The organism is Methylocaldum sp. RMAD-M, assembly GCF_017832375.1.
Lineage (GTDB): Bacteria > Pseudomonadota > Gammaproteobacteria > Methylococcales > Methylococcaceae > Methylocaldum.
Map to the genome: position 1 here is coordinate 284514 of NZ_JAFIBZ010000001.1, position 56522 is coordinate 341035.

A 56522-nucleotide genomic window follows, 5' to 3' on the forward strand; every position below is an offset into this window, starting at 1 on the left:
CTAGAGCTGTCGAGCTTTCAGTTGGAGCGTTCCTCGCTTTTAAGGCCGGACGCAGCGACCGTTCTCAACATCAGCCCCGATCATATGGATCGCTATCCGGACATCCAGGCTTATGCCGATGCCAAGCGACGAATTTTTCGCGGGCAGGGCGTAATGGTGCTGAATCGCGACGATCCTATGGTTGCGGCGATGGTGGAACCGGATCGACGCTGTGTGTGGTTCGGCTTGCGAGAGTCGGGTGTCGATTACGGCATTTCGGTCGCCGACGGAGCGGAGTGGCTGACAAGTCACGGCGAGTCGCTGATCCGGACTGAGAAAATCGGTATTCAAGGACGCCATAATGTATCCAACGCCCTGGCGGCCGTCGCGCTGGGAGAAGCGATCGGCTTGTCGCAAGCGGCCATGATCAATGCGCTCGAAAAGTTTGAGGGGCTGGCGCATCGCATGCAAACGGTGGCGGAAATCGACGGCGTCACGTGGATTAACGACTCCAAAGCCACCAACGTCGGTGCGTGCATGGCGGCCTTGGCCGGGTTGCATTCCAAGGCAATACTGATTGCGGGGGGGGATGGTAAGGATGCAGAATTCTCCGTACTCAGACCCGTAGTCGCCGAAAAGGTGCGGGCGGCGGTGCTGATGGGCAAAGACGCCCCGTTGTTGGAAACGGCGTTGAGAGATGTCGTTCCCACGGTCCGCGTCGAAAATATGCGTCAGGCGGTCCGGGCTGCACGGTCCTTGGCGCAGCGTGGCGATTCGGTTCTGCTGGCTCCGGCATGTGCCAGCCTCGATCAATACAAGGACTATCAGGAAAGGGGACGGGTGTTCACGGAAGAAGTCATGGGGCTTTCGCCATGAGGGCGAAAGTGACAGTCCGCGGGCGCGGGTTGGTGCTGCATTGGGGGGACCGGCGCTTTTATTTGGACACTGTCTTATTGGTTGCGTCCTTAGGGCTTCTGCTCCTCGGTTTCGTAATGGTTGCCTCGGCCTCTCTGCACCTCGGGGAGAAACTCGCCGAGGACAGCTTTTATTTCCCCCGACACCAGCTAGTCCACATCGCTCTCGGTCTTTGCGCCGGTTGCGCCGTCGCCTCGGTCAAGTTAGAGTCATGGCAGAAATCGTCGTTGAGCTTGTTCCTGTTTGGGCTCGTTCTACTGGTCGTGGTTTTGATGCCCGGCGTCGGCAAGGTCGTGAACGGGAGTTCGCGCTGGATCAACTTATTCGGCATACGGGTTCAGGTTTCCGAGGTATTCAAGCTCATCGCCGTCATTTATACGGCAAGCTATATCCACCGTCATCTCCGCACGGTGCGCGACTCGGTTCAAGGAATGATCCGGCCTCTGGCGCTGCTATCCATAGGTGCATTACTGCTGCTCATGGAGCCCGACTTCGGTGCGACTGCGGTAGTCATGGCGACGGCACTGGGCATGTTGTTTCTGGGTGGTGCGAGATTATGGCAGTTCGGCGTACTGCTCGGCCTAATGACATTTGCCGGGGTTGGGCTGATTTACAGCGCTGAATACCGTTTGAAGCGCGTACTCAGTTTTACCAATCCCTGGGAACATCCGCTCGATACCGGTTTTCAGCTTACCCAGGCCCTGATCGCGTTCGGTCGCGGCGAGTGGACCGGGGTGGGTTTGGGTTCGAGCGTGCAAAAGCTGTTTTATTTGCCGGAGGCGCATACCGACTTTCTCTTTTCCATCATTGGCGAAGAGTTGGGATTGGTCGGTACCACCGCTGTTATCTCGCTGTTTATGCTGATTGTTTGGCGTGCGCTCGTAATAGGTCAGCTGGCCGACCGGGCTGAGAACCGCTTTGGTGCGTTCGTTGCTTACGGCATCGGTATTTGGTTTGGACTTCAATCGTTTATCAATATGGGAGTGAATATGGGCATGTTGCCCACGAAAGGACTGACCTTGCCGCTGATGAGTTACGGCGGCGGAAGCATGATGGTTATGTGTGCGGCATTAGGACTTTTATTTCGGGTTCGGAGCGAAGCCCTCGAGGCTTATGCCGCGGCGCCCAGGGTTAGGGCCAAATGGGCGCACGTCTGATGATCATGGCCGGCGGTACCGGCGGTCATGTGTATCCGGCCTTGGCGGTCGCGCGGGAGCTTTTGGCGCGGGGGCACGAGGTAGTCTGGATGGGGACTCGGTCCGGGTTGGAGGCTCGAGTTGTGCCGGCGGCCGGTATCCCCGTGGAATGGTTGTCGGTGTCAGGTTTGCGCGGCAAGGGCTGGTTAGCCAAGTTGAGTTTTCCGTTCATGCTGACGAAAGCTTGCTTGCAGGCATTGTTCATTTTGCGTCGCGTCAAGCCGAGCGTGGTTCTCGGGATGGGGGGATTCGTCTCGGGGCCGGGGGGGCTTATGGCGCGTCTGCTGGGTATCCCCTTGGTGCTTCATGAGCAAAACCGCATTCCAGGAACTACCAATCGCTGGCTCGCCCGGAGGGCGCAAGCGGTATTGGAAGCTTTTCCCGATAGTTTCGCACCCAAGTTGGGAGCGCTCTGTACCGGAAATCCGGTACGGCAAGAAATTGTTTTTCTTAAACGAGAAATCGGGGCCGGATGGGACGAGCCCCTTAAGATTTTGGTTCTCGGAGGTAGCCAAGGCGCCAGGGCTTTGAACGAGATCGTGCCGGAGGCCCTCGCGAGGGTTGAGATGCCGATTCGCGTTTTTCATCAGACCGGAGAGGCGATGCGGGCAAAAACAGCGGTCCGGTACGCACAATTGAGACTGTCGGCGCGGATCGAAGCATTTGTCGAGGACATGGCCGAGGCTTACGCCTGGGCAGATTTGGTGGTTTGCCGTTCGGGAGCGATGACGATCAGTGAGCTGACCGCGGCGGGGTTGCCGTCGATCTTGGTTCCGTATCCATACGCCATAGACGATCATCAGACTCACAATGCCCGGTACCTCGTCGATAATGGAGCGGCCGTGCTGATTCCTCAGGCCGAGCTGTCCGCGGAGCGTCTTGCCGAAGAAATCACCGCCCTGATGCAGGAACCGGCCCGACTGAAGGCCATGGCGGAGCGCGCATCGGCCTTGGCGAAGCCGGATGCGGCCCAGGTGGTAGCCGAAATCTGCCTGAATGAGGTCGACCGTGAAGCTGCCTGAGCAAATCGCGGGACAATACGGCATGAACCGCATCCGTCGGATTCACTTCGTCGGGATCGGCGGCACCGGCATGTGCGGCATTGCCGAGGTTCTTCTAAATCTCGGGTATCAGGTCTCGGGCTCGGATCTTAATGAAAATGCCAATACACGGCGCTTGGCTGAACTCGGCGCGAAAATATTCTTCGGTCATGCGCCCGTGCATATCGCGGAATCCGAGGTCGTGGTCGTATCCAGTGCCGTCAATCGATCCAACGTGGAAGTCGATGCTGCACGTTCCCAGAAAATTCCGGTCATTTCGCGGGCGGAGATGCTCGCCGAACTGATGCGGTTCCGCTACGGCATCGCCGTAGCCGGCACCCACGGCAAGACCACGACGACCAGCCTGACATCCAGCGTACTTGCCGAAGCCGGACTCGATCCTACATTCGTTATCGGAGGGCGCCTCAACAGCGTAGGCACCAACGCTCAGCTCGGCAAAGGCTCCTATCTTGTCGCCGAGGCGGACGAGAGCGATGCCTCTTTCTTATATTTGCAGCCCATGATTGCCGTGGTCACCAATATCGACCGGGACCACATGGAGACCTATAGCGGTGATTTCAGCAGACTGAAGAGGGCCTTCGTCGAATTCTTGCATCATGTGCCGTTCTACGGTCTGGCCGTGCTGTGTCTGGACGATCCGGGCGTCAGGGATATTCTGCCGGAAATCAGTAAGCCGATGAAAACCTACGGTTTCAGTCCGGAAGCCGACATCCGGGCCGTGAATATCCGTCAAGACGGATTGCGTTCGCATTTTTCGGTGCTTAGGTCGGGGTGCGATGAACCGCTCGACGTGAGCCTAAATCTCCCGGGGCGGCATAACATATTGAATTCATTATCAGTAATTGCCATCGCTGGAGAATTGGGTATTTCCGACGAGATCATACAGCGTGCTTTGCTGGGATTTCGGGGTATTGGACGGCGTTTTCAGATCAATGCCGAGGTACCTTTCGGCGGCTCCTTCGTCACTTTCGTCGACGACTACGGGCATCACCCGCGAGAGATTGCGGCGACCCTCGACTCGGCGCGCCAAGCCTGGCCGGACCGGCGGCTGGTATTGGTGTTTCAGCCGCATCGCTATACGCGGACGCGCGATCTGTTCGAGGATTTTGTGCAGGTTCTGTCCAAAACCGACGTTCTGGTGCTACTCGATGTCTATGCCGCCGGCGAAGCGCCGGTAATCGGCGCGGACGGGCGGGCATTATCGAGGGCGATCCGGGTGCGAGGCCAGATCGATCCGGTTTTCGTCGAAAAGGTAAACGACCTGGCTGAAATCCTTCCGGGCATAGTCGAGCCGGGCGATGTCGTTTTGACGCTCGGGGCCGGAAGCATCGGGCAAGTTGCTGTCGAATTGCCGTTGTGCTTGACCGACATGCCGGTCGGAGCAATCCAGTGACTGCGGTCTGCGAAGATGGGATAAGCGCGGTCAGTTCGCTCGGTTTAAGGGGCGAGATGCGCTATAACGAGCCACTGGCGAACCACACCTCCTGGCGCGTCGGTGGACCGGCCGATCGCTTTTACTTGCCGGCCGACGCGGACGATTTGGTTCTGTTTTTGCGTTCGCTGCCTCCCAATGAACCGGTTTTCTGGCTGGGCCTGGGCAGTAATCTGCTGGTTCGGGACGGCGGAATCAGAGGTACGGTTATCTGTACCCGAAATCGTTTGAGAGTACTCCGGCGTTCAGGTTCCGGACGCATTTATGCCGAGGTGGGCGTGCCTTGCGCTCACGTGGCCAGATTTTGTTCGGAACAGGAACTGACCGGCGCCGAATTCCTGGCGGGAATTCCGGGCACCATGGGCGGCGCCCTTGCAATGAATGCCGGGGCATTCGGCGGCGAGACATGGCCCCTGGTGGCGCGGGTGGTGACGGTCGACCGTTCCGGTACGTTGCGGGACCGCAGCGGGGGCGACTTTCTCGTTGGCTACCGCAGCGTGAAGGGTCCAGAGAACGAATGGTTTTTGGCTTGTGAGCTCCGGCTTCAGTCTGGTGATGCGGTTGCCAGCCGCGAACGAATCCGGGCGTTGCTGGCTAAACGAAGCGCATCGCAGCCCATCAATCTGCCGAATTGCGGCTCGGTGTTCCGGAACCCGGTGGGCGATCATGCTGCGCGCCTTATCGAAGCCTGCGGGCTCAAGGGGTATCGCATGGGCGATGCATGCGTTTCCGAAAAACACGCCAATTTCATCATTAACACGGGTGCGGCCAGGGCGGCCGATATCGAGGCTCTGATAGGGTTCGTCCAGACGACCGTTGAGCAGACATTCGGGCAGCACTTGATTCCCGAAGTTCGGATCGTGGGCGAAAAATCGACGAGGAGAGATTGAATGAGCAAGCGAATCCTGAAATCGGCTGAATTTGGACGTGTTGCCGTGTTGATGGGCGGTGCCGCCGCGGAGCGCGAAATTTCTTTGAAGAGCGGTCAGGCGGTTTTGGCGGCCTTGTTGAAAAATAACATCGATGCGGTCGGCATAGATGTAACGAGAAATCCGATACAGCCGCTGCTCGAACAACATTTTGACCGCGTGTTCAACGTGATCCATGGAAGGGGTGGCGAAGACGGCGTTCTTCAAGGGGCTCTGGAAGCCTTGGGACTGCCCTACACCGGAAGCGGTGTCCTGCCGTCGGCCTTGAGCATGGACAAGCTCAGGACCAAGCTGTGCTGGCTCGGAGCGGGATTGCCGACGCCGCGCTGGATGAAACTTCAAGGGCCGGAGGACGTAGACCGGTGCGCCGATCTGCTGGGATTCCCGGTCATCGTGAAACCCGCTCAAGAGGGTTCCAGCATCGGAATGGGGCGGGCCGAAAATAAAATCGAATTAATGGAAGCATGGGAACGCGCTTCACACTATAATTGCGCGGTTTTTGCGGAGGCTTGGATTGTCGGTCGGGAATATACAGCCGGCGTGCTCGACGGCGAGCCGTTGCCGTTGATTCGCTTGGAAACGCCCCATTCTTTTTACGATTTCGATGCCAAATATCGCGCCGAGACCACTCGTTATCACTGTCCGGCCGGACTTCCCCGTGAAGAGGAGGCCGCTCTCCAGAAATTGGCTCTACAAGCTTGCGATACGCTCGGCGTGACCGGCTGGGCTCGGGTGGATCTTTTGGTCGATCAAGATAACCAGCCGTGGTTGATCGAGGTCAACACGGTTCCCGGCATGACCGACCACAGCTTGGTTCCGATGGCGGCGAAAGTGGCGGGCTTATCGTTCGAGGACTTGACGTGGCGAATATTGGAAACGAGCTTCCCGCGTCGCGGAGAGGGCGATGCCGAGGCCTAAAGCGGTGCCCGTCAGGGCATTGTTCTTTTTTGGGGTCGTGGCTCTCTGCGGTCTGGCTGCCATGAGTGTCGATCTCGGGCAGATCAAGGGTTTCATGCCCATACGTTATGTGCGCGTGGAGGGGGAGATTCGGAATCTCGATGCGGCAGAGTTCACGAGGACTTTGCTGCCGTTGACCCAGGTCGGATATTTTCTAGTGGATACGCATGGCATTGAAGAAGCCGCCAAATCATTTCCTTGGTTAGACAGCGTTCAGGTTGCTCGGCTCTGGCCCGATACCTTGCTGCTGAAAGTCGTTGAGCAAAAACCGGTTGCCCGCACCAGCGACGGTGGGCTGATCAACGATCGCGGGGGGCGGTTTTCGCCCGGAAACGTCCAGTCCTATGTGAAGTTGCCGATCCTCGACGGCCCACCGGGACAGGAAAAGCAGCTTTTGAGCATGCTTTATCTATTGAACGGGAAGTTAAAGCAGAAAGGTATGCGAATCGATTCCTTGAAGCTCACGGGGCGGCGGGCGTGGAGCGCTCGTCTGGCCAGTGGCGTGGAAATCGAGTTCGGAAAACAAGATCCGGCTCTTGCGCTGGAACGTTTGCTGACGTTATTGCCGCGCTTGGGCGAAGCGCGAATTGCGGCGCTCCAGAAAGTGGACTTGCGCTATCCGAACGGGTTTGCAGTGATTTTCAGACCGCAATCCCAAGCGGATCTTGTTTCTCTGGCCCAACCCGTTTGCATCGCGCGCGGCCGAATTCGGAGCAGGATATATACCTGACGTGAATTAAAAACAAAGATTCATTGCAATGGCTAGAAAATCAGATCGGAATCTCATCGTTGGCTTGGATATCGGTACCTCCAAGGTGGCTTGCATCGTCGGTGAGATAAACGAGGACGGTGAAATCGAGGTGGTCGGTATCGGTACCCATCCGTCCCGCGGCCTGAAAAAGGGTGTGGTGGTCAACCTGGAGACCACGGTTCAATCGATCCAGCGTGCCGTCGAGGAAGCCGAATTGATGGCGGGATGCCGGATTCAGTCGGTCTATGCGGGCATCGCGGGCAGCCATATCAGCAGCATGAATTCGCACGGCATCGTCGCCATCAAGGAGAAGGAAGTAACCCAGAGCGACGTGGATCGCGTAATCGATTCGGCGCGCGCGGTTGCCATCCCGGCGGATCAGAAAATCCTTCACATCCTGCCGCAGGAGTTCGTGATCGATAGGCAGGAAGGTATCAAGGAACCGGTCGGCATGTCGGGAATCCGTCTCGAAGCACGGGTGCATATCGTAACCGGCGCGGTCAGTGCGGCGCAGAACATCATCAAATGTATTCGTCGCTGCGGCCTGGACGTCGAGGACATCATCCTGGAACAGCTTGCGTCTTGCACGGCGGTGCTGACCGAAGATGAGAAGGATCTCGGCGTATGCTTAGTAGACATCGGTGGAGGAACCACCGATGTGGCCGTATTCACCGACGGAGCCATTCGCCATACGGCCGTCATTCCTATTGCCGGAGATCAGGTAACCAACGACATCGCGGTGGCGCTTAGGACGCCGACCCAGTTCGCCGAAGAAATCAAGATCAAACACGCTTGTGCGTTAACCCAATTGGCCAAGCTGGAGGACACCATCGAGGTGCCCAGTATCGGCGACAGGCCGGCGCGCCAGATTTCCCGCTTGAATTTGGCTGAAATCGTCGAGCCTCGCTACGAGGAGCTGCTGTTGCTGGTGCAGCAAGAGCTGCGTCGGAGCGGTTTCGAGGACTTGATCGCGGCCGGAATCGTGCTGAGTGGCGGCAGCGCCAAGGTCGAGGGATTGGTGGAGCTGGCGGAAGAAATTTTCCACATGCCGGTACGCCTGGGTTTGCCGCAGTATGTCACCGGTCTGACCGATGTGGTTCGAAATCCGATTTACGCGACGGGCGTCGGACTGCTTCTATTCGGCAAGCAGCACCAGACGCTGGCGGGGAGGTATATGCCCTTGGGAACGGGCTTTAAAGGGTTGTGGGCAAGGATGAAGAGTTGGTTCACGGGTAATTTTTAGGATCGAAAATTCCCCGGAGTGGAAATGCAGTTAAGACGGGGTGGAAACAATGCAATTCGAACTAGTGGATTCTTATAGCCAAAACGCGGTTATCAAGGTAATTGGCGTCGGGGGCGGTGGTGGAAATGCTCTCAACCACATGGTCAACAGCCATGTCGAGGGCGTTGAATTCATATGCGCCAATACCGATGCGCAAGCTTTGAAGAACATTCGGGCCAAGTCGGTCATTCAGCTGGGAAATGCACTGACCAAGGGGCTTGGAGCGGGAGCGAATCCGGAAATCGGCCGACAGGCCGCCTTGGATGATCGCGATCGCATCATGGAAGTTCTGGAAGGTGCGGACATGGTGTTTATTACCGCCGGCATGGGCGGCGGAACCGGGACTGGAGCGGCTCCGGTGATTGCCGAGATTGCCAAGGAAGCGGGTATTCTTACGGTTGCCGTGGTCACCAAACCGTTTCCGTTCGAAGGCAAGAAACGGCGTAGCGTGGCGGAAAGAGGCATCGAGGAGCTCGGTCAATTCGTCGATTCGCTGATTACGATTCCGAACGAGAAGCTGTTGCCGGTATTGGGCAAAGACGTCAGCTTGATCAATGCCTTCGCTGCCGCGAACGATGTCCTGCTCGGCGCGGTGCAGGGCATCGCCGATCTCATTACCCGGCCGGGGCTCATCAACGTGGACTTCGCCGATGTGCGTACGGTAATGTCCGAGATGGGCATGGCGATGATGGGTACCGGTGTGGGTACCGGCGAGCACCGTGCCCGCCAGGCAGCCGAAAAAGCCATCGCCAGTCCCTTGCTCGAAGACATCAATCTTCAGGGCGCGCGTGGCGTTCTGGTCAACGTTACGGCCTGCCAAACTCTCTCGATCGGCGAGTTCAGCGAGGTGGGCGACGCCATAAGAGACTTCGCTTCGGATGACGCGGTCGTCGTGATTGGTACGGCCATCGATCCGGAGCTGGACGATGAAGTGCGCGTTACGGTGGTGGCGACGGGACTAAACAACCAGCGGCAGGCGAACGAAGCGACGATCAAGTTGGTGCATAAGCACACGGGTGAGATCGATTATGATCAATTGCAGCGTCCGACTGTAATTCGCAAGCAGCCCAAGCATGATGTTCGGGCGGAAGCGAAGAAGGATATGGATCTCGATTACTTAGATATTCCGGCGTTCTTGCGCCGTCAGGCCGATTGAGAAAGTAGCGAGGACGCTTCGGTCCGCCCCCACTGGTCTGAGCCCTGCGTAGTTCGTATGCTTGGGCGGTTTAAACTGTGCAGGGCTATATGAGGGATTTTTGGGGATAGTCAGACAAGATAGGTGAGTCGAATGATCAGGCAAAGAACACTAAAGAACGTTATTAGAGGTACCGGAGTCGGGTTGCACACCGGAGAGAAGGTCTATCTGACCCTCCGTCCGGCTGCTCCTAACGCGGGTATTGTATTCCGGCGCGTGGACTTGCCTGAACCCGTCATCATCGAGGCAAGGCCGGAAAATGTCGGCGAAACCACCCTATCGACAACCCTCGTCAAGGGGGACGTGAAGATTTCCACCGTCGAGCATCTCCTATCGGCGTTCGCCGGGCTCGGAATCGACAATGCCTATGTCGATGTGAGCGCGCCGGAGGTACCCATTATGGACGGCAGCGCCGGCCCATTCGTGTTTCTCATTCAGTCGGCGGGCGTGGAGGAGCAAAACGCACCGAAGCGTTTTATTCGGATAAAGCGCAAACTTAGGGTTGAAGACGGTGATAAGTGGGCTAGTTTTGAGCCTTATGACGGCTTTAAAGTTACCTTTACGATCGATTTCGAACATCCGGCTTTTCGCAAGGATGTGCAAACGGCCAGCATCGATTTTTCATCGACATCTTTTGTTAAGGAAGTGAGTCGAGCGAGGACCTTTGGCTTTATGCGCGATATCGAAGCCTTGCGCAAACGCAGGCTGGCCCTGGGAGGCAGCATGGATAATGCGATAGTGGTGGATAACTACCGCGTCTTGAACGAAGATGGGTTGCGTTACGCCGACGAGTTCGTAAAACACAAGATTCTGGATGCGATCGGGGACCTTTATCTCCTCGGACACAGTCTGATCGGTTCGTTTACCGGCCATAAATCCGGCCATGGTTTGAACAATCGACTGCTGATGGAGCTGCTCAAGCAAAGGGATGCCTGGGAATCGGTGACTTACATGGAAGACGACGTTCTGCCGATTTATTTCATGAGGGCGGCGCAGGCCGCTGGCTGATTCCTTTTCTCTCTGGACTGGTCAGGTCCAGGCGAACGATCGGTGTTAAATCCTTATCGAAATGCGGCAGGGAAGCCGATTCTTATCCAGCCGCCGGGTTGGACTTCTCTCGCGTGCCCGTAATTTGGGCATCAGTCCAGGGGCAAACGATCTCTGTCGGCTGAATTTTCGACGCTGTTTTTTATTGATTTTCTTTTCCGGGGTCGGCGTTCCTCAGTGCCTGCACTGTTGCGCTCAGCCGCAGCAGCGCTTCCTTAAGTTCCCCGGAAGATGTCGACAATGCGCTATTTTTCAGTACCTCGGCGGCGAAGCCGGATGGCAAGGCGAGAACTGGTTTGTCGAGAGGTCTTGCTGCGGCAGGCAGTGCGTTACGAATCAGTAAATCGTTGAACCGGTATCCGGTCGATTGCTGAACCTTGGATAAGAGGTGCAAGGCATAAAAGCGTATTTGTGAGGCCCAAGCCGGCGAGTCCACGTAAAGAATCAGGCGGTCCGGCTTGACCACGCAGTCTACACAATGGTCCGCAAGAAAGCCTGGCAGTGCTCTTTTTGCCACATCGAGTACGCGGCGGTGTTTTTCTACCTGGATCAGGAGCCCTTGGATCGCGGCGCCTTGAAATAGACCGGCAACGGATTCTGGTTGGCGCATCTTCGAAATCAGCCCTCCATGGTAGTCGCGGTTAGCCGAATCGAACCCAGCAAACCTGTTCGAATTTGCCTCAATTTCTCGCCAACGTCTGATATGGCCCTCGACTCATTATAAATACCATGGTTTTGCGGTATCATCGTTGGATTATTTTTCGTTTGGACTCGGAATTAAACCGCAATGCTAGGCAAGCTAGTAAAGAAAATCGTTGGCAGTCGCAACGAGCGAATCATCAATAGAAAAAGAAAACTCGTCAAGAAGATCAACGCGCTGGAACCTCAGTTCCAGAATCTATCCGATGAGGCGTTACGAGGGAAAACCCAAGAATTCAGAGACCGCCTGAACGAGGGTGAGATGCTCGATGCGTTACTCCCAGAGGCTTTCGCCGCCGTCAGGGAAGCATCTCGCCGCGTTCTGAACATGCGCCACTTCGATGTTCAGTTGATAGGCGGGATGGTGCTCCATGACGGGAAGATCTCGGAAATGAAAACCGGCGAGGGCAAGACGCTGGTCGCCACCCTGGCCGCTTATCTGAATGCACTGCCCGGTAAAGGCGTACATGTCGTCACCGTCAATGACTATTTGGCGCGCCGAGACTCCGAATGGATGGGCAAGCTCTATAACTTCCTCGGACTCTCCGTGGGCGTCATAGTCAGCAGTCTGAACGCGGAGCAGCGCCGGGAATCCTACGCGGCCGACATTACCTACGGTACCAATAACGAGTTCGGCTTCGATTACCTCCGGGACAATATGGCATTTTCCCGCGACCAGAGGGTGCAGAGGGAAAAATATTTTGCGATCGTCGACGAAGTCGACTCCATCTTGATCGACGAAGCCAGGACGCCTCTCATTATTTCGGGGCCGACCGAGGACCGCAGCGACCTTTACCATAAGATCAACGCCTTTATTCCTCATCTCAAGCGTCAGGAAAAAGAAGGCGCTCGCGGCGATTACAGCGTCGACGAAAAATCCCGGCAAGTCTACCTCACGGAGGAGGGGCACGAGCGCATCGAGCAGTTGCTGGTTCAGCAGGGATTGATCAATGCAGACGAAAGCCTGTACGACGCCGTCAACATCAGGCTCATGCATTTCATCAATGCCGGATTGCGGGCTCACGCGCTGTTCCAGCGGGATGTCGACTATATCGTTAGGGAAAATCAGGTCATCATCGTGGACGAGTTCACCGGCCGCGCGATGCCGGGACGTCGTTGGTCCGAAGGGCTGCATCAGGCGATCGAGGCTAAGGAGAACGTTCCGGTTCAAAACGAAAACCAGACGCTGGCCTCCATCACGTTTCAGAACTATTTCCGCCTGTATGAAAAACTGGCCGGCATGACCGGTACGGCCGATACCGAGGCCCCGGAGTTTCATCAGATTTACGGCCTCGAAGTTGTCGTCATCCCGCCCAATAGGCCCATGGTCCGCCAAGATCTCGGCGATCTCGTCTACCTCACCGTTCGTGAGAAATACGGCGCCATCATCGAGGATATCCGCGAGTGCGTGAAACGCGGCCAACCGGTGCTGGTGGGGACTACATCCATCGAAAACTCGGAACTCTTGGCGACTTTCCTCCGTAAGGAAGGCATTCCGCATCAGGTGCTGAACGCCAAGCATCACGAGCAGGAAGCTCATATCATTGCGCAAGCCGGTCAGCCCGGTGCGGTCACTATTGCGACCAACATGGCGGGCCGCGGCACCGACATCGTTCTCGGCGGCAGCCTGGAAGAGGATTTGGCGGCTATCGATCCCAGCGATCAGGGGTCCGTCGCTCGCTTGAAAGAGGAGTGGAAAGTCCGTCACGCTCAGGTTGTGGAAGCAGGCGGCTTGCACGTCATCGGATCGGAGCGGCATGAATCTCGGCGCATTGATAACCAGTTGCGGGGACGGTCCGGACGGCAGGGTGACCCCGGCTCATCACGGTTTTATTTGTCCTTGGAAGATCCCTTGATGCGGATTTTCGCTTCCGATCGGGTGGCCGTGCTCATGCAAAAGCTGGGAATGAAGGAAGGCGAGGCGATCGAACACCCATGGGTGACACGGGCGATCGAGAGCGCTCAACGCAAGGTTGAAGCGCGCAACTTCGACATCCGCAAGCAGTTGCTGGATTACGACAACGTCGCCAACGATCAGCGCAAGGTGGTTTATCACATGCGTGACGAACTGATGGAGGCGGACGATATTTCCGAGGCGATCACGAACATGCGTCGGGACGTTGTCGGCCAGATATTCACCCAGTTCATTCCGCCGCACACCCTGGAAGAGCAGTGGGACGTCAAGGGTCTGGAAGACACGCTATTGCGGGAACTCGGATCGAAGCTGCCGGCGCAACAATGGCTGGATGAAGATTCGCGGCTGGATGAGGACCGCCTGCTCCAGAAAATCATCGATCAGCTGGATGCGGTTTATCAGGCAAAGAGTGCCGTTATAGGCGAATCGGTCATGCGTCATTTCGAGAAAACGGTGATGCTGCAAGTTCTCGATAACGCCTGGAAAGAGCATTTGGCGGCCATGGACCATCTGCGCCAGGGCATCCATCTACGCGGTTATGCGCAGAAGGATCCGAAGCAGGAATACAAGCGCGAAGCGTTCGAGATGTTCACCTCCATGCTGGACGGGATTAAACACGAGGTGATCGGCATCGTATCCAAGGTTCAGGTGCACAGCGAAGAAGAAGTCAATGTCATGGAGGAACAGCGCCGCGCCGTACCTCAAGAAATGCGTTTCGAACATGCCGAGGCACACGCACTGACTGCGGAACCTGAAGAGGCGGAGGTCGAGGAAAAGCCGGTTAAACCACGGCCCGCACAGCCTTATATCCGGGACGTCGCCAAAGTGGGCCGTAACGAGCCTTGCCCTTGCGGTTCCGGGAAGAAATTTAAGCACTGCCACGGCAAATTGGATTGAAATCGCCGCGTATGAGCGTCTTGAGCGAAGAGTTGACCCTGGCAACCGTAAAAGGCGTCCGGCTCGGTGCGGCCTGTGCCGGCATCAAGCGGAACGATCGTGACGATATCGTGGTGATCGAAGCAGCCAAAGGGTCTACCTGTGCGGCCGTTTTTACCCAAAATGCCTTTTGCGCCGCGCCGGTGATCGTGGCGAGAGATCATCTCGGACACCATCCACGCTGGCTCTTGGTCAATTCCGGGAATGCCAATGCCGGAACCGGCCAGCGAGGGCTGGACGATGCTCGTCGGACCTGCCGGACGCTCGGCCGGCTGACCGGCGCGGCGGCCGAGCAGGTGCTTCCTTTCTCGACCGGTGTAATCGGCGAATATCTTCCGGTGGAAAAGATCGAATCGGCTTTGCCCAAAGCCCTGAGCGCCTTGGACGAGGCGGGATGGACGCGCGCGGCAAGGGCCATCATGACGACCGATACGCAGCCTAAAGGTGCAAGCCGGACTGTCAATCTGGCTGGAGTATCGGTGACCGTCACTGGCATCGCCAAAGGCGCCGGCATGATTCACCCCGATATGGCCACCATGCTGGCCTTCATTGCCACCGACGCGAAGGTTGAACCGGCTAGTTTGCAGGCTTGCTTGAGCGACGCCGCCGACGGTTCTTTTAATTTGATCACGGTGGACGGCGATACCTCGACTAACGACGCCTGCGTTCTGTTCGCAACGGGCGGAGCCGGTAATCCCGAACTTAGCCGGCAAAGCGTGGATTTCCCTCTCCTGGCCCGAGCGGTTCGGGAGGTTTGTGAAGACTTGGCTGAAGCCATCGTGCGGGACGGCGAAGGCGCCACCAAGGTGATGCGGATAGAGGTCCAAGAGGCCAGGGATGAAACCGAAGCGCGGAATGTGGCCAAGACTATCGCCCATTCGCCTCTGGTCAAAACCGCTTTTTTCGCCAGCGATCCGAACTGGGGCCGGATTTTGGCTGCGATCGGTCGTTCAGGCTGCGCCGATCTCGATATATCGGGCGTTTCTATATGGTTGGGGAACGTGCTGATCGTGGAAAATGGAGGACGCGCCATGGGCTACACCGAGGAGGCCGGGAGAGCCGTGATGTCTGAGAATGACATCCTGATTCGCGTTGTGCTGGGGAGGGGGAGCGCGCATCAGCGTGTCCTGACGTGTGATCTCTCTTACGATTACGTCCGCATCAACGCGGAATATCGAACCTAGTCGAGGCTGAACGTATCCCGGTGAGCGGTTGCTCCGAGTTGCATGTAGCCGCCGGTGTCATCCGGAACGGACTCGGCCAAATTCTCATTGCGCGGCGCCTCGCCCACGTCCATCAAGGGGATCTTTGGGAGTTTCCGGGAGGCAAGCTGGAAGCCGGCGAAACCGCAAAGGAAGCTTTATCCAGAGAAATCCGCGAGGAGCTTAACCTCGAAGTGATAGAGGCATCGCCCTTGATTCGGATTCGTCACGCTTATCCGGAGCGTTGCGTACTGCTGGATGTGTGGCGGGTGGAGCGGTTCGAGGGGACGCCAATCGGCATGCAGGGACAGCCGATTCGTTGGGTTTCGCCAGACGAATTGCCCGGCTTCGCATTTCCGGCCGCGAATCGCCCCATCGTAACGGCTGCCAGACTTCCCGATCAGTATGCGATTCTGGACGATGAATCGGGCGATGAGGCGCTTTTGCGCGAGCGTTTGCACCATCTGGTGTCGCGCAGAGCCGGTTTGATCCAATTGCGGGCGCGCCGATTGGGTGTGCACCAATACGAGGCGTTGGCGCATTATGCTGTGGAGTACTGCCGGGAACGGGGCGCGATCCTACTTCTGAATGCGGATCCGTGCTGGGTGGTCGGGACGTCCGCCGCGGGGCTTCATCTTACGGCACAAAGACTGATGAGCTTGAGTGAACGGCCATTGGAGAAAGCCCGGTGGGTTGCCGCATCTTGTCACAATCTCGGTGAACTGAAGCACGCGGAGCGAATCGGCGTCGATCTGGCCGTTCTTGCCCCTGTGCTGTCCACGCCCACCCACCCCCATGCCGTGCCGCTAGGATGGATAACTTTTGCCGAGTTGGTGGATCAGGTAAATATTCCGGTCTTCGCTTTGGGGGGGGTGTCTCCAGCGGATGTGGACGTTGCAAAGTCCCATGGGGCTCAGGGCGTGGCGGGAATTCGCGGATTTCTTCCGTAAACGGCACTGAAATGGGTCGTATGCACATTAATGGTGCGTTTTTGTTTTGCGAACAAGTTGTTGCACTATTGTAATTCCGGGAGATAACAGCGTTTTTCTATTGGTACAATTTTTGTTTAATTACCCGCTTGAGATTTTTACAACCCTAATATTCGGGAGATAAAGAATGACGCCACAAGATGTACTTCAGCTGATGAAGGAAAAGGAGGTCAAATACGTTGATTTGCGGTTTGCCGACACTCGGGGCAAGGAACAGCATGTTTCCATTCCGGCGCACAGTGTGGACGAGGACATGTTCGAAGACGGCAAGATGTTCGACGGTTCGTCTATTGCGGGCTGGAAGAGCATCAACGAGTCGGACATGATCCTGATGCCTGATCCGACGACGGCGGTTATCGATCCGTTTTTCGACGATCCAACCCTGATTTTGCGCTGCGATATCGTCGAGCCCTCTACCATGCAGGGTTATGAGCGCGATCCTCGCTCCATCGCCAAACGTGCTGAAGCTTACATGAGATCCACGGGCATCGCGGATACCGCGCTGTTCGGGCCAGAAAACGAATTCTTCGTATTCGACGATGTGCGCTGGGGCGTTTCCATGCAGGGTTCGTTCTATAAAGTCGATTCCGAAGAAGCCAGTTGGAACACCGAAAAAGTTTACGAAGACGGCAACATCGGCCATCGTCCCGGCATCAAAGGCGGCTATTTTCCGGTGCCGCCCGTTGACTCCATGCAGGACTTGCGCGCGGCCATGTGCAATACGCTGGAAGAAATGGGGCTGATCGTCGAGGTTCATCACCACGAGGTGGCGACCGCCGGACAGTGCGAAATCGGCGTCAAGTTCGGTACGTTGGTCCGGAAGGCGGATGAGGTGCTTACCCTCAAATACGTGGTACACAATGTCGCTCACGCTTACGGCAAGACCGCGACCTTCATGCCGAAGCCGCTGGTCGGCGACAACGGCAACGGCATGCATGTTCATCAATCACTGTCCAAGGGTGGCGTGAACTTGTTTACCGGTGATTTGTATGGCGGCCTTTCTGAGTTGGCGCTGTTTTACATCGGCGGCATTATCAAGCATGCGAGAGCTTTGAATGCCTTCTGCAACCCGTCCACCAACAGCTACAAACGCTTGGTGCCGGGGTTCGAGGCGCCGGTCATGTTGGCTTATTCCGCCCGCAACCGATCGGCATCGATCCGCGTTCCGTATGTCACTAATCCGAAAGCGCGCCGCATTGAGGTTCGTTTCCCTGATTCCACCGCCAATCCATATTTTGCTTTCGCAGCCATGCTGATGGCCGGTCTCGACGGTATCCAAAACAAGATTCACCCGGGCGACGCCATGGACAAGGATCTTTACGATTTGCCGCCGGAAGAGGAGAAGAGCATTCCGCAGGTTTGTCATGCGTTTGATATGGCGCTGGATGCATTGAGTGCGGATCGCGAATTCCTGACTCGCGGCGGCGTCTTCACCAATGATGCGATCGATGCGTACATCGACCTCAAGATGCAGGAAGTCACCCGTCTGCGCATGAGCACGCATCCGGTTGAATACGATATGTATTACAGCCTCTAAACGGCTATTCGGCCCGAATCTGAAAACGCCCCTTTATGGGGCGTTTTTTTTGTTCGGGTATTTTCCGAATCCGAGACGCTATAGAGAGCTCGCGTAAAGAGTAGTCTGGCGATTCATTCGGCTGAACAAGGCTGTCTATCCCAGTGACAAGTCCGAAAGGGCGAATGTGAGCTCAAAAGTGACTGGCTCGGGCGGTAGCGCCTTTGTCGAGTGTTGGATTATCTATATTGGTAAATTCCGAAATAACTTCAAATGGAACAGATGTTTCAGCAAATCGGTCTAATATGCACCAAGATGGTGCGCATTGCCTGAGGTTCTGTGGCCGCGAGTGTCCGCTGCTGAGTTCTATAGGTCTTGAGGCACCTACAATCAAGCGCAGCTTGCATGGACAATTGGCCTCCATCTTGCTTTTCAAATCGTAATGAATAACCCAGATCCCATTCCACTATATCAACGCATCCTCGATCATTTAACGGACGCCGTGTTGGTTTTCGATCCCGCGTACCGCCTGATTTATATCAATGTGGCCGGGGAAATGTTGTTCGCAGTGAGTGCACGACAGGTTCTGGGTTCGGGGGCCAAAGAGCTTTTCTTTCTATACGATCAGAACATCGAGAAAGATTTGAAACGAACCTTGCAACAGGGTGAATCGTTGACCAAGCGAAATTTGTCGTTGGGTCTTCCGTCTCAAGCTATTACGGTCAATTTCACGATCACGCCGATGCTGGAGCAGGATAAACCGGTCGCCGCATTGGTGCAGATTGAACAGGTGGATCGGCATTTGCGCATCTCCATGGAAGAGCAGCTTCTGGCACAGCAGAACGCCGCTCGTATGCTGTTGCGGGGATTGGCCCACGAAATAAAGAACCCTTTGGGCGGTCTGCGTGGTGCGGCGCAGTTGCTCGACAGGGAGTTGGTCGAAGAAGAGATGCGGGAGTATACGAAAATCATCATGGAGGAATCCGACCGCCTGCAATCGCTGGTCGACCGGATGCTTGAGCCCAACAAACCGCCGCGGAAAAGTCGGCTCAATATCCACCGGGTACTGGAGAGAGTGCGTCAGTTGGTGCAGGTGGAGGCTCCTCCAAGCGTCGTCATCGAAAGAGACTACGACCCGAGTTTGCCGTTGGTGAATGGCGATAGCGATCAGCTGATTCAAGCGATCTTGAACGTCGTGCGCAACGCGGCGCAGGCGGTAGGGAAGAAAGGGCACATCCTGATTCGCACGCGCATCCATCGCCAGGTGACCATTGGTCATAGGCGCAACCCGATGGCCGTCAAGATCGACATCATCGACGATGGTCCGGGTATTAAGCCGGAGTTGCTCGGTCAGATTTTTTACCCGATGGTAACCGGGCGCGCTGACGGTACCGGTTTAGGCCTGTCGATCGCACAGTCCTTGATCAATCAGCATGGTGGATTGGTCGAGTGCTCGAGTTCCCCGGGCAACACGGTTTTTTCTATTTTCCTGCCGTTGGAGAAGGACCATGAGTAGTTCAGCCCAAGTATGGGTGGTTGATGATGATCGCTCGATCCGCTGGGTCTTGGAAAAGGCCTTGCAAAAGGCATCGATACACGCGCGCTGTTTTTCGAACGCCGGCGGATTGCTCGATGCTCTCGATCAGGGCAAGCCCGATGCCATATTGACCGATATTCGGATGCCGGGCATGGACGGGCTGGAGCTTTTGCGGCAGCTGCAGATCAAGCATCCGCAACTTCCCATCATCATCATGACGGCGCACTCGGATCTGGAGAGCGCGGTCTCGGCATTCCACGGCGGCGCGTTCGAATATCTGCCGAAGCCGTTCGATGTGGACGATGCCGTTGATCTGGTGCAGCGTGCATGCGCACAAAGTCAGCGCGCGCGGCAAGAGCAAGGTCCGCCCGAGGTGGCCGAGGAAACGCCCGAAATCATCGGGGAGGCGCCGGCCATGCAAGAGGTTTTTCGCGCCATCGCGCGACTCGCCCGCTCCCACATCACCGTTCTGATCAACGGCGAATCGGGGACCGGGAAAGAGTTGGTTGCGCGGGCGCTGCACCGCCATAGTCCACGGGCCGACAAGCCTTTTATCGCCCTCAATATGGCGGCGATCCCCCGCGATCTGCTGGAATCCGAATTGTTCGGCCACGAACGCGGTGCGTTTACCGGCGCGCAGGCTCGCCGCGCCGGGCGTTTCGAACAAGCCGACGGAGGCACGTTGTTCTTGGACGAGATCGGCGATATGCCTGCGGATTTGCAGACCCGTTTGTTGCGCGTGTTGGCCGACGGCGAGTTTTTTCCCGTTGGTGCGCACGCACCGGTCAAGGTGGACGTCCGCATTATTGCCGCCACTCATCAAAATCTGGATACGCTTGTCGCCGAAGGCCGTTTCCGGGAGGACTTGTTCCACAGATTGAACGTCATCCGCATTCACCTCCCGCCCTTGCGGGAGCGTCGCCAGGATATTCCTTTATTGCTGAACCATTTCCTCAAGGAGGCCAGTCAAGAGCTGAAGGTGGAAACAAAAGTCTTGTTGCCGGATGTGGAGGACTATCTTTGTCGGCTCGATTGGCCGGGCAACGTGCGTCAGTTGGAGAATACCTGTCGCTGGATCACGGTTATGGCGGCGGGCAAGGAGGTTCATCTGGACGATCTGCCGCCGGAATTACTGAGTGTTAAGGCGAGTACCTCTACTGTCGTCGACAGTTGGGAAGATTGTTTCCGGCAATGGGTCGATAAGCGCTTGAGGCGTGGGGATAGAAATGTCGCAAAGGAAGCTATAGATTCAGCCGAAGGGATTTTGATCGCCACGGCGTTACAATTCACCCGCGGGCGTCGCCAGGAAGCAGCAAAGTTATTAGGTTACGGCCGCAATACATTGACACGAAAGATCAGCGAGCTGAGTCTGGACGTGTAAGAAATCGAGTACCGGCAAGCTTATCGTCAACAGCTCCGGCTTTGATGCGATAATCGCCCCTTTCCGGCTTTGTCGTCTGCGGACAGCCGCAGAGGAACGACGAGCTTTTCGTGCCCAATCTGAAATTGCCAAATAAGCGGACCGACTATGCCAAACCGAAGTCTTGTGAATAGTAAGCGAAAACCGTGGTTGACCGAGCTGCCTGCCTTGGGGTTGAAGGCCAAGGATTTGGCCGTGGACATCCGCCGTCATTTCAGCTACACGCTCGGCCGCGACAAGTACTGCGCATCCGCGCACTATGCCTACACGGCGGTCGCTTTGACGGTCCGCGACCGCTTGATGGAGCGGTGGAAGAATACGCATTACGCCTATGAGGAAGCGGACTGCAAGCGTGCTTACTATTTATCCATGGAATTCTTGATGGGGCGGACCTTGAGTAACGCCACGCTCAATCTCGGGATCGACGATCCTCTGCACGAAACTTTACACGACCTGGGGCTGGATCTAGAGGAGATCGTCGAGAGCGAGCAAGATGCCGGATTGGGTAACGGCGGGCTGGGTCGGCTGGCTGCTTGTTTCGTAGATAGCTGTGCGACGCTGCAGTTGCCGGTGATGGGCTACGGCATCCGTTACGAATATGGCATGTTTCGGCAAAACATCGAGGATGGCCATCAGGTCGAGGAGCCCGATCATTGGCTGCGGAACGGCCACGTCTGGGAGCTGGAGCGTCCGGAACTGACGGTGCGGATACGTTTCGGCGGGCGGACGGATACTTATGGCGGCGACGAATCCCACCCGAGGAGGCGCTGGGTGGATACCCACGATGTGCTCGCAGTCCCGTACGACATCCCGATTCCCGGTTACAAGAACGGTACGGTTAACACGCTGCGCCTGTGGAAAGCGGCTGCCACGGATGAATTCGATCTACAAGACTTCAATGCCGGAGATTACACCGAAGCGGTCCGTTCCAAGAACATGGCGGAAAACATCACCATGGTGTTGTATCCCAATGATGCAAGCGAGAACGGAAAGGAGTTGAGGCTACGCCAGCAATACTTTTTGGCTTCGGCCAGTCTTCAGGACGTCATCCGCAAATGGGTGCTGGTGCATGGCGAGGACTTCAGTCGGTTTGCGGAAAAGAATTGTTTTCAGCTCAACGACACCCATCCGAGTATTGCCGTAGCCGAGCTGATGCGCCTTTTGATGGACGAGCATGGGTTGCATTGGGATGAGGCTTGGGCCATCACCTCGCGTACCATGGCTTATACCAATCACACACTGCTTCCGGAAGCCTTGGAGAAATGGCCGGTGCGCCTGTTCCGGCAATTGTTGCCGCGGTTGCTGGAAATCATTTTCGACATCAACGCACGATTCTTGGGTGAGGTCGCCAACCGCTGGCCGGGCGATCTGGACCGATTGGCGCGGATGTCCCTGATCGAGGAAGGCTGGGAGCAACAGGTTCGCATGGCTTACCTGGCCATCGTCGGGAGCTTTTCGGTCAACGGGGTGGCGGAGCTTCACTCCAATCTGCTCATGCAAGGGCTGTTTCGCGATTTTTACGAACTGTGGCCGAATAAGTTCAACAACAAGACCAACGGTATTACGCCTCGCCGCTGGCTGGCCGGGTGTAATCCCAAGCTTGCCTCGTTGATCACGGAAACGATAGGCGAGGGTTGGTTGACCGATCTGTCCCAACTCGGCAAGCTGGCCGCATATGCCGATGATTCTGCGTTTCGCCAACGCTGGAGGGAAATCAAGCGCCATAACAAGGAGCGTCTCTTACGCTATAAGAAAGCGGAGCTGGGCGTGGATATCGAACTGGATGCGCTGTTCGACGTTCAGGTTAAACGGATACACGAATACAAGCGCCAGTTGCTCAACGTACTTCATGTCATTCACCTCTATGACCGCATTAAGCGCGGCGATACGGCCAATTGGACGCCGAGGTGCGTCCTATTCGGCGGCAAGGCGGCACCGGGCTATGCCATGGCGAAGCGAATCATCAAATTGATCAGTAATGTGTCCAACGTGATCGATCGCGATGCTGCGGCCGGCGAGCTGCTCAAGGTGGCCTTCCTGCCCAATTACCGGGTGACTGCGATGGAATACATTTGTCCCGGCACCGATCTTTCCGAACAGATTTCGACCGCGGGTAAGGAAGCGTCCGGTACCGGCAACATGAAGTTCATGCTGAATGGGGCGCTGACTATCGGTACTCTCGATGGCGCCAATATCGAGATTCGTCAGGAAGTGGGGGCCGAGAATTTCTTCCTGTTCGGCCTCACCGCCGAGGAGGTGGAGGCGAAGCGAGGCCAATACGATCCCGAGTCCGTCATAAACGGCAATGACGACCTGCGCCGGGTGATGCATCTCTTGGAAAGCGGGCACTTCAACCAATTCGAACCGGGAATTTTCGATCCCATCATCCATGCCATAAAAAGCCCGCACGATCCTTGGATGACGGCTGCCGACTTTCAAAGTTACGTAGAAGCCCAGAGGCGCGCGGCCGCTGCTTACCTCGATCAAGAGCAGTGGGCAAGAATGAGCATCCTAAACTGCGCTGCTGGCGGCAAGTTTTCCACCGACCGCACGATTTCGGAGTACAACCGCGACATTTGGAAACTGGAGCCGATCCGCCCTCGGTGTGAATAAGTCCTAACGTGTTCCACATCGTCCTTTACGAGCCGGAAATACCGCCGAACACAGGGAATATCATCCGTCTCTGCGCCAACACGGGCGCTTGGCTGCATCTCATCCATCCCTTGGGCTTCCGGCTTGATGACGCCAGGTTGCGGCGCGCCGGCCTCGATTATCGGGAATGGGCAGATGTGCGGGAATACGGGGGACTGGATGAATTCTTGGAACGGGTTCGGCCGGAGCGGCTGTTCGCGCTCAGCACCAAAGGGCGGTGCTGCTACGCGGATGCCGACTTCCGCCCGAATGACGCCTTGCTGTTCGGTCCGGAGTCCAGGGGATTGCCGGAAACCTTGCTGGCTTCCTTGCCGAAGCCGCGCCTTCTTTACGTGCCTATGAAACCGGAAAGCCGCAGCCTGAATCTGTCCAATACCGTAGCGTTGGTGCTTTACGAAGCATGGCGGCAGAACGGCTTTTCGGGAGCGATTGAACGGGTTTGACCGAAGCAGGCTCAACCGGCCAAGGCTTCCGGCTTCTGTTCTCTCAGGAGTAGATTGTTGACGGCCTCTAAAGGCGCGAGCCCTTCGTAAAGGATTTTGTAGGTCTGTTCGGTAATCGGCATCTCGATCCCGAGACTTTGCGCCAGCTGGTAAATAACCTTCGTAGTAAGAATCCCTTCGATTTCTTGGCCGATTTCGGCCGCGACTTGCTCTCGCGGGAGCCCTTTGCCGAGCCCGAGGCCGAAGCGCCGGTTTCGAGATTGATTGTCGGTGCAGGTCAAAATGAGATCGCCGACACCGGCAAGTCCCATGAAGGTTTCCGGTTTGCCACCCAATGCCAAACCCAAGCGCATCATCTCTGCGAGTCCGCGGGTTATCAGCGCCGCACGGGAGTTGGCGCCGAAGCCCAGGCCGTCGGCGACCCCGGCGGCGATAGCCAGTACGTTCTTGGTCGCCCCGCCCAACTGAACGCCGATGATGTCTTCGGTGGTGTATGCGCGGAATCGGTTGTTATGAAGCAGCCCCGCCAGCATTTTGGCGAATTCGATCTCCCGTGACGCTACCGTAATGGCGGTCGGGAGATTGGCGGCCAAGTCGCGGGCGAAGCTTGGGCCGGACAGCACGGCGGCGGGAATGTCGGGTCCCAGAACGTCCTCCGTGACTTGGTGCAAAAGCTTTCCGCTTTGCAGTTCCAGACCTTTCGTGGCCCATGCGATCTTGGATTCCGGGGTGAGATGCGGTGCCAGGTCCATCAGGAGGTTTCTAAATGCATGGCTGGGCACCGCAACTACGAGAATTTCCGCGGTCTTAACGGCTTCTTCCAGATTCGCGACGACCCGGAGGTTGTCGGGAAAGCGCGCACCGGGTAAATAGCGCTCGTTGCCCCGGGCGGCGTTGAGTTTGGCCAAATGTTCGGGGCGATGCCCCCAAAGCACAGTGGGATGGCCGTTGCGGGCTATCAAAAGGGCTAGGGCTGTGCCCCATGAGCCCGCGCCGAGAACTGATACAGCTGTCATGTGGGCGATTGCGGACTATCCCGTTAATGGCTTGTGGGGGCGGAGCCCTGCTGCTGTTGCATCTGCTGCATGTACAAGGCGTCGAAATTGATGGGGGCAAGGAGCATGGGCGGGAAACCGCCCTTGGTCACGAGATCGGAAACGGCCTCGCGCGCATACGGAAAGAGAACGTTCGGACAGTAGCTACCGATCAGAGGGCCGAGTTCTTGGTCGTCGAAGCCCGCCATCGCGAAAATCCCCGCTTGGCAGACTTCCACCAAATAAGCGGTTTTTTCGCCGAGTTTAACGGTTACCGTCGTGGTGAGACTGACCTCGTACAGATTTTCCTGAAGCTTTTGCGCATTGCTCGACAGGTTGAATTCGACCTTCGGTTCCCATTTGAGCGTGAATACCTCCGGCGAATTCGGCGTCTCGAAAGAGACGTCCTTAACGTAAATCTTTTGCAGGACGAACTGTCTTTCTGGCTGAGTGGTTTCTTCGGCCATGGATAATCCTTATTTGTTTCGTAAGCTTGGAAAAATCGGGAGAGGGCGAATTACTTGTTATTCCGCTTCTTAACGACGGGGTATTTTTGGTCTTCCCATGCGAGCATGCCGCCTTTCATTTCAAACACTCGGGCGAAGCCTAAACCGGTCAGTTTCTTGCAGGCCTGGGGAGATCGCGTGCCGGACTGGCAGGTTACGATAACGGGATTTTGTTTGTATGCCTCCAATTCCTGTGCTCGTTCCTCGAGTTTGCCCAAGGGAATGAATTTCGCATTTTCGATATGGCCGTTGGCATGTTCGTGCGGTTCGCGGACATCGATAATGATGGTGTTTTCATCATTCATCAGGTTTACGGCTTCCGTCGGCGAGATTACTTTGTGTTTACGGAAGGCGCTGTCGATAAAATCCTGAATCAGCAAAATCGTAACAATGAGCAAACCGCTGGCCATGATCCAGTGATTGCCCAGGAATTCCAACAGGCGGTCGGGTGTGACAGTCATAGAGAAAATTCGGCTCCAACTAATGATGACAAAATACTTCTTTCATCAGCTTGATCAGCTGCAGTGTGCGCTCGTCGTCAACGTAATAGTACACGCGGTTAGCGTCTTTCTTACAGGCGAGAATACCTTTATCGCGCAGAATGCCCAGATGCTGAGAGATATTGCTCTGAGTCGTGCCGACCTGCTCGACGATGTCCTGAACGCTGACTTTATTGTTCCCCAAGGTGCATAAAATCTTGAGTCGCAGCGGATGGGACATGGCTTTCAGGCAATAGGCAGCCTGCGCGATATCGGCATCTTCCGTAATCAGTATCTCGTTTGGTTTGGTCATCGGAGGCTTCGCATTGTAAGAGTTTGTGCGCTCTTTAGCCGCGATTGCTCGAGCAACACGGGGTTGCAAAAAAAAGTTAAAATACTACTCCGTTTTTCCCTTTGCCTAAGCCCATGGCGCCTCATTCTCAAATTCATATTTATCCGGCGATATTGAGTTCGAGGTCTTTTCCTTTCCGCGAAAGCGGCCGCTTGGCCATTGGGACATACTGATTTTTTCTGCGGGAAGCAACAAAGCCTTTATTGCCAGGCAAACGCGCAAAAACCGAGAGGGAGATTATACTTTGAAGTTGAATCGTCCTAAACCTGTTGTCCTCATCATTCTGGACGGTTTTGGTTACAGCGAAACCAAAGACCATAACGCTATCGCTCTTGCAAGAACCCCGACATGGACGAAGCTGTGGAATACTTGCGCGCATACGTTGCTCGATTGCTCCGGTGAAGTCGTCGGCTTGCCCGACGATCAAATGGGCAATTCCGAGGTGGGACATTTGCATTTAGGGGCGGGTCGACTTATCAATCAGGATTTTACGTTGATCAGTAAAGCGGCTAGGGACCGTTCGTTTTACACCAATCCCGTTCTGCGCGAAGCCGTGGACAAGGCCCTTCGGAACGATAAGGCACTCCATATTTTAGGACTGCTGTCGCCCGGCGGCGTTCACAGCCACGAAATTCACATTCATGCAATGGCGGAGCTCGCGGTTAGGAAGGGGCTGAGAAAGGTCTATGTGCATGCCTTTCTGGATGGGCGAGATACCCCACCCAAGAGCGCAGGCGACCCGATACGCAGAATGGATTCGAAGTTCGAAGAACTGGGGGCAGGGCGGATTGCATCCATTATTGGCCGTTTTTACGCGATGGATCGCGATAATCGCTGGGACCGTATCCAGCAGGCATACGACCTTATCGTGCAAGGAAAAGCCGATTACCGCACGGAAACGGCGATCGAGGGCTTGACGCTGGCTTACGAGCGGGGTGAGTCCGACGAGTTCGTCAAAGCGACTTCAATCGTTCCGGACGGTGAAGCGCCGATTACTCTCAAGGACGGCGATGTCGTGATATTCATGAATTTTCGGGCCGATCGCGCCCGAGAGCTGACGCGCGCACTCAACGAGGCCGATTTCGTGGGGTTTCGACGCGAGGTCGTTCCGAAGCTGGGTGGGTTTGTTACATTGACGGAATATCACCAAGACTTTACGTTTCCCGTCGCTTATCCGCCGCAAGACGTGACCAACAGCCTGGGCGAAGTCTTGTCGAAGCATGGTCTAAAGCAGTTGCGGTTGGCCGAGACTGAAAAGTACGCTCACGTTACGTTTTTCTTTAATGGCGGAGTAGAAACGCCCTTTCCCGGAGAAACGCGCATCTTGGTGCCGTCGCCCAAGGTCAAGACCTACGATCAGAAGCCGGAAATGAGTGCTCCTGAAGTGACGGAAGAATTGGTCAAGGCGATCGAGTCCGGCGAGTACGACGTCATCATCTGTAACTACGCCAACGGGGATATGGTTGGTCATACTGGTAACCTGGACGCATCGATTCGGGCGGTAGAGGCTTTGGATGAGGCATTGGGTCGAGTCGTCGAGGCTCTCGACAAGGTCGGGGGCGAAATGCTGATTACGGCAGATCATGGCAATGTCGAGCAAATGATCGATCCTTCGACCGGCGAAGTTCAGACCGCGCACTCGGTTAATCCCGTGCCGCTCGTGTATAAAGGCAAAGCCGGTAGGTTAAGCGACGGAGGCGGTCTGCCCGATGTCGCGCCGACATTGCTCGCGATTATCGGGCTTGAAAAGCCGGCGGATATGACGGGGCGATCGTTGCTGATTTGAGGTTTGCCGTTTTGTCCTGTCACCGAGTCGCGCGAGTTTTCTGTCTGGCTCTAGCATTCAAAATGCCTTTCGCGGCGGCGGTCTCGGAACCAAAGGATCGTTTGGATGAACTAACTACGGTTCGGGAGCGTATTAAGACGGTCCAGAAGTCCAGGGACGCTCTAGAGTCGCGCAGACGAGCTCTGATCGGGCAATTGAGCGGTATCGAGCGGGACTACGGACGTCTGGCAAAACGGCTTAAAGAGCTCGAGATTCAAGCGCAAGCCCAATTGCGGCATTTGAACGATTTGGAACGCCAAAGCAGTGAGTTGCGGGCGGCAGTGAAAGCGCAATATAAAACATTGACAGGACAAGCTCGTGCGGCCTATGCCGCCGGCCGGCAAGATTGGCTGAAGCTGGTGTTGGATCAGGAAGACCCACGCCAGCTCAGTCGCGTGCTGGCTTATTACAATTATCTGAGTCAAGCTCGATTCTCGCTGCTGAGGGAGATGCAAAAGGATTTAACAACCGTTTCGCAATTGCAGCAGCAAGCGTCGGCCGAAGCGGCGAAGCTTCAATCCACTCGTGAGCAGGTAGCAAAAGATCGCCTCGAGTTGGATAAGTTCCGACAATCCCGACGCGAGGTTTTGGCCGACTTGGAACATAGCCTTCAGGATAAGGACACCCAGCTGAGGCGGCTCCAGGAGGATGAAGAGCGCCTGCAAGATCTGGTTGCCGCCATTCGGCCTTTGTCGGACGACTCGGCGCGAGATCGGTCAGTCAGCAAAGGACCCTTTTCCGCCCTTTATGGTCAGTTAACATATCCGACGAAGGGTTCACTGCTTGAGTCGTTCGGCAGTCCGCGAGCGAGTGGCCGTTGGGATGGTGTCGTTATACGAGCACCGGAGGGCGCGCCGGTGCATGCCGTTGCGGCGGGGAGGGTGGCATACTCCGATTGGTTGCGGGGCTATGGCTTGTTGACCATTATCGATCACGGCGAGGGATATATGAGTCTCTACGCTTTCAATCAGAGTTTGTATAAGAATGTCGGGGACTCGGTGAACGGCGGTGATATCATCGCTACAGTCGGTGCCAGCGGCGGTCGTGCGGAGTCCGGACTTTATTTTGGCATTCGCGAAAAAGGAAGACCGGTGAATCCTATGTTATGGTGCAGTCACAAAGACTGACTTTTTACGGATTGATTTATGAGGCCTTATCCAGGGCGTTTTTGGTTGTAGGAAAATCTATGTTGCGACAAAGAAATTTTCTGGTTCTTATCTTTGGCGTTCTGCTCGGCATTTTGATCAGTACGGGCAGTAGCGTCCTCGCCGAGCGGGAGGCCAGTGGCGATACAAATGCAATCCCCTTCGAAGGATTGAAAACCTTTTCGGAGGTTTATGGACGCATACGCCAGGATTACGTAGAGCCGGTAACGGACCAGAAATTGTTGGAAGACGCCATTCGCGGAATGCTCGCTGGTCTCGATCCGCATTCAGCGTATTTGGATCAGGAGCAGTATAACGAGCTGAAGGTCGGTACTACCGGACAGTTCGGCGGCTTGGGTATCGAGGTCGGAATGGAAAACGGTTTCGTGAAGGTCATCGCGCCTATCGACGATACCCCCGCGCAGAAGGCTGGCATAAAAGCCGGCGACCTCATTATCCGGTTGGACGACAAGCCGGTAAAAGGCATGAGCCTGAACGACGCGGTTAAAATGATGCGTGGCGAGCCGGGTAGCGAGATCGTGTTGACCATAGTTCGCGAGGGTGTCGAGCAGCCGCTGAAGGTTAAAATCGTACGCGACGTCATCAAGGTCAAAAGCGTAAAGAGCCGGCTTCTTGAGGAAGGATACGGCTATGTTCGCATTACGAGCTTTCAGTCCAAGACTGGAGACAATGTCATCGAAGCCATCAGCGAGCTCAAAAAGAAAGGCGACTTGAAGGGCGTTGTGCTGGATCTTCGCAATAACCCCGGCGGAGTTCTCAATGCGGCGGTGGCGGTTAGCGATGCCTTCTTGGAGAGTGGCCTGATCGTTTATACCGATGGTCGTGTCGAAGACGCCAAGATGAGGTTCAGTGCGACTCCGAATGACGTTCTGAACGGTGCTCCAATCGTAGTGCTGATAAACTCCGGCTCCGCTTCGGCCTCGGAGATTGTGGCCGGTGCTTTGCAGGATCATGGACGCGCCATCATCATGGGCGAAAAGACCTTCGGCAAAGGTTCGGTGCAGACAATCTTACCGACCAGCAATGGCGGCGCGGTCAAACTGACCACGGCGCGCTATTACACGCCTTCCGGACGCTCCATTCAAGCGGAGGGCATCGCGCCGGACGTACCGATCTCGAAGGTGAAGTTGGAAATGGCCGCCCAATCGGAGTTTTCTCCGATCAAGGAAGCCGATTTGGTAAACCATCTCGAGAATGGAGCCGAGAAACCGCTCAAGAAGGACGAAACCAAAGCAGGGGATAAGAGTGAAGAGGCCTTGGCCCTGCAGGATTATCCGCTGAACGAAGCCCTTAATCTTCTAAAGGGTATCAATATCATGAGATACGGCCATAAAAAGAACTAGGCCGTGTCGGAGAATTGAAGCACACCCCCGGCTTGACCGGGGGTATTGTTTGTCGAGCGTATTTGAGTTGCCCGAGCTTCCCAGCTATTTACGCCGCCGATAAAGTGGTTCTTTAACGTCTACGGCGGCTTGATATTTCACCGTGAACTCCTGCAATGCGGGCAGCAGTTCTTGCGCATTCGCGGAGCCGTTCGGTTCGAAGGCGTTTACGCCTACCCGACTCAGAAAAAACATCTGATCCCTGAGAAAATCGCCGCGGGCGCGAAGCTCGCCGTTAAAACCGTAACGTTCCCGCAAAAGCCGAGCCAGAGAAAAGCTTCGGCCGTCTGTGAACTGGCGAAATTCCAAGACGATTATCGAGAAGTACTTAAGATCATCTGCAATTTCTTCGAGACTGTCGTCGCTGTTTAGGCGCAGCCCCAAGGGGACGCTGCAAGCGAGCAGGCGATCCCTTTCGTTCTTCCAGCGGAGCAGCGAAACCGTTACAGCCTGTTCCGGCAAGGCTTCGTCGTCGCTCAAGTGCCGCCAGTCGTTTGCGACGATATGGCCGTCTTTAATTATCTCCATAAACTCGCCCCTGGAATGGTCGCATACCGATACGTCTAACCGTTTCAAGAAATGCCTCGTCTTCCAGTCGATGCTCTCGGTAAGTTTGGAAGATGGCTTCTATCGCATGGCAAACCTGGTCCTTGGCTACGGAGGGACCTAGGCGTTCACCGAGGGAAGCATCCTTTCCGGATGAGCCGCCCAGGGTAATCTGGTACCACTCTTCCCCTTTTTTATCGACGCCCAGAATGCCGATATGACCGACGGTATGATGTCCGCAACCGTTCATGCAACCCGAGACATTGATCCGGATATCGCCTAGATCGTAGAGATAGTCCAAATTGTCGAAGATCTGCTGAATGCCGTTAGCGATAGGAATCGATGTCGCATTTGCCAATGAGCAAAAGTCGAGGCCGGGGCAGCAGATGATATCCGTCGCCGTGCCGATATTGGGTGTCGCCAGTTCAAGAGATTTAAGGCGCTGCCATAAGTCGTGCAAATCCGCCTGTTTAACGTCGGCCAGAACGAGATTCTGGGTGTGGGTGACTCGAATTTCGCCAAAACTGTAATGGTCGGCTAAATCGGCAATTACATCCATTTGGCTTGCGCTGAGATCTCCTGGAGGTTTTCCCGGTGTTTTCAGGGACACGAAGACAACCCGATAACCCGGCATTTTATGAGGGAAGGTATTATGGCGGAACCAAGCGGCAAACTGGCTGTCGTGGGCCGTTTTTTCCGCTAACAAGGGATTGTCGGCTAGCGTCTCGTAGGGCGCGGGTTGGAAGAACGTCTTGATCCGCTCGATTTCTTCGAGATCCAGGAGCAGGTCGTCCTTTATTGCAGCCCACTCGGCTTCGACCATTTCGGTAAACTTTTCCTTTCCCAGCTCTTTCACCAGGATCTTGATTCGCGCCTTGAATTTGTTGTCGCGACGTCCGAAGCGGTTGTAAACGCGGAGAATCGCTTCCAGATAAGACAGCAGGTGCTTTTTCTCGAGAAACGGGCGGATTGTCACGCCGATGATCGGTGTGCGCCCGAGGCCGCCGCCTACCAGAACTTCGAAACCTATCTCGTCCCGATCGTTCTTGACGAGCTGCAAACCGATGTCGTGTAGCTGGGTTGCGGCTCTATCCTTTGCCGCACCATTGACGGCAATCTTGAACTTGCGCGGCAGAAAGCTGAATTCCGGATGGAGGGTGGACCACTGCCGGATAATTTCGCAATAAGGGCGTGGGTCCTCGAGTTCGTCTCCGCCGACTCCCGCAAGATGATCGCTGGTGACGTTGCGGATGCAGTTGCCGCTCGTCTGGATCGCATGCATCTGTACCGTAGCGAGTTCGCTCAGAACATCCGGCACGTCCTCGAGTTTCGGCCAATTGAACTGAATGTTCTGTCGCGTCGTGAAGTGGCCGTAACCCTTGTCATAGGTTCGCGCGATATGAGCCAACATCCGCAGTTGGCGCGACGAGAGCAGGCCATAAGGAATGGCAATGCGCAGCATCGGCGCGTGTTTTTGGATGTATAAACCATTCATCAAGCGAAGAGGCCGGTACTGATCTTCGCTGAGTTCTCCCTTCAAGAACCGCTCTGTTTGACCCCTGAATTGAGCGGCGCGCTCATTCACTAAGGTCTGGTCGTAATTGTCGTACTGGTACATATATGGAAGAAATCCGTCTGCCTAGGCGAGAGAAAAGCCTGAGTAATTCAGTAGGGAAAAACTATAACATGGAGCCGTTAATAGGAAAAAATAATAAAACTGGATATATCTATGAATTTACTTCATATCGACTCTGCCTGTAAACGCCGTTCTTCCGTCACAAGTGCACCTGAACCGAAGTGCGGAAAAAGTGCTTGGTTATTCATTCGCTAGCCCTTCTATATATATAATGCAGGGCTGTTTTGACTGGGGGGTCGTGCTGCTTGACGGCAGTGGCACAGACGTTTTTCAAAAACACCGAAGAGGGCTTAGCTTTGTTACGCGCATTCGTTTTACTTTCGCTGCTATTTCTTGTGCCCGGTTTGGCATCGGCCGAAGGATCGGAGGTCTTGGGGCTGACCGGTACCCAACGGGGCCTTTATTGCGTCTTGGTCTTCATCATCGCGTACGGGTTCGTGATGACCGAAGAGTTTACCCATTTGCGAAAATCCAAGCCGGTCATTCTTGCCGCCGGCATCATTTGGGCGCATGTGGCTTATCTGGCCGCCAGCAACAGCGTTCCATCGGAGAAGGTGCACAAGGCCTTCGAGCACGATCTCCGCGAGTATGCCGAGCTGTTTCTGTTCTTGTTGGTCGCTATGACCTACATCAATGCCATGGCCGACCGAAATGTGTTCGAGGCCCTGCGTTCCTGGCTGGTGAGCCGTAAATTCGGTTATCGCAAGCTTTTCTGGATCACCGGGGTGATCACTTTCTTCCTGTCCTCGGTAGCTGACAACCTGACTTCCGCGCTGTTGGTGGGTGCTGTGGTGATGGCTGTCGGTGCAAATAGCCCACGCTTCGTAGCTTTGGGTTTTGTCAATTTGGTGAGCGCGGCTAATGCGGGCGGCGCGTTCAGCCCCTTCGGCGATATCACCACGCTAATGGTCTGGCAGGCCGGCAAGGCGGAGTTCTTCGACTTTTTCGAGCTGTTCATTCCGTCGGTGGTAAACTTCGCTGTGCCCGCCGCCTTCATGCACTTCGCCATACCGGACGAAGCACCCAGTTTCCCCGATGAGGAGCAGGTCAAGATGAAGGACGGCGCCCTAATCGTTTGCGGCTTGTTCGCTCTCACCATCGTGACCGCCGTTAGCTTCAAGCAATTTCTGCATCTTCCGCCGTTCCTGGGCATGATGGTGGGACTTTCCTTTCTGATGTTCTATGGATACCGCTTGAAACTGTTGTACAGCGCCGAGAATGGGAGGTTCGATGTATTCGCCAATGTTCGCGATGCGGAATGGGATACCCTGCTGTTTTTCTTCGGCGTGGTATTCGCTGTGGGCGGTTTGGGCTACATCGGTTATTTGGAACTGGTTTCCGAGGCGATGTACGATGGACTCGGGGCGACGACGGCAAATATTCTGATCGGCGTGCTTTCGGCCATCGTCGACAACATTCCGGTCATGTTCGCGGTGCTGAGCATGAATCCCGATATGGACCTTTATCAGTGGATGCTCGTGACCTTGACCGCCGGCGTGGGCGGAACCATGCTGTCCATCGGTTCGGCGGCGGGTGTGGCCCTCATGGGGACGTCGCGCGGCATGTATACCTTTTTCAGCCATCTGCGCTGGACGCCGGCCATTATCGCCGGCTATGCCGCGAGCATTTTGACCCACTATTGGATCAACGGCTAACGCCGCTTCGGCTCATTTAAACAAGGCGTAGCCGTTATCCGCGGCTACGCTTTTTTTCGCGGTCTGATCCGCGTCCTTCCCAAGCATCGAGCAAGATCGCCACGAGCATATCGGCGAGCACGTTTACCCCGGACCGGAGTCTCGCGAGGATCCAGTCGACCGGCGCGATCAGAGGTATCGCTGCGGCTACGATTGTCTCCGGCAAACCTGACGCACTCAGCACCAGTGGAAGGATAATCAATCCCGCTTCCGGAATTCCGGCGACGCCGATAGCCGCCATAAGCGCCGAGAGCACAATAATGGCTTGTTGTCCGGCTCCAAGCCCGTAACCCAATGCCTGTGCCAGGAACAGTGCCGCCATAGCCTCGTACAGCGTGATGCCGTCGTTATTAAGATTTGTTCCGGCGCAAACCGCGATGCGCGCAGATGAGTCCGAGACGCCGATGGTCCTCAGGCACCGCAAGGTAACGGGCATGGCCGCCAAACTGCTGTTTGCCGATAAGCCGGTCATGATGGCATCCGCGCCTTGCTTCAGATAAATGTGCGGTGGCTTTCCACCCGCCAGCCATGCCGCCAAGGGATAATAAACGAGGCCGTGCAAAGCCAGGCCAAGGCTTATAACACCGAGAAACCCGCCTAAATCGGCGAAGATTTCCAGACCGGTTTTTCCGACGACTTGAGCTACGAGGCCGAAGACTGCGAACGGAACGGCTTCGACAACCCAAGAAAGCACCTTGGCTAGAATCTGATAGGCCGAGGATACAAATCCTTCCAACGGTCGAATGTCTGCGATATCGCTCTCGCCTTGGCGATCTTTAAGCCAGCGTAGGGCGGCGCCGAATAGCAAGGCGAGCAGAACTACCGAGATCACGTTATTGCCGGCAAGCGGTTCGATCAGGCTTTGAGGGATATAGGCGCCGAGGTTCTTCAATGGGTTGAGGGTTGCCGCCGGGACCGCGTTTGAGCTCGCCAGAGCGGAATTTCCGGAAAGTTGGGCGGTGAGTTGCTCGATCCTGTCCTGCCATGCCAGCCCGGGTTCTATCGCATTCATCAGCAGCAAGCCGATCATGCAAGCGACCGAAACGTTGATGAGGCAAATCGTCACCAGCCGTCCTCCGCTTCTTGCGGATATATGGGTTCGCGCAAATGCATCGAGAATCGCAAATAGAATGAGCGGCACGGCAAGCGCTTTCAGGAGTCGGATCACGAGCATTCCGAGCTGCCCGAGATGGTCGTTTCGAAGGCCCCAAAGATAAGCTTCATCGCCACCGACGACGCCGAGTAACGCCCCCAGCGCGACGCCTATCAGTACGCGTATCGACAGGGGCCATCGTTTTGCTTTCATGTTCAGTTTCTGTTGATCGAAAGAGAGGATGTTATCGCATCGTTCAAGACTAAGGCGGTCGGCGTAGCTTAAGTCGACATTTCCGATAGTCCAGGGGGCCTGGGACTAGTGCCCATTTCGGCATGGCGCGGTCTTCAGGCGTGGTTTCGGCCGTTCTGCGTTAGGGATTTGTCCCAATTGACGGTACTTGCGCTTGTTGCTTACATCACTCGAACGAGAGGCTGCTCACTGCCCAAATAGCCAAGGCGATGAGCGGCGCATTTCTATTCATCGGACGGACAAGGAGGGTTCGAATCATGAGATTTATCACCTTCGGTTTATTGTGTCTCGTCAGTCTTACCGGTTGTGACGGCTCCGGGAGTTCAGGCGAGAAGAAGGTTCCTTTGGATCAAGTGCCGCCAGCCGTAAGAGCAACGGCAGACAAGGCGGTGCCTGGAGTCCAATGGGAGAAAGCTGAGACGGAAACGGAAAAGGGCCAGGCCATTTACGAACTGAAGGGACGTGATTCATCGAATCGTAAAGTAGAGGTTGAGGTGACGCCCGAAGGGACATTGGTCGAGGCCGAGACCGAGATTCCGTTGGAGGAGGTCCCCATCGTCGCGCGTGAAGCATTGAAAGCGAGGCTGCCCAATTTCAAACCGGACGAGGTCGAATCGGTCACTAAGGGAATTGGCCCCGCCGGATACGAGTTCGAGGGACGGGACGAAAGGAACAAGAAGATCGAGGTTTTTGTTTCGGCGGATGGCACTCAGGTGACCATCGAGGAAGATGATGACTGAGGAAGGTATTTTTTACGCTCGGTCGGTTTCGCACCACCCTGAGCAACATCTACTCGACGGGAGCGGCCTGAAGGTAGCCTCCACATCTCACGTCTCCGTCGATATCAGGGGCAGGGATGGTCGCGGCGGTTCACGTTCCTGCCGACGCCAAACCCGGGACCCGCTAGGCTCCGAGTTTTTTCGATCAGCTGGGAATCACACGTGACGTGAACGCGTCGCACACGATGTCTTTCATGGATGCGCCTGCCAGGAAGGCTTTCTTTTGAGCGGCTTTCACCATTTCCGGGTGTCCGCACAGAAAAACTCGCCATCCTGTCAAGTTGGGCACCTCATTCAACGCGATCTGGTGAACCCTTCCGCTTGCGAATTCTTTCGAAACGTGGCTGCCCGAAAGACAGGCTGTGTACTCGAAATTGGAGTAGGCTCTGGTAAGTTCTCGCAGTTTATCGGTTAGGTAGAGACCGTTCGGAGTCCGGCTGCCGTGAAAGAGCCTGATCGGTCCGATATGGCCCTGGGCGAGAGCGTCACGAACGACGCCGTACAGCGGCGCCAGTCCGCTGCCCGTGCCGATCAGCAGCAGGCCTTGTTCGGGCGATCCGGGTAGGTAATAGCAATCGCCGCCTGGACCTTGAATGTCGATCGTGTCGCCCGGGCGCAAGGCGTCGTGCACCCAATTGCTCACTTTCCCTTGTGGTACTCGCCGTACGTGGATATGAATATGAGGATCTTCGGTCGGTAGGCTGGCGACGGAATAGCTTCGCGCCAGATTCTCGCCCTGATACAGGTTGATGAATTGACCGGCCCGATACTCGATCTGTTCGTGGGCTTTCAGGCTGACCTGCATGATCTCGGCGTTTAGAAGCTCCATGCCCACAATCGTCGCGGGGGTCCTGGAAAGCTCGTTGCCAGGCAACGAGACTGAAAGGGTTTCTTCCGGATTGCAAATACACGCCAGAAAGTAATTCTTGGCTTTTAGCGTCGGCTTCAGTCCTTTTTGCGAAGCTTCCGGTGGACGCCCGACCTCCGCCCGCATCAGACAGGCTTGGCAAATACCGGCGCGACAACCGAACGGCACGGATGCGCCGTGCTCGGTCAAACACTCAAGAACGGACTGACCGTCGCGTAGCGAATAGATTTGTCCATCGTAGCGGATATTCGGCATCGAGACCCTTCCCCAGAATAAACCGCGGGTTATCGACCGAGAACGTCGTTCCGAGTACTTTCGGCGATGGCCGCAGCTTCGGCAATAAGTTCTTCCGGAACTTTGAGTTCCTGCATGGTCGCGGCCAGGTTTTCCATCACCGCATCAAAATGAGCGTCGTTCAATCCGTTCTTGACAAGATGAGCGTGGCCTCGCCGCATGTCGAGACCGGAGTAGTGATGGGGACCCCCGAATGCCATGGTCAAGAATGCTTTCTGCTTGGCCGCTTGTGCCTCCATGTCGACGCTTTCGAAGAAATGGGCGATTCGGTCGTCGCTCAAGACCTTGCGGTAAAAAATATCGACGGCAGCGTCTACGGCAGCTTCGCCCCCCAGCTTTTCAAAAAGACTTTGGCTCATTTAGAGTTCTCCAAAACTATGGGTTTCTGTCAATCATGTAGCATTAATGCATCTTTACGCGCATAAAAAAACGCGTAAATCGCGTTTATTGCACTTAATATGCGTGCTCGATGAATATTAAGAGACGGTACGCTACTCTGTCAATCGGCCTAGGTTTGCGGATTGCAGGCTTGGACAAAAAGACCGAAAATCGGCTGCCTTTGTCCCCGGCATCCGCTAGACGCAACACCTTGGCAAGGTTCGACGATCGGTAGCGCTGGATTTACCTTATTCGAGTGAAGTGCCGGTGATAACGTGTGTTCGTCTTCGCTAGGGGGCAAGTTTTACGACTCTCAGAGGAGATTTTGCAGTGAAAAGAATTATGATGATCTTGGGGGCCGCGGTCATCGCGACGTTTGCTTGGGCGGAACAGTCCAATGTAGCACCGGCTCCGAATGGGATTACGATCCCGCAGAATTATAAAGATTGGCGGCTAATCGCTGTTTCTCAGCGTCCGGAAACCAGTACGCTCCGTGCCATTTTAGGTAATGATGTCGCTATTGCTGCGGCGAGAGCCGGAAATACCAATCCTTGGCCAGATGGAGCGGTGCTGGCCAAGCTGGTGGTAAAGCAAAAAAACCATCCCAAATATCCCACGGCCATGGTGCCGGGTGAATTCGTCCATGCCGAGTTCATGATCAAGGATTCAGCCAAGTATGCTTCAACGGGCGGCTGGGGTTTTGCCCGCTGGCTGGGAGAGAAGCAGGAACCTTATGGCAAGGACGCGAATTTTGCACAGGAATGCGTCGGCTGCCACACGAGTGTTCAACAGAACGATTGGGTATTCACGGGACCGATCAATTTGCCTTGAACCGGAAAAGACGATATCGGCGGGGGTTGCTTGGGAATTGCCCCAGGTGCATGTAAAATGCGCCTCTTAATTTCAAGAGGCTGCCCGTCACTGCTGCTTGCAAGATAGATTGGAACGGGTTTGGCGGGGCGGTGAAACTGCACGCATAGAGCCGAGTCCAATAACGAGCGAAACAGGCTGTTATCTGGTAACCCATACAGCTTACAGGAAAATTTGAAATGACTTTCGTAGTAACCGAAAACTGCATCAAGTGCAAATTTACCGATTGCGTCGATGTTTGCCCGGTCGACTGCTTTCACGAGGGGCCGAATTTTCTAGTCATCGATCCTGATGAATGTATCGACTGCACTTTATGCGAGCCCGAATGCCCCGCGAACGCGATTTATTCCGAAGATGAAGTTCCGGAGGGCCAGGAACAATTCATCCAATTGAACGCGGAGCTTTCGAAAGTGTGGCCAAGCATCACGGAAGTCAAGCCAGCTTTGGAAGATGCGGACGAGTGGAACGGCAAACCGGACAAGATGCAATATCTCGAAAAATAATCGGAAGGTCGTGGCTAGCGATGAGTTATACGGCGGGGAGTTCAATCGGGTTCGATAATTCGTCTTTTCGTCGCCTCAACTGAAAAGTCTCAATCTCCGCTGTCGAGGGCGCTGTTGAAGTCAGCAGCGCCTTTTTGTCGTGAACAGTCGGTCTTGAACCGAACACGTTTCAGCAGCTGCCGCTGCTGTTTTCACAATCGCTCAAGATTTGTCGTCCGCTCTTGGAAAACTGAACTGGGCGGCGCGTGCCGGGATGTGCGCACCAGGCTGCGGGGTCTTGTAAGATATACGGCTCGATCCCGATGAAATCGTCTTCATAAGGATCTTCGGTAATCATGCGGAAGTGCGTTCGCACGCCGCGATCCGCTCCCCGCGTGGAAAGATGTATCCGTCCTCGTCGCGAAACTTTTCGTAGGTGCCGCGGTAAATGACCGCATGGCCGCGGTCGATGTACTCCTTGCCTTCGCCTTTTACGGTGGTTACGGTCACCGATCGGAATTCGATGCTCCGATGGCCTGCCACGGCATCGTATCCCACTTGTCCAGCTTCACCGCAACGGAGGTCCGACTCGACCCATGCTTTCAAGAATTCCTGTTCCTGAGGCACCCGAAATACAAGCGCTCCGCAGTTTCGAGTCGGTTTTGAGGTGGAGCGGGAACCGGTTCGTCGGAAACGATACCGGCAACGGCGACAGGCGTTTAGCAGTCCTCGCAGATCTTACCTAGAGATAGAGTATTTGCCGAAATTCGGGGCTGCTCGAGGTTGGTAGCTTTTCGCGATTAATTCAGCCTTAGAGTTGAGCTTTGCGAAATGATGCTATTGAAAAGAGTATAATTTTTGTTTCCCTCGTTCACTCGGGATGACGCCGAAGACGCCATGAAATTGCAGCAATTACGCTATATCTGGGAAGTTGCGCAGCACGAATTGAATGTTTCTGCGACGGCGGACAGCCTCTACACGTCGCAGCCCGGAATTAGCAAGCAAGTCCGGCTTTTGGAGGATGAACTGGGGCTTCCGATTTTCGCGCGGAACGGCAAGCACCTGACGGAGATTACCGCAGCCGGCAAGCAGATTGTGGCGATTGCCGGAGAAATTTTGGGCAAGGTCCAGGATATAAAGAATATCGCGCAGGAACACCGCGACAATAAGGTCGGTTCGCTGTCCATCGCCACTACGCACACGCAGGCGCGCTATGCGCTTCCTCCCGCCATAAAGGAGTTCATGCGTCGTTACCCCGGGATCAAGCTCAATATCAACCAGGGCACGCCGATGCAGATTTCCGAATTGGCGTCGCGCGGGGTTGTCGATATGGCGATTGCCACCGAAGCGATGGAGCTCTTCGAGAATCTCGTCATGCTGCCGTGTTACCAGTGGAATCGCTGTGTCTTGGTACAGCAGGGGCATCCATTGACGGAAAAGGCGGAGCTAACTTTGCAGGATGTCGCCGAGTATCCCATCGTGACTTACGTCTTCGGATTTACCGGACGTTCGCAGCTGGATCAGGCGTTCGAGAAGGCAAATCTGCATCCCCAGTTAGCTTTGACTGCGGTGGATGCGGACGTGATCAAGACCTATGTAAGGCTCGGTTTGGGAGTCGGAATCGTTGCCAAGATGGCTTACGACCCTGTCGCGGACGCCGATCTGATTCCGCTCGATGCCAGTCATATGTTCGGTTTGAGCACGACGAAGATCGGGCTGCGGCGGGATATGTTCATCCGCGGATTCATTTACGAGTTCATCCGCTTATTCGCGCCGCATCTGACGCGGGAATTGGTGGAACAAGCCATGACCCAGCGGGAACAAAAAGACGTCGATGCCTTGTTCGAGAATATCGCGCTGCCGGTGCGCTAGTTTTCGCATGCCCGGCTTGGTGATGCGCCAAGGCCGGTGTTGATCCTCAAGCTTTTTCAGCTGTTTTCAGATTCCCGGCATGTAGGCCGCATTCCTTCTTCCCGGCATCTTCCCACCACCACCGGCCTTCGCGCTCGTGCTGATTGGGCAGAATCGGCCGAGTGCAAGGTTCGCAGCCAATGCTGACGAAACCTTTACGATGCAGTTCGTTGAAGGGCACGTCGTAGGCCTCGATGTAATCCCACACCTGCGCCGACGACCAGTTCGCGAGCGGATTGAATTTGATCAGGCGATGGTCGGGCTTGGAAAACGCTTCGTCAAGCTCGATCTCCGCTAAGTTTTCCCGAGTCGGGTTTTGGTCGCGTCGCTGACCGGTAATCCAGGCGTCCAGCTGACTAAGCTTCCGGCGAAGCGGCTCGACCTTGCGGATGCTGCAACATTCGTGATGGCCGTCTTTGTAGAAGCTGAATAAGCCTTTTTCTCTGACTAAAGCTTCCAGTTGCACGCGATCCGGCGAAAGAACGTCCAGCCGAATGGGGTAGCGCTCCCGAACGGTCTCGATCAATCTGTAGGTTTCGGGATGCAAGCGACCGGTATCCAAGGTGAAGACCTGAATGCCCGGCTTGAGCTTGCTGGCTAGGTCGATCAATACCACGTCTTCGGCGCCGCTGAAGGAAATGGCGATGTTGTCGAACCATGTCAGCGCCGCCTTGAGAATCGCGCGGGGATTTTTTCCGGCCAATTCGCCTTTAAGCTGATCGAGATCGAAGAATTGAGTACTCATGTCGTATCGGGGTAGAAACCGTGACGGATAAGGTAACACACGAGATTCAATCCTAAAAATTCTAAAAACAACTTTTGATATAGAAAAACGGGATAAGATCAGACGAAAAAGCCCCGCCGTTTTCGGCGGGGCTTTGGTGTTCTCGGTCGTGGAAGCAACCGATTACATCATGTCTTCCATTCCGGCACCGGGCATGCCGGCTCCTTTTTCTTTCTTCGGCTGTTCGGCCACCATGGCTTCCGTGGTGAGCATCAGACCGGCCACGGACGCGGCGTTCTGCAGCGCGGAACGGGTGACCTTGGTCGGGTCCAGGATACCCATCTGAATCATGTCGCCGTATTCACCGGTCGCAGCGTTGTAGCCGAAGGTGCCTTCGCCTCCCTGAACCCGGTTCAGGACGACCGAAGCTTCTTCGCCCGCGTTGGTCACGATTTGACGCAGCGGCTCCTCGATCGAACGGCGCAGGATGGCGATACCCACGGTCTGGTCGTGGTTCTTGCCCTGCAGATCCTTCAGCGCGTTTTGAGCACGGATGAAAGCGACGCCGCCGCCCGGAACGATGCCTTCTTCAACCGCAGCGCGGGTTGCGTGCAGCGCGTCTTCCACGCGGGCTTTCTTTTCTTTCATCTCGACTTCGGTGGCTGCGCCGACTTTGATCACGGCAACGCCGCCGGCCAGCTTGGCCACGCGCTCTTGCAGTTTCTCGCGATCGTAGTCCGAGGTGGTGTCTTCGATCTGCTTGCGGATCTGCTCGACGCGAGCCTTGATGTCTTCCGCTTTGCCGGCGCCGTCGACGATGGTGGTGTTTTCCTTGTTGATCTGGATCTTCTTCGCACTGCCGAGATCGCCCAGGTCGACTTTTTCGAGGCTCAGGCCCAGTTCTTCGGAAATGACGCGGCCACCGGTCAGGATGGCGATGTCTTCCAGCATGGCCTTGCGGCGATCGCCGAAGCCCGGCGCCTTAACGGCGCAAACCTTGATGATGCCGCGCATGGTGTTGACTACCAGGGTCGCCAACGCTTCGCCTTCGACATCCTCGGCGACGATCAACAGCGAACGACCGGATTTCGCCACTTTTTCGAGCAGCGGCAGCAAGTCGCGGATGTTGGAGATCTTCTTGTCGTGCAGCAGGATGTACGGGTTTTCGAGCTCGACGCTCATGGTTTCTTGGCTGTTGATGAAATAGGGCGAGAGATAGCCGCGGTCGAACTGCATACCCTCGACAACATCCAGTTCGTTGTCCAAACCGGAACCTTCCTCAACGGTAATCACGCCTTCCTTGCCCACCTTGTCCATCGCGTCGGCGATGATTTTGCCGATGCTCTCGTCGGAGTTGGCGGAGATGGTGCCGACCTGGGCGATGGCTTTACTGTCGGTGCAGGGCTTGGAGAGTTTCTTCAGCTCTTCGATGACCACGCCGACCGCCTGATCGATGCCGCGTTTGATATCCATCGGGTTTGCACCCGCCGCTACGGATTTCAAGCCTTCGCGGACAATGGCCTGAGCCAGGACGGTTGCCGTGGTGGTGCCGTCGCCGGCGACGTCGGACGTCTTCGAGGCGACTTCCTTCACCATCTGAGCGCCCATGTTCTCGAACTTGTCTTTCAGTTCGATCTCTTTTGCGACCGAAACGCCGTCTTTGGTGACGGTCGGTGCGCCGAAGCTCTTTTCCAGCACGACGTTGCGGCCTTTCGGGCCCAGGGTCTGCTTCACGGCGTCGGCCAGAACGTTAACCCCGGCCAGCATGCGCTGACGGGCATCATCGGAAAAACGGACTTCTTTAGCTGCCATCAGTTAATTCCTCCAAAATCAGTCTGAACGTTAGGTCGTGGATCAGGCTTCGAATACGCCCATGATGTCGTCTTCGCGCAGCATCAGATATTCGGTGCCGTCGATTTTGACTTCGGTACCGGCATACTTGCCGAACAAGACTTTGTCACCGACTTTTACATCCAGTGCGCGCACTTGACCGTTATCCAGGGCTTTTCCGTTTCCTACAGCAACCACTTCGCCTTTGATCGGCTTTTCCTTTGCGGTGTCGGGAATGACGATTCCGCCCGGGGATGTTTTTTCTTCTTCCCAGCGTTTTACGACGATACGGTCATGCAAGGGACGAATTTTCATGATGACTGTTTTCTCCTTGAAGAAGGTTGAACCTCAAAAAAACACTGTAGTGTTAGCACTCTCTGTCGAGAGCTGCTAACAATATAGCGATGCGGATTTAGTTTTCAAGGGGCGCAATATGAAATTTTGATTACCGAATCGAGCTAGCATTTCAGAAAAGATGAAGGCCAGCGTTAGGCTGGCCTTCGGTTTTATGGCCTCGCGTGGCCGGTCTTGTGGAAAGCGGGTCGCCGCCCTACCTAAACGAATCGGCGAAGATGTTGTCGGCCCAATGGAACATGTGCTCGTAATTTTCCGACGACGGCTCCGCCGCTTCGCCGAACGAATCCTCGACGCGCTTCATGCTGTGCGTTGTCGGATCGTATTGGTAAACCGCAGTCAACCACGACGCTTCGGTCTCGGTGATGGGGCTGAAGCAGGCCGAATTGGTCGTCGGCTGCGGGTCCGGTGTTTCGCCGACGAACGCGCGGATGATCGAGTCGACGCAAACTTTGGCCTGGGAGTTCGCCATGTGGCCGGACTTCGGTTGTGCCGTTGCCTGAGAATCGCCGATCACATAGATGTTTTCGTAGACGGTTGAACCGTAAGTCAGCGGATCGACCGTCGCCCATCGGCCCGTCGGATCGTTGACCACGCCGGCGTCGAAGACGATCTGTCCGGCTTTCTGGTTGGGAATCATGTTGAGCACGTCCGCCGACAACGCGCCGATCGTGGTGTCTATTGTCTTGAGCGATGAATTGACTTGGGTAATGCCTACGTTGGCGTGGTATTCGAGCGTTCCTGCATAGGTCTGGCTGAATGCCGTGCCGAATGTATGCGGCTCGGCCACGATGTCTGGGTTCGCATCCAGCACGATGATCTTCGAACGTCGCTTCTTGCGCTTCAGATAAGCGGCGACGATACATGCACGCTCATATGGGCCGGGTGGGCAGCGATAGGGCGCTTTGGGGACGTTCATGACGAACACGCCACCGTCCGGCATGGCCGCCAATTGATTCTTGAGCAGGGTAGTCTGGGGCCCGGCTTTCCAGGCGTGGGGCGTCAGGTTCGGGTCGTACAGACGTTCGGCTCCGGCCGGATTCGGGTTGATGAAGTCGATGCCGGGCGCAAGGATCAGATGCTCGTAGTCTAGTGTGGCGCCATTCGACAGACCCACCTTGCTACCGACCGGGTCGATGGCGGCAGCCATGGCTTGGACGATCTTGACGCCTCGATTTCTTAAACCGTCGTAGCTTAGGTTGATCCGGTTCATCGAGATGGCGCCGGTGATGACCAGGTTGGACAAAATACAGGCGTAGTGTGTGGCGTTGGGCTCAACCAGGGTGACATCGATGGTATTGTCCCAATGTTTGAGGTATTTGGCGGCCGTTGCGCCAGCGAAGCCTCCGCCGATGATGACGACTCGATTCGAGAGCGGTGTCGCGGCGCTCAAACTTCTGGGTATGGCCGCAACAAGCGAGGTTGCGCCGGCGAGTTTTAGAAATTGCCGTCTGTTGAAAGCAGTCATATTTAGTCTCTCCTGTCGGGAGTTGGCGTCATTGGTCCTGCGGTAGGAGGCTAGTCGTCCGAGGACGAGGCTCGCGGAAGCGAGCCAAGGTAGTCGGCGATCAACCGTAGTTGATCATCGGTATAACCGCGGGCTTGCCTGTCCATGATGTCCTCGACCGGGCGGTACTTTCTTTCGATCAGCTCGTCATGCAACTCGTCGGCAGACTCCCCTGCCAGCGACTCGTAGCCCGAACCGTCGGTTCCGTGACATTGCGCGCATTGCGCGGCAAGGAGACGTCCGGCGGGAGGCTCGGAAAAGGCGCTTAGTGGAGTGGCCGTGGCAGTAATCAATACGAAACACGTTCTTAGGGGGTAAAACGATTTACGCATGTGTTACCTCGCTCGGTGACGTTAATGAGGTTTGGCCAATTCGTTTGCCGTCGCGCGGTCACTTAAGTTTCCCCGCGCGACGGGACGTTTCTCTGTCGCCCTTGGTGGGGGGGCAGGTTTCGGGTGTGTTTCGGTAACCCTACGGGATGTACTGAAATTTCCATGCCGCGGCCGCTTTCTGGGCGGATTCTTGTTCCCGAATACTGGGTTAACGTACCGGGTCGTGACCAAAGGAGTTACAGAATATGCTAATAAAACAATAAGTTGATATGGCATTAGCGGAAACCCGTGCTGGTGTTCACGCGGCTAGATGAAGCTGCGACGATGGACGCGAGCGGACTCGAGCTCGGCGGTTGTGACGCCGGCTAGCGACGAAAGAACAGGTTGATCAGCAGAGTCAACACGAGGCTGATGATGATCATGGAGGTGATGGGGATGAAGATGTACCGGTTTTCGTCCTGAATCCGGATATCACCGGGAAGCTTTCCGAACCAGCCGAACAGTCCCGGGGCGTAGGATAGGACCAATCCGAGCAGAAACAGGCCGATACCGACGTAGATGAGAATTTTCCCGAATGACATCGCTCAAGTCCTCTTTGACGCTTCGCCACCATCAATCAAGTAGACCGTCGCGAACAGCAAGAGTGCTGCGATGCCTAGCAGCCACCGAATGTCGGTTTTGGTCGTGCGGCGCTCGACGAATTCCGGGGCGCGTAATGCGTCCATGAGACCTTCCGGCGTTTCCAGACGATGATAGCGGAGGCCGGTTGTCGCGCTCAGTTCGCGTAGATGGTTTTCGTCCAGCCAGGAAAGATAATAGCCTTCGCGCGGCGGTCGGGGTACGGTCTCGGTTGTTTCGTAGGCTGTGCTGGATTCCGGCATTTGCGCGATATCGGTGTTTTCCCAATAACCGATGAGCCGGTTTTCGCGATCGTATTTCGGCACTGTGGTCGGATGCAATCCGCCCACACCCACGATCAAGCCAGCGATTTCTCCCGGTTTTCCGGAAAATGTCGGTCGTATTGTTTGCGGCGGTGCTTCCTGGCCGTCGGTGAAGAGCGCCAGCCGAATGCCGGGATCTCGGTTTTTTACGTCCCGGATAGCGGCATAAACGCCTTGAGCGACAAAGCTGTTGGCTGCCCAGGCCATGCGCCAGTCGACATGGGCGAGCACATCGTCGATCACGCGCAGGTGTTCGCACACTTCTATGGGTTCGAACAGTAATTGAACGCTCTGAGTGGTGAAAAGTCCGAGCCCGACTTCCGAGCCGCACGGAAGATCATGCACCGCCTGCCGGATCGATTCCTTGACGAAATTGAGCCGGTCCGCCGGCATGTTTGCGACATGGTAATCGCGGACATTCATGCTTTGCGTGATGTCGATGACGAAGGCATAGCGGTAGACCCGAAGCGGCAGCGGGAGTTTCGGATCGGCAAAGGTCAGCGCCACGAGCACGGTGGCAACGAACAGCGCCGTCGTGCGCCAGTCCCGGCGAACGAGCCGCATCCTCACGGCGCACCACCCGGAATCGTGGGCACGGTAGCGAATACACTGGGTTTCGCTCCGTGCCAATCCGCCTTTTCCCGCTCCTTGGCCGGCGGGGTAATCCTATGTGCGTATTCGAGATTGAAACGGGCATCCCAGTTGTTCGGATTCAGCCGCAGAGCCTTCTGCAACTGTTCCTTGGCCAGGGCGACCAGCGTGTTGACACGGACATATTCCAATACGCCTTTGGCGTTCCACAGTTGGGCGGCCTCTCGAAGATACAGTGTTCCAAGATTGTAATGAACCTGCTCGCGAAGGTGCTCGTCGCCGCGTTCGAGAATGGTGGTGTAAAGGCGCAGGGCTTCCTGCGTCTCGCCCGATCGTTCGAGCCGATGGGCTTTGGCGAGTACCAGAACGGGCGGTGTTTTGTCGTCGACCTCGACCCTTTCCGGCTGGGAGATTAGAGTGTTTTGGCGGGCGATTCGGAAAACGGCATAACTTTCGTAAACGACTCCTGCCAGGAGGGCTGCCAGAAGACCCCAGATCAGCATCGGCGAGCGCCACATTCGCATCAAACGGGCCACGACTTCACCTCCAATGCTTTGGCGCTCAGGAGCAGTGCCAGAAATGCGAGAGCAGCGGCATAGCAGTAGCCGGAGATGTCCCTTCGCGGCAGTTTTTCCAGGTAGTGCAGCGGAAGATTTTCCAACTGCTCGACCTCTAGAATTGCGCGCTGCAGCGCTTCCGGATTTTCCGCCTCGAAAGCCCGATAGGGGACGCCAAGGTTTTGGAAATATTGATGTAGAAAATATTCCGGCGTCGTGCTTTCGCCCGGATTGACCGGCTTCTCCGAAAGGCGTCCGCTCCTTGGATTTCGGAGGTAAATCCAGTAAAGGGTCGCCTGCTTTTCCTGAAACCATTGCCGTAGCTGGTCGCGGGTTTCCTCTTCGATGCGCGCCGCTCCGTCCGAGACCAGCAGAACGATTCGGGACCCGGTGAACGGCTTTCCGCTGTAAAAATCGAGCGCCATCGCCAATCCGGGCGCGATGTTGGTTACTCCGTGACCGCGACCGCTAGTCGCTTCGATAGCCGCTAAGATCGCCGGCCGATCTTGAGTGAAAGGCATGACGTAGATTGGTGCAGCCGAAAAATCGATCATGGCGAACAGATCGTGCTCCCGTCGGGCGACGAATTCGGCCAGCAGCTTGCGGGCTATGGCGCCTTTGGTTTCCTGCGCGCGACCGCCCATATAGCTGCCGGAGAAATTCTCGTTCATGCTGCTGCTCCTATCGAGCAGAAGCACGATGTGGGCCCCGGTCCCGACTCTTTCCACCCATTGCTCATGCAAGTAAGGACCCGCGATGCCCAGGCTGAGACTAAGCGCTGCAGCGGCGGCGCTAGACCGCAGCAGTCGATCGAGCATCGTCGACAGCGGATCGCTCGGGAGCATCGAGATGGAGGGATAGGAAATCGCGGCTTGCCCGCGTTTTAATAAAGGAATCAGGGCGGTAATGCCGAGAATCAGTGCCCAAGGTGCGGAAAGCCCGATGTTCAAACACTCCTCCGTTCAGCAAGGACACACTGGCGGCATAAGGCTTCAAGCCGGGAAAACAGGGAATCCGCTGGTATCGGTGCATCGGGGGCGGTGAAAAAGACTTGCCGGGACAGGGCGAAGAAATGGTTAAGCTCGTCTCGAAGCTCGGCGAAGGCCGGATGGTCTGCCAGGAAGGATTCCAATTCCCCGGCAAACAGACGAAAACCGGCGGTGTCGTCCAAGGCTCGGTGCAGGAGCTTGATCGCGGTCCGGTACGCATCGGCATCGGCCGGTTTACGGCTGAGCTTCTTGAGATCGCGCATGGTGCGCGCAAACGGCGGGGCTGTCTTTGTAAAGAACGGCAGCTTGCCGTAACGCCATGCGAGAAGCGGCAGTACGGCCAGGGTTCCGGCGAGATAGGCGATAAGCCTCAGGCGGTGTGACAGGATCGGAAGCGGCTCCGGTACCACGGATTCGCGGATTTCGACTTTTTCGTCTGCAATGTCGGGCGGAATGATCGGTGCGATCGTGATATACCACGGCGGCGTTCGCGCTTCTAGCGGGGCTTGTCCCTGAAAACGGACCGGCAGTGACGGGATGGTCAATTTTTCCGGTTGCCGTACGCCTTTGAACACCTGATAGGTCAGCCGCAGTCGGTAATGGGCTACGTCTTTAGCGTTAGTCTTGGTCCAACTGACGGTGCGGAGATCCAGCCATTCATCGAGTGCGCCGGGCTTGGGCAGATATTCGGTCTCCAAAGCATAGCTTTCGGGTACCGTGATGAGGACGTGATAATCGATCAGGTCTCCTATGACATAGCCGAAATTCCGCGGTGCCGACGGCTCGATGCGAGGCGTCAATTCGGCGGAGCAGGCGAGGGCAGGGGCCAGTAGAAGCGCCGGGCTCAAGCCGAAAAGCAGTTTAAACATCGGGCGCATCGTTCAGGTTCGATAAAAATAACGGGTCAGCTCGTCCGGGTCGAAACGGTCGATCAGGAAGAACGGCTCTCGACCATGAAGCGCGCAAATCTGCCCCAGTTCCTCGCGGCGCTTCTCGAACGACACACTGATCTTCTCTCGTAGCGCGGGTCGCATGAGCAATCGCCGCCGGGCACCGGTCTCTGGGTCTTCGAAATTAACGAGACCCCACGAAGGTAGCCGATCGAATTCGGCGCTGTTCCATAAAACCACCGGCACCACATCATGGCGGACCAGGGCCTTGAGCAGTGTATCGAGGCGATCCAGGGTTAAATGAAAATCCGAAACGAGAAATACTAAGGCTTTCCGTTTCCCGAGATACGGTACGACCTCGTTCAGCCCGTCGGAGGATCTGCCCCGAGGGCGGAGGTTCTTGAGGTTCTCCAACAGTTCCGGCGCGGCGCCTTTATGCCAGCGCAGCGGCAGGAGCATGTCCTGGAGTATCGTGCTGTCGCAGCCGATAAAGCCGAAGAAGTCGCCGGTGCGGTAGGCGGTATAGGCCACCGAAGCGGTGAATTCGGCCAACAGTTCGGTCTTCGATCTCGTGCCCCGGAAACCCATCGATGCCGAAAGGTCGGCGACTACATAAACGGGAATCGCGCTCCTTTGGCGAAAAGTTCGCACCATGAGCTGCTCGAAAGGATCGTGCAGTGTGGCGCGTATATCCAGATTTCGCGGGTCCGGATTGGATGTTAATAGCGTATGACCGGCGAATTCGTAGCCGCCGCCCTGCCGTGCACTACGGTGGTGGCCGGGATGGACACCCGGTGAGCGCCAATTAACGTGATAGTGAAACTCGGGGATCAAGGCGCCGCGACGCGTTGCAGAATACCGCTCATGAGTTCACCGACCAGATCGCTTCGGCGAAGTTCATAAACCGGATTGAAGAAGACCCGGTGAGCGGTGGTGTCTACGAAGACCTGCCGAATGTCCTCGGGGATCAGGCTGGTCCGATCATTCAGCCAAGCCGAGACCCGGGCCGCCCGCATCATCATGCTCATTCCCCTGGGGCTGGCGCCGGCCAGGACCAATTGCCGCATGTCCACGCCGTCCATTTTGATGCCGTAATCCTGAGGTCGCCGAGTCGCCTGCCAGAGATCGAGCGCGTATTGTTGCAATGCGTCGCTGGCCTTGATCTCGACTTGAATGACACGGGCGATATCCGCAATGTCGCGGTAGGGCAGAACGCCTGGCTGTACGTCCTCTATCAGCCGATCGGTGTCGTGAAACCGGGGGTCAAACATCAAGGCACGCTGCATAGCCGGGTCCTGTGGCGTTTCGATGTGCAGTTCCATCAGGAAACGATCGCGTGCCGCCGAGGGAATTTCGAAGGTTTCTTCCTTCTCGACCCGATTGCGATCGGCGAAAACCAGGAGGTGCGGGAAAAAATACTCTCGGTTGAAGGCCGTTATGCTGCGTTCGGCCATGACCCGCAACAGTAATGAATGCACTTGAGGGCGGGCCCGGTTCACCTCGTTGAAGAAGAAAACGGAAAGCTGCTCGCCGTTCTTGAGGATGGGGCCCGGATCGACCTGCGGCCTGCCTACCTCGTTGATATAGGTATGGTAAATGAGATCGTTGGGCATCAGGTCGATTGTGCCCTCGATTCGTTCGTAAGCGCCGCCCAGTCCCCTAGCGACTGCTCTAAGTAAAGTCGTTTTACCCACTCCGACGTCGCCTTCCAGCATGACGTGGCCGCGGGAGAAAATCGCTAGCGTGATTTGGCGGATGGCGTGATCGAGGCCGATTACGGCGTTTCCGATTTCTTGCTGGAAGCTCAGGGCGCGCTGCCGCCAATCTGAGAGCAAGGTATCTTTATCGTATCGAGACATAGCGCAGAAACGGGTCAACGGAGTAGGGAGAGGTGCAGCAGCTGACCCAATAGGTTACAGCATCGGAAGGCGCAAAGGAAAAACCCCGCATTGCGGGGTTTTTGTCAGGGTTGGTTGCCGGTCGATCGCTTGCTAGAAATGCATGGCGTAATCGTACGAACCGACGTTCCTTAAGCGGTACCCGTCTCGGTCTGCTTTCCCGAATCGATGAGCGGATCGAAGCGCTGAATTTGGCTGTATCCGAAAGAGATCAGTTGCACGCCGATATCGACGACGAGTCTGTAAAGTTCCGGCATGCGCGAAACGAGATAACCGATGTAGCCCAAGGCCGAGATACCGAGTCCGGCGGCGAGAACGGTCGGCAGGCCAATGCCGTGGAAAATTCGAACAATCTGGGTCAGTATGTCCAGCGGCAACAGCAGCATGACGCCGAAGTAGACGAGCGTCATAAAGGTAAACAACACGAATACGACGAACTTGAACGTCTTCGCCAATATAAGATCTATTTTCATGCGTATTTTTTCCTTCCCAAGCTAAAGCTAAAAACCTCTTCTTCGGGCCGGACCGATGGGAGTTGTGATTGCCGCCCAAGCCTCCGCGGTAGATCGGGAGCCCCTTCAAAAAACAAAAGCCGCGAAATACCGGCTTGAATTAATATGACTGTGATAATTTTCGCGGCATTTTAGCATATCAATCCTCCTCGGCCAGCTTTAATCGGGGCGAAGGATCTTGACTCAAAGCGGACGGATACCGCAGCAATCCAGTATTGCCGAGTGCGACGGGCCGGTCGGCTTTATCCGAAGGATAGCGATACTTTCGATCGTCATGAAATTCGACATGTGGAAATTCCGGACGTTTTGTATCGAGCATGCGAAAATTGCTTCCGTTTCAGTGCGAGGCATCTATACACGGCACCTTTCTTTAAATGACCAAGAAAGTTTTTCGTCTGTTTCCCCCACCCTTTGAAGAAGTCGTTCTAGAAGGACTTTATCTACAACTGAATCTGCACCGGCAGGGCACGCCCGACTCGCCGTTCGTCTATGCCAATTTCCTTACCAGCCTGGACGGGCGGATCGCGCTGGAGGATTCGAGCGGTCAGACTTACCTTCCGAAAAGCCTGACCACGCCGGATGATTTTCGGTTGTTCCTGGAGCTGGAGTGCCAGGCGGATTGCCTAATCACTCACGGCGGGTATCTCCGTTCACTGGCGCAGAAGCGCTTGGGAAACATTCTGCAAGTCGGTTTGACGGATACGACTCGCGATCTCGCGAAGTGGCGCGAGGAGCAGGGGCTGAGCCCTCAGCCGGCGATCATTATCGCGAGCGCCAGTCTGGATTTTCCGATGCCGGCATCCATCAAAGAACATCGTCAAGCCTGTTATATCGCTACGGGAGAACAGGCGGACCCCGCAAAGCTGGACTATTGGCGCAAGCAAGGTTACGAGGTGATTCTGGCGGGAAAGGGCAGAATGGTGGAGGGCGACGTGCTAACGCGCAGGCTGGGCGAGCTAGGTTACCGAACCATTTACCTTATCGCCGGACCCCATATGTTGGATACGATGGTGCGGAACGGACGTCTGGCGCGCCTGTTTCAAACCATCACCCATCAGTTGATGGGTGGGGAGGCGTTCCGTACTTTGCTGCCGGGACCGGAATTGGGGCCGTTTGGACACTTGAAGCTGGTGTCCTTGTATTACGATCCGACCTCGCCGTTGGGGGCGGGGCAGTGGTTCGCGCAATTCGAAAGCAATCACTCGTAGAGGCTGTGGGAGTCAAGGGGAATTGTATGGTGAAATCGGCGCTCGTCACTGGCGCGGCTCGCCGCATCGGCGCTGAAATCGTGCGTCGGCTGCATGCGGCCGGATACAACATCGTGCTGCATTATCACCGGTCGGCGACCGATGCCGAGGCTTTAGCCAACGAGCTCAATGCCGTGCGAGCGAACTCGGTTCGTTTGTTGCAGGCTGATCTGCTGGAAACGGAAAGACTGACCGAGCTCGTTCGGCAGACGGCGGCGTTTTGGGGTGGTTTGGACGTGTTGGTGAATAACGCCTCCGGTTTTTATCCTACGCCGTTTGGAGCGATCACTGAGGTTCAATGGAACGACCTCTTGGGCAGCAACCTCAAGGCGCCGTTTTTCCTGGCTCAGTCGGCCGTTCCCTATCTACGCGACCGTAAGGGTTGCATCATCAACATCGGCGACATTTACGCCGATCATCCTATCGAGAAATATTCGGTCTACAGTCTCGCCAAGGCCGGATTGGCGACGATGACCCGCGCTCTTGCCAAAGAGTTGGCGCCGGAAATTCGAGTCAATGGCGTCGAGCCGGGCGCCATTCTATGGCCCGAGCACGACGCCGATCCCGCGAAGAAAGCTGAAATCTTGGCGCGTATTCCTATGAAACGCGCCGGGGAGGCTTCGGATATCGCGAAAGCGGTATTGTTTCTGGTCGATGATGCGCCGTACGTGACCGGGCAGATGCTGGTCGTGGATGGCGGGAGGAGTTTATTCAGCTGATATCCGAAACCGAGCCCACCCGCCACTGGTTGACGCTAGTCTTGTCGAATTTGGCCCACAGCTCGGCGTAGGTCTCGCCGATCACCGGATGCTTTCGATTCGGCGCGATCTCCGCGAGCGGCTCCAATACGAAGGCGTAACGGGTGATGTCCTCGCGCGGCAATGTAAGCTTTCCTTCTTGGAGCACCTCGTCGCCGTAAAGAATCAAATCGATATCGAGGGTACGCGAGGAGAACTTTTTGCAATCTCGTGTACGCCCATGATTGTTTTCGATCTCGCTCAGGATCTTTACGATCTCGGATACCGGGAGTTCGGTGGAAAAGGCCGCTACCAAGTTGTAAAAGCGAGCGCCTTCGAAGCCTACCGCTTCGCTTTCGTAAACGCCGGAGACAGTCAACGAGCCGACACGCTCTTCCAGCTCTCTCAAAGCGGAAGGAATGTGCTTTTCTCTTTCGATATTGCTGCCGATGCTCAGGAAAACATCAGGCATATTTTCGTTTATCTCCTCTTTCGATAATGATTCCGACATCGCTGGCTTTACGGATCGCGCCCTTCTTGTTTAGCGTCAACCTAAGCCACGGCACATCAAATTCATCGATAACGATTTGAGCGACCTTCTCGGCTAGAGTTTCCACGAGAAAGAAGTCGCTTTCTTCCACGAAAGAAATGATGCGTTTGGACACCGCTTTGTAGTCGAGCGTGTGTTCGATATTGTCCGATGCCGCCGCCTCGCGGATGTCGGTACCCATTTCCAAATCGATCAGGATGGTTTGCTTGATCTTTCTCTCCCAATCGTAGATGCCGATCACCGTCTCGATCTCAAGGCCGCGTAGAAATATAATGTCCATCGTCAATCCGACCGGTTTTCGCTATTTCGCGAATTGGTAACATAAAAATTACAAAACTGGCAACCAGGATACATAATAAGCGCATGGCGGTGTGGTTTTTAGTTCCTTTGGCCTATTTCCTAGGCTCGCTATCCAGTGCGGTAATCGTAAGCCGATTGTTTCGCCTTCCCGATCCCCGAGAACAGGGCTCGAAAAACCCCGGTGCGACCAATGTGCTGCGGTTGGGTGGTAAAAAAGCAGCCGCGATTACCTTGTTAGGAGATGCCGCCAAGGGGTTGGTTCCGATCTTGTTGGCCAAGGCTTTTGACGCTGACCTGCTTGTGATCGCTTTGGTGGGGTTGGCGGCATTTTTTGGCCATCTTTACCCGGTATTTTTCCAGTTTAAGGGCGGCAAAGGCGTTGCCACAGCCTTGGGGGTACTCTTGGGATTTTCATGGATGGTAGGCTTGGCTGCTCTATTGACGTGGATTGCGATTGCTTTCGTCTCGCGTATCTCGTCGCTTGCGGCTTTGGCTGCGTCCGTTCTGGCACCCGTCTACGTTTGGCTTTTGACCGGTTCCGAGGCGTTGATTGGCGCCTCGGTCGTGATGGTCTTGTTTCTGATTTGGCGGCATCGGGGAAATATCGAGCGTTTGCGTCATGGACAGGAAGCGCGGATCGGGCGTAAAGCCTGACGGTTTCAGAATTGCCGCTTGTTTAGGCTGTTGACTCTTGCGATAGGGCGAGCGGTGCTAACTTGCTTAAGGGCCACCGCGGAAGAGCGTTGATCTCGGGGGGCTCCGTTTGGCCGGCGAGCAGTCTCTGGCAGCCGGCAAATGCGATCATGGCGCCGTTATCGCCGCAAAATTCGAGTCGCGGAAAATAAACCCGGCAGTTTTCTTCGCTAGCCATGTGCTGAAGTTTGTCGCGCATAGATCGGTTGGCGCTGACCCCGCCCGCGACCACTAAGCGGGTGAGCCCGCTTTCCTTGAGCGCCCGCCGGC

Annotated in this window: 57 protein-coding genes (2 of these 57 cut by a window edge); 29 read left to right on the forward strand and 28 right to left on the reverse strand. The window is 55.8% G+C overall.

The genetic code is table 11. The annotated features are described in order from the left end of the window. From murD to lpxC, 10 genes are all read left to right on the forward strand, one after another. Positions 1–855 carry the 3' portion of a UDP-N-acetylmuramoyl-L-alanine--D-glutamate ligase gene (murD, locus tag JOD69_RS01295; RefSeq protein WP_210023770.1) on the forward strand. Its footprint begins 531 nt before the window's first position, so only the last 855 of its 1386 coding nucleotides appear in the window; the start codon falls outside the window, past its left edge; the stop codon is at positions 853–855. Further along, positions 852–2051: a putative lipid II flippase FtsW gene (ftsW, locus tag JOD69_RS01300; RefSeq protein WP_077728484.1), complete on the forward strand. Its 1200-nt coding sequence runs from the start codon at positions 852–854 to the stop codon at positions 2049–2051. Before murD ends, ftsW begins: the two co-directional genes overlap by 4 nt. After that, entirely contained in the window at positions 2036–3112 is a 1077-nt protein-coding gene (murG, locus tag JOD69_RS01305; RefSeq protein ID WP_086135153.1) for an undecaprenyldiphospho-muramoylpentapeptide beta-N-acetylglucosaminyltransferase, read from the forward strand. The genes ftsW and murG overlap by 16 nt, the downstream gene beginning before the upstream one ends. Beyond that, positions 3087–4544 carry a UDP-N-acetylmuramate--L-alanine ligase gene (gene murC / locus JOD69_RS01310; RefSeq protein WP_086135154.1) on the forward strand — a complete coding sequence of 486 codons (1458 nt, stop codon included), beginning with the start codon at positions 3087–3089 and terminating at the stop codon, positions 4542–4544. Before murG ends, murC begins: the two co-directional genes overlap by 26 nt. 56 nt (positions 4545–4600) lie before the next feature. Next, positions 4601–5473, forward strand: a complete 873-nt coding sequence (murB, locus tag JOD69_RS01315; protein ID WP_077728481.1) for a UDP-N-acetylmuramate dehydrogenase — start codon at positions 4601–4603, stop codon at positions 5471–5473. After that, on the forward strand, positions 5474–6430 hold the full coding sequence (locus JOD69_RS01320; protein WP_077728480.1) for a D-alanine--D-alanine ligase: 957 nt from the start codon (positions 5474–5476) through the stop codon (positions 6428–6430). Continuing rightward, a complete protein-coding gene (locus JOD69_RS01325; RefSeq protein ID WP_086135155.1) occupies positions 6417–7199 on the forward strand; it encodes a cell division protein FtsQ/DivIB in 783 nt (260 codons plus the stop codon). Before JOD69_RS01320 ends, JOD69_RS01325 begins: the two co-directional genes overlap by 14 nt. 28 nt (positions 7200–7227) lie before the next feature. Then, positions 7228–8463, forward strand: a complete 1236-nt coding sequence (gene ftsA, locus JOD69_RS01330) for a cell division protein FtsA (protein ID WP_077728478.1) — start codon at positions 7228–7230, stop codon at positions 8461–8463. 49 nt (positions 8464–8512) lie between these two features. Further along, on the forward strand, positions 8513–9658 hold the full coding sequence (gene ftsZ, locus JOD69_RS01335) for a cell division protein FtsZ (RefSeq protein WP_077728477.1): 1146 nt from the start codon (positions 8513–8515) through the stop codon (positions 9656–9658). 132 nt (positions 9659–9790) lie between these two features. Continuing rightward, a complete protein-coding gene (gene lpxC / locus JOD69_RS01340) occupies positions 9791–10705 on the forward strand; it encodes a UDP-3-O-acyl-N-acetylglucosamine deacetylase (protein WP_077728476.1) in 915 nt (304 codons plus the stop codon). Positions 10706–10886: 181 nt separating this feature from the next. Here the strand turns inward: lpxC and JOD69_RS01345 are convergent, their stop codons facing one another. Next, on the reverse strand, positions 10887–11354 hold the full coding sequence (locus tag JOD69_RS01345) for a DciA family protein (RefSeq protein WP_077728475.1): 468 nt from the start codon (positions 11352–11354) through the stop codon (positions 10887–10889). A gap of 177 nt (positions 11355–11531) precedes the next feature. Here JOD69_RS01345 and secA point away from each other — a divergent pair, with 177 nt between their 5' ends. The 8 genes from secA (at position 11532) to JOD69_RS01385 (ending at position 24053) form a co-directional block, all read left to right on the forward strand. Continuing rightward, positions 11532–14255 carry a preprotein translocase subunit SecA gene (gene secA / locus JOD69_RS01350; RefSeq protein ID WP_086135156.1) on the forward strand — a complete coding sequence of 908 codons (2724 nt, stop codon included), beginning with the start codon at positions 11532–11534 and terminating at the stop codon, positions 14253–14255. A gap of 11 nt (positions 14256–14266) precedes the next feature. Next, positions 14267–15478: a bifunctional glutamate N-acetyltransferase/amino-acid acetyltransferase ArgJ gene (gene argJ, locus JOD69_RS01355; RefSeq protein ID WP_086135157.1), complete on the forward strand. Its 1212-nt coding sequence runs from the start codon at positions 14267–14269 to the stop codon at positions 15476–15478. A 20-nt stretch (positions 15479–15498) separates the two neighbouring features. Further along, positions 15499–16446: a Nudix family hydrolase gene (locus tag JOD69_RS01360; protein ID WP_086135158.1), complete on the forward strand. Its 948-nt coding sequence runs from the start codon at positions 15499–15501 to the stop codon at positions 16444–16446. A 166-nt stretch (positions 16447–16612) separates the two neighbouring features. Beyond that, positions 16613–18022, forward strand: coding sequence for a glutamate--ammonia ligase (glnA, locus tag JOD69_RS01365; protein WP_077728472.1), 1410 nt, complete (start codon positions 16613–16615; stop codon positions 18020–18022). 421 nt (positions 18023–18443) lie between these two features. Further along, positions 18444–19517 carry a nitrogen regulation protein NR(II) gene (gene glnL / locus JOD69_RS01370; RefSeq protein WP_077728471.1) on the forward strand — a complete coding sequence of 358 codons (1074 nt, stop codon included), beginning with the start codon at positions 18444–18446 and terminating at the stop codon, positions 19515–19517. Continuing rightward, entirely contained in the window at positions 19510–20919 is a 1410-nt protein-coding gene (ntrC, locus tag JOD69_RS01375) for a nitrogen regulation protein NR(I) (protein WP_077728470.1), read from the forward strand. Before glnL ends, ntrC begins: the two co-directional genes overlap by 8 nt. Positions 20920–21066: 147 nt before the next feature. Further along, on the forward strand, positions 21067–23571 hold the full coding sequence (locus JOD69_RS01380) for a glycogen/starch/alpha-glucan phosphorylase (protein ID WP_077728469.1): 2505 nt from the start codon (positions 21067–21069) through the stop codon (positions 23569–23571). A gap of 8 nt (positions 23572–23579) precedes the next feature. Further along, entirely contained in the window at positions 23580–24053 is a 474-nt protein-coding gene (locus JOD69_RS01385; protein ID WP_077728468.1) for a tRNA (cytidine(34)-2'-O)-methyltransferase, read from the forward strand. Between the two features lie 11 nt (positions 24054–24064). Here JOD69_RS01385 and JOD69_RS01390 read toward each other — a convergent pair whose 3' ends face one another. The 4 genes from JOD69_RS01390 to JOD69_RS01405 are packed head-to-tail and all read right to left on the reverse strand — an operon-like array spanning position 24065 to position 26385. Continuing rightward, entirely contained in the window at positions 24065–25069 is a 1005-nt protein-coding gene (locus JOD69_RS01390) for an NAD(P)H-dependent glycerol-3-phosphate dehydrogenase (protein WP_077728467.1), read from the reverse strand. Between the two features lie 23 nt (positions 25070–25092). Further along, a complete protein-coding gene (gene secB, locus JOD69_RS01395) occupies positions 25093–25554 on the reverse strand; it encodes a protein-export chaperone SecB (protein ID WP_077728466.1) in 462 nt (153 codons plus the stop codon). 50 nt (positions 25555–25604) lie between these two features. Further along, positions 25605–26054, reverse strand: a complete 450-nt coding sequence (locus JOD69_RS01400) for a rhodanese-like domain-containing protein (protein WP_086135159.1) — start codon at positions 26052–26054, stop codon at positions 25605–25607. 19 nt (positions 26055–26073) lie between these two features. After that, the gene (locus JOD69_RS01405; protein ID WP_077728464.1) at positions 26074–26385 is read right to left on the reverse strand and encodes a metalloregulator ArsR/SmtB family transcription factor; all 312 of its coding nucleotides are present in this window, start codon (positions 26383–26385) and stop codon (positions 26074–26076) included. 283 nt (positions 26386–26668) lie between these two features. Between JOD69_RS01405 and gpmI the strand changes: the two genes are divergently transcribed. The 3 genes from gpmI to JOD69_RS01420 all read left to right on the forward strand — a co-directional run bounded on the left by gpmI (position 26669) and on the right by JOD69_RS01420 (position 30758). Continuing rightward, positions 26669–28210: a 2,3-bisphosphoglycerate-independent phosphoglycerate mutase gene (gene gpmI / locus JOD69_RS01410; protein WP_086135160.1), complete on the forward strand. Its 1542-nt coding sequence runs from the start codon at positions 26669–26671 to the stop codon at positions 28208–28210. Positions 28211–28488: 278 nt separating this feature from the next. Next, positions 28489–29376, forward strand: coding sequence for a peptidoglycan DD-metalloendopeptidase family protein (locus tag JOD69_RS01415; protein WP_210023771.1), 888 nt, complete (start codon positions 28489–28491; stop codon positions 29374–29376). 59 nt (positions 29377–29435) lie between these two features. After that, positions 29436–30758 (forward strand): S41 family peptidase, encoded by a 1323-nt coding sequence (locus tag JOD69_RS01420; RefSeq protein WP_077728461.1) that lies wholly within the window; start codon positions 29436–29438, stop codon positions 30756–30758. 84 nt (positions 30759–30842) lie between these two features. Here the strand turns inward: JOD69_RS01420 and JOD69_RS01425 are convergent, their stop codons facing one another. Continuing rightward, positions 30843–31325, reverse strand: coding sequence for a DUF934 domain-containing protein (locus JOD69_RS01425; protein WP_077728460.1), 483 nt, complete (start codon positions 31323–31325; stop codon positions 30843–30845). Then, positions 31312–32961 (reverse strand): nitrite/sulfite reductase, encoded by a 1650-nt coding sequence (locus JOD69_RS01430; protein WP_086135162.1) that lies wholly within the window; start codon positions 32959–32961, stop codon positions 31312–31314. Before JOD69_RS01430 ends, JOD69_RS01425 begins: the two co-directional genes overlap by 14 nt. A gap of 314 nt (positions 32962–33275) precedes the next feature. Here JOD69_RS01430 and nhaD point away from each other — a divergent pair, with 314 nt between their 5' ends. After that, positions 33276–34634 carry a sodium:proton antiporter NhaD gene (gene nhaD, locus JOD69_RS01435; RefSeq protein WP_133717643.1) on the forward strand — a complete coding sequence of 453 codons (1359 nt, stop codon included), beginning with the start codon at positions 33276–33278 and terminating at the stop codon, positions 34632–34634. A 34-nt stretch (positions 34635–34668) separates the two neighbouring features. On the opposite strand, the gene JOD69_RS01440 is transcribed toward nhaD, so the two are convergent. Beyond that, positions 34669–35979, reverse strand: coding sequence for a dicarboxylate/amino acid:cation symporter (locus tag JOD69_RS01440; RefSeq protein WP_077728457.1), 1311 nt, complete (start codon positions 35977–35979; stop codon positions 34669–34671). Positions 35980–36275: 296 nt separating this feature from the next. Between JOD69_RS01440 and JOD69_RS01445 the strand changes: the two genes are divergently transcribed. Further along, positions 36276–36758: a PepSY domain-containing protein gene (locus tag JOD69_RS01445; protein ID WP_133717645.1), complete on the forward strand. Its 483-nt coding sequence runs from the start codon at positions 36276–36278 to the stop codon at positions 36756–36758. 184 nt (positions 36759–36942) lie between these two features. Here JOD69_RS01445 and JOD69_RS01450 read toward each other — a convergent pair whose 3' ends face one another. Continuing rightward, positions 36943–37920: an FAD-binding oxidoreductase gene (locus tag JOD69_RS01450; protein ID WP_077728455.1), complete on the reverse strand. Its 978-nt coding sequence runs from the start codon at positions 37918–37920 to the stop codon at positions 36943–36945. 29 nt (positions 37921–37949) lie between these two features. Continuing rightward, complete coding sequence (locus JOD69_RS01455) at positions 37950–38318, reverse strand: group 1 truncated hemoglobin (protein ID WP_077728454.1); 369 nt, start codon at positions 38316–38318, stop codon at positions 37950–37952. A gap of 349 nt (positions 38319–38667) precedes the next feature. Here JOD69_RS01455 and JOD69_RS01460 point away from each other — a divergent pair, with 349 nt between their 5' ends. Beyond that, on the forward strand, positions 38668–39168 hold the full coding sequence (locus tag JOD69_RS01460; protein WP_348529937.1) for a cytochrome P460 family protein: 501 nt from the start codon (positions 38668–38670) through the stop codon (positions 39166–39168). A 218-nt stretch (positions 39169–39386) separates the two neighbouring features. Further along, the gene (gene fdxA, locus JOD69_RS01465) at positions 39387–39710 is read left to right on the forward strand and encodes a ferredoxin FdxA (RefSeq protein ID WP_077728452.1); all 324 of its coding nucleotides are present in this window, start codon (positions 39387–39389) and stop codon (positions 39708–39710) included. Between the two features lie 169 nt (positions 39711–39879). Here fdxA and JOD69_RS01470 read toward each other — a convergent pair whose 3' ends face one another. Then, positions 39880–40047, reverse strand: a complete 168-nt coding sequence (locus tag JOD69_RS01470) for a hypothetical protein (protein ID WP_210023772.1) — start codon at positions 40045–40047, stop codon at positions 39880–39882. Further along, positions 40044–40295 carry a hypothetical protein gene (locus JOD69_RS01475; RefSeq protein ID WP_139841142.1) on the reverse strand — a complete coding sequence of 84 codons (252 nt, stop codon included), beginning with the start codon at positions 40293–40295 and terminating at the stop codon, positions 40044–40046. The genes JOD69_RS01470 and JOD69_RS01475 overlap by 4 nt, the downstream gene beginning before the upstream one ends. A 291-nt stretch (positions 40296–40586) precedes the next feature. On the opposite strand from JOD69_RS01475, the gene cysB reads away from it, so the two are divergent. Beyond that, positions 40587–41561 (forward strand): HTH-type transcriptional regulator CysB, encoded by a 975-nt coding sequence (gene cysB, locus JOD69_RS01480; RefSeq protein ID WP_077728450.1) that lies wholly within the window; start codon positions 40587–40589, stop codon positions 41559–41561. A 46-nt stretch (positions 41562–41607) separates the two neighbouring features. Here the strand turns inward: cysB and JOD69_RS01485 are convergent, their stop codons facing one another. From JOD69_RS01485 to JOD69_RS01545, 13 genes are all read right to left on the reverse strand, one after another. Next, complete coding sequence (locus JOD69_RS01485; protein ID WP_210023773.1) at positions 41608–42345, reverse strand: phosphoadenylyl-sulfate reductase; 738 nt, start codon at positions 42343–42345, stop codon at positions 41608–41610. 162 nt (positions 42346–42507) lie between these two features. After that, positions 42508–44136, reverse strand: a complete 1629-nt coding sequence (gene groL / locus JOD69_RS01490; protein ID WP_077728448.1) for a chaperonin GroEL — start codon at positions 44134–44136, stop codon at positions 42508–42510. Between the two features lie 42 nt (positions 44137–44178). Then, complete coding sequence (gene groES / locus JOD69_RS01495; protein ID WP_077728447.1) at positions 44179–44469, reverse strand: co-chaperone GroES; 291 nt, start codon at positions 44467–44469, stop codon at positions 44179–44181. Between the two features lie 235 nt (positions 44470–44704). Then, positions 44705–45976, reverse strand: coding sequence for an FAD-dependent oxidoreductase (locus tag JOD69_RS01500; protein WP_086135164.1), 1272 nt, complete (start codon positions 45974–45976; stop codon positions 44705–44707). A gap of 50 nt (positions 45977–46026) precedes the next feature. Further along, a complete protein-coding gene (locus JOD69_RS01505; RefSeq protein WP_086135165.1) occupies positions 46027–46347 on the reverse strand; it encodes a c-type cytochrome in 321 nt (106 codons plus the stop codon). A 365-nt stretch (positions 46348–46712) separates the two neighbouring features. Further along, entirely contained in the window at positions 46713–46928 is a 216-nt protein-coding gene (locus tag JOD69_RS01510) for a DUF2905 domain-containing protein (protein ID WP_086135166.1), read from the reverse strand. Positions 46929–46931: 3 nt separating this feature from the next. After that, positions 46932–47852: a VWA domain-containing protein gene (locus JOD69_RS01515; protein ID WP_086135167.1), complete on the reverse strand. Its 921-nt coding sequence runs from the start codon at positions 47850–47852 to the stop codon at positions 46932–46934. Positions 47853–47854: 2 nt separating this feature from the next. Further along, a complete protein-coding gene (locus JOD69_RS01520; protein ID WP_139841143.1) occupies positions 47855–48415 on the reverse strand; it encodes an MxaK protein in 561 nt (186 codons plus the stop codon). Beyond that, positions 48403–49386, reverse strand: coding sequence for a vWA domain-containing protein (locus JOD69_RS01525; RefSeq protein WP_086135169.1), 984 nt, complete (start codon positions 49384–49386; stop codon positions 48403–48405). Before JOD69_RS01525 ends, JOD69_RS01520 begins: the two co-directional genes overlap by 13 nt. After that, the gene (locus JOD69_RS01530; RefSeq protein WP_139841144.1) at positions 49383–50294 is read right to left on the reverse strand and encodes a hypothetical protein; all 912 of its coding nucleotides are present in this window, start codon (positions 50292–50294) and stop codon (positions 49383–49385) included. Before JOD69_RS01530 ends, JOD69_RS01525 begins: the two co-directional genes overlap by 4 nt. Positions 50295–50306: 12 nt before the next feature. Further along, a complete protein-coding gene (locus JOD69_RS01535) occupies positions 50307–51149 on the reverse strand; it encodes a DUF58 domain-containing protein (protein ID WP_086135171.1) in 843 nt (280 codons plus the stop codon). Then, a complete protein-coding gene (locus tag JOD69_RS01540) occupies positions 51146–52174 on the reverse strand; it encodes a MoxR family ATPase (RefSeq protein ID WP_077728438.1) in 1029 nt (342 codons plus the stop codon). Before JOD69_RS01540 ends, JOD69_RS01535 begins: the two co-directional genes overlap by 4 nt. Before the next feature lie 170 nt (positions 52175–52344). After that, positions 52345–52686, reverse strand: coding sequence for a hypothetical protein (locus JOD69_RS01545; RefSeq protein WP_077728437.1), 342 nt, complete (start codon positions 52684–52686; stop codon positions 52345–52347). A gap of 413 nt (positions 52687–53099) precedes the next feature. Between JOD69_RS01545 and JOD69_RS01550 the strand changes: the two genes are divergently transcribed. Further along, positions 53100–53933, forward strand: a complete 834-nt coding sequence (locus tag JOD69_RS01550; protein WP_077728435.1) for a dihydrofolate reductase family protein — start codon at positions 53100–53102, stop codon at positions 53931–53933. 26 nt (positions 53934–53959) lie between these two features. Next, positions 53960–54691: a pteridine reductase gene (locus JOD69_RS01555; RefSeq protein ID WP_086135172.1), complete on the forward strand. Its 732-nt coding sequence runs from the start codon at positions 53960–53962 to the stop codon at positions 54689–54691. On the opposite strand, the gene folK is transcribed toward JOD69_RS01555, so the two are convergent. Both folK and folB read right to left on the reverse strand, forming a co-directional pair. Further along, positions 54684–55181: a 2-amino-4-hydroxy-6-hydroxymethyldihydropteridine diphosphokinase gene (gene folK / locus JOD69_RS01560; RefSeq protein WP_086135173.1), complete on the reverse strand. Its 498-nt coding sequence runs from the start codon at positions 55179–55181 to the stop codon at positions 54684–54686. The two genes, JOD69_RS01555 and folK, sit on opposite strands and share 8 nt — an antisense overlap. Further along, positions 55174–55539, reverse strand: a complete 366-nt coding sequence (folB, locus tag JOD69_RS01565) for a dihydroneopterin aldolase (protein WP_077728432.1) — start codon at positions 55537–55539, stop codon at positions 55174–55176. The genes folK and folB overlap by 8 nt, the downstream gene beginning before the upstream one ends. Positions 55540–55622: 83 nt before the next feature. On the opposite strand from folB, the gene plsY reads away from it, so the two are divergent. Beyond that, positions 55623–56213: a glycerol-3-phosphate 1-O-acyltransferase PlsY gene (gene plsY / locus JOD69_RS01570; RefSeq protein WP_077728431.1), complete on the forward strand. Its 591-nt coding sequence runs from the start codon at positions 55623–55625 to the stop codon at positions 56211–56213. Between the two features lie 22 nt (positions 56214–56235). Here plsY and tsaD read toward each other — a convergent pair whose 3' ends face one another. Next, positions 56236–56522 carry the final stretch of a tRNA (adenosine(37)-N6)-threonylcarbamoyltransferase complex transferase subunit TsaD gene (tsaD, locus tag JOD69_RS01575; protein ID WP_077728430.1) on the reverse strand. It continues 751 nt past the right edge of the window, so only the last 287 of its 1038 coding nucleotides appear in the window; its start codon lies beyond the right edge, outside the window — the gene reads right to left on this strand; it ends in the stop codon at positions 56236–56238.

Excerpts from the sequence above, each read along its gene's own strand:
- ftsW (WP_077728484.1), top strand. The coding sequence starts at position 852 with ATGAGGGCGAAAGTGACAGTCCGCGGGCGCGGGTTGGTGCTGCATTGG.
- murG (WP_086135153.1), top strand. The coding sequence starts at position 2,036 with ATGGGCGCACGTCTGATGATCATGGCCGGCGGTACCGGCGGTCATGTG.
- murC (WP_086135154.1), top strand. The coding sequence starts at position 3,087 with ATGAGGTCGACCGTGAAGCTGCCTGAGCAAATCGCGGGACAATACGGC.
- murB (WP_077728481.1), top strand. The coding sequence starts at position 4,601 with ATGCGCTATAACGAGCCACTGGCGAACCACACCTCCTGGCGCGTCGGT.
- JOD69_RS01320 (WP_077728480.1), top strand. The coding sequence starts at position 5,474 with ATGAGCAAGCGAATCCTGAAATCGGCTGAATTTGGACGTGTTGCCGTG.
- JOD69_RS01325 (WP_086135155.1), top strand. The coding sequence starts at position 6,417 with ATGCCGAGGCCTAAAGCGGTGCCCGTCAGGGCATTGTTCTTTTTTGGG.
- ftsA (WP_077728478.1), top strand. The coding sequence starts at position 7,228 with ATGGCTAGAAAATCAGATCGGAATCTCATCGTTGGCTTGGATATCGGT.
- ftsZ (WP_077728477.1), top strand. The coding sequence starts at position 8,513 with ATGCAATTCGAACTAGTGGATTCTTATAGCCAAAACGCGGTTATCAAG.
- lpxC (WP_077728476.1), top strand. The coding sequence starts at position 9,791 with ATGATCAGGCAAAGAACACTAAAGAACGTTATTAGAGGTACCGGAGTC.
- JOD69_RS01345 (WP_077728475.1), bottom strand. The coding sequence starts at position 11,354 with ATGCGCCAACCAGAATCCGTTGCCGGTCTATTTCAAGGCGCCGCGATC.
- secA (WP_086135156.1), top strand. The coding sequence starts at position 11,532 with ATGCTAGGCAAGCTAGTAAAGAAAATCGTTGGCAGTCGCAACGAGCGA.
- argJ (WP_086135157.1), top strand. The coding sequence starts at position 14,267 with ATGAGCGTCTTGAGCGAAGAGTTGACCCTGGCAACCGTAAAAGGCGTC.
- glnA (WP_077728472.1), top strand. The coding sequence starts at position 16,613 with ATGACGCCACAAGATGTACTTCAGCTGATGAAGGAAAAGGAGGTCAAA.
- glnL (WP_077728471.1), top strand. The coding sequence starts at position 18,444 with ATGAATAACCCAGATCCCATTCCACTATATCAACGCATCCTCGATCAT.
- ntrC (WP_077728470.1), top strand. The coding sequence starts at position 19,510 with ATGAGTAGTTCAGCCCAAGTATGGGTGGTTGATGATGATCGCTCGATC.
- JOD69_RS01380 (WP_077728469.1), top strand. The coding sequence starts at position 21,067 with ATGCCAAACCGAAGTCTTGTGAATAGTAAGCGAAAACCGTGGTTGACC.
- JOD69_RS01390 (WP_077728467.1), bottom strand. The coding sequence starts at position 25,069 with ATGACAGCTGTATCAGTTCTCGGCGCGGGCTCATGGGGCACAGCCCTA.
- secB (WP_077728466.1), bottom strand. The coding sequence starts at position 25,554 with ATGGCCGAAGAAACCACTCAGCCAGAAAGACAGTTCGTCCTGCAAAAG.
- JOD69_RS01400 (WP_086135159.1), bottom strand. The coding sequence starts at position 26,054 with ATGACTGTCACACCCGACCGCCTGTTGGAATTCCTGGGCAATCACTGG.
- JOD69_RS01405 (WP_077728464.1), bottom strand. The coding sequence starts at position 26,385 with ATGACCAAACCAAACGAGATACTGATTACGGAAGATGCCGATATCGCG.
- JOD69_RS01420 (WP_077728461.1), top strand. The coding sequence starts at position 29,436 with ATGTTGCGACAAAGAAATTTTCTGGTTCTTATCTTTGGCGTTCTGCTC.
- JOD69_RS01425 (WP_077728460.1), bottom strand. The coding sequence starts at position 31,325 with ATGGAGATAATTAAAGACGGCCATATCGTCGCAAACGACTGGCGGCAC.
- JOD69_RS01430 (WP_086135162.1), bottom strand. The coding sequence starts at position 32,961 with ATGTACCAGTACGACAATTACGACCAGACCTTAGTGAATGAGCGCGCC.
- JOD69_RS01440 (WP_077728457.1), bottom strand. The coding sequence starts at position 35,979 with ATGAAAGCAAAACGATGGCCCCTGTCGATACGCGTACTGATAGGCGTC.
- JOD69_RS01445 (WP_133717645.1), top strand. The coding sequence starts at position 36,276 with ATGAGATTTATCACCTTCGGTTTATTGTGTCTCGTCAGTCTTACCGGT.
- JOD69_RS01450 (WP_077728455.1), bottom strand. The coding sequence starts at position 37,920 with ATGCCGAATATCCGCTACGATGGACAAATCTATTCGCTACGCGACGGT.
- JOD69_RS01455 (WP_077728454.1), bottom strand. The coding sequence starts at position 38,318 with ATGAGCCAAAGTCTTTTTGAAAAGCTGGGGGGCGAAGCTGCCGTAGAC.
- fdxA (WP_077728452.1), top strand. The coding sequence starts at position 39,387 with ATGACTTTCGTAGTAACCGAAAACTGCATCAAGTGCAAATTTACCGAT.
- JOD69_RS01470 (WP_210023772.1), bottom strand. The coding sequence starts at position 40,047 with ATGATTACCGAAGATCCTTATGAAGACGATTTCATCGGGATCGAGCCG.
- cysB (WP_077728450.1), top strand. The coding sequence starts at position 40,587 with ATGAAATTGCAGCAATTACGCTATATCTGGGAAGTTGCGCAGCACGAA.
- JOD69_RS01485 (WP_210023773.1), bottom strand. The coding sequence starts at position 42,345 with ATGAGTACTCAATTCTTCGATCTCGATCAGCTTAAAGGCGAATTGGCC.
- groL (WP_077728448.1), bottom strand. The coding sequence starts at position 44,136 with ATGGCAGCTAAAGAAGTCCGTTTTTCCGATGATGCCCGTCAGCGCATG.
- groES (WP_077728447.1), bottom strand. The coding sequence starts at position 44,469 with ATGAAAATTCGTCCCTTGCATGACCGTATCGTCGTAAAACGCTGGGAA.
- JOD69_RS01500 (WP_086135164.1), bottom strand. The coding sequence starts at position 45,976 with ATGACTGCTTTCAACAGACGGCAATTTCTAAAACTCGCCGGCGCAACC.
- JOD69_RS01505 (WP_086135165.1), bottom strand. The coding sequence starts at position 46,347 with ATGCGTAAATCGTTTTACCCCCTAAGAACGTGTTTCGTATTGATTACT.
- JOD69_RS01510 (WP_086135166.1), bottom strand. The coding sequence starts at position 46,928 with ATGTCATTCGGGAAAATTCTCATCTACGTCGGTATCGGCCTGTTTCTG.
- JOD69_RS01515 (WP_086135167.1), bottom strand. The coding sequence starts at position 47,852 with ATGCGGCTCGTTCGCCGGGACTGGCGCACGACGGCGCTGTTCGTTGCC.
- JOD69_RS01530 (WP_139841144.1), bottom strand. The coding sequence starts at position 50,294 with ATGTTTAAACTGCTTTTCGGCTTGAGCCCGGCGCTTCTACTGGCCCCT.
- JOD69_RS01540 (WP_077728438.1), bottom strand. The coding sequence starts at position 52,174 with ATGTCTCGATACGATAAAGATACCTTGCTCTCAGATTGGCGGCAGCGC.
- JOD69_RS01545 (WP_077728437.1), bottom strand. The coding sequence starts at position 52,686 with ATGAAAATAGATCTTATATTGGCGAAGACGTTCAAGTTCGTCGTATTC.
- JOD69_RS01550 (WP_077728435.1), top strand. The coding sequence starts at position 53,100 with ATGACCAAGAAAGTTTTTCGTCTGTTTCCCCCACCCTTTGAAGAAGTC.
- JOD69_RS01555 (WP_086135172.1), top strand. The coding sequence starts at position 53,960 with ATGGTGAAATCGGCGCTCGTCACTGGCGCGGCTCGCCGCATCGGCGCT.
- folK (WP_086135173.1), bottom strand. The coding sequence starts at position 55,181 with ATGCCTGATGTTTTCCTGAGCATCGGCAGCAATATCGAAAGAGAAAAG.
- folB (WP_077728432.1), bottom strand. The coding sequence starts at position 55,539 with ATGGACATTATATTTCTACGCGGCCTTGAGATCGAGACGGTGATCGGC.
- plsY (WP_077728431.1), top strand. The coding sequence starts at position 55,623 with ATGGCGGTGTGGTTTTTAGTTCCTTTGGCCTATTTCCTAGGCTCGCTA.